This window comes from Ramlibacter sp. G4-7 (assembly GCF_057784995.1).
Genome location: NZ_JBYNTT010000006.1, coordinates 164,879 through 222,549, shown reverse-complemented (window position 1 = coordinate 222,549; position 57,671 = coordinate 164,879). Strand labels below are relative to the sequence as shown.

The window sequence follows — 57,671 nt, the reverse complement described above, 5'->3', positions numbered from 1 at the left end:
GTTGACGCAGCCGGGCGACCCCAGCGACGGGCGAGAGCGCATCAGCCCCGGAAGGGGGCGTGGACCGCGCGCGGCCCGTACGGAGCGGGTCAAGCTCGCATGGCCTGACCACGCCGAGAGCCTCGCGCGACACGGTCACGCAAGGCTTCTCTCCGCATCGGCCGAAGGTCGGTGATTCAAGCGGACCGCGGTGGCGGCTTGCGGTCCAGGTGTTCGACCATCGAGACGATCTGCCGCGGGTCCGCGAGCGCCGGCGCCATGCCCCAGCGCCGGTACGGATCGTTGCCGATGCGCACCATGCCCACATGCCTGCCATCCTGCTTGTCGACCTTCGGGTCCGGGTCATAGAAGCCCAGGGCGTAGCGCAGTCGCTCAACATCAGCGGGCGCCCCCGTCAGGAACAGCCACCCCGGACCCACGTGGTGCACCTTTGCGTAGTGCGCCAGGTCCTCGGGAGAGTCCTGTTCTGGCCGCAAGGTGAGCGAGTACATGAAGATGTCCTTGCCCACCCGGTCGCCAAGCATCTGCTGGACCTGCACCAGGTTGAAGGTGCTCGGCGGGCATGTGTTGCTGCAGGCCGCGTACATCATGGTCACGAGGACCAGCTTGTCGTGCACGAGGTCGTCGTAGAAGCGGACCGATTTGCCCGTGTGGGTCTTCAGCGGCACGTTCGGGATGCCGCTGTCCGGAAGCCGCCGCGGCAGCGCGGCCGCTTTGACGGGCTCGTCGGGGCCGTACAGCAGGGCGCTCGTGAGGCCAGTGAGGGCAAATGCGCCCATCGTGGCGATTTCCAGTCTGCGCGTGATCATGGTGGATCTCCTTGCGTGCGCATGGCCTACACGATGTCCCAGCGGATCATCATCGCGTGGTCCTCGTGGGTGAGGTTGTGACAATGCATCATGTACTTGCCCAGGAAGTCCCGGAAGCGCAGCAGCACCCGTACGGTCATCCTCTGACCGAGGACGTAGACGTCCTTGCGGCCCCGCTCGTGCGGCGGGATCGGCACAGCCACCTCGTTGACTGACTTGCTCAGGATGATGCCTTCCTCGAAGTGGATGTGGATCGGGTGCTGCCAGCCATCGTCCGGATTGGTCAACTCCCAGATCTCTGCGCTGCCGCGTGAAGGGTTGGCGCGCGTCTCGAAGACGTTGAAGAAGGCGTCGTTCACGGACCACATGCCGCCAGACCGCGAGAACGCGAAGCGGCGCACGGGCAGCGCAGCGAGTTCCGCCGCACTGGGCAACGGGCGCAGCGGGCGCAGCACGGCAGGCACGGTACTGGTGTCCGGTTCCGGTGGATTGCGATCGACGACCAGCTTGAGCACGCGCGTGCCGGGGGCCTGGGACTTGTCCGGCTGGCGGGTCGAAGTCTGCTGCAGGAGGTTCACCAGGTACAACTCGGTGCCAAGCGGGAACCGTGCGAAGTCCATGATGATGTCTGCCCGCTCCGCCGGCGCGAAGCGGACGCTGGTCATGGCCGAAATCGGGTTGGGCAGCAGGTTGCCGTCGTTGGCGATGTAGATGAACGTGTAGAGCGCGTTGGCCGACTTGTTTTGCAGCGCGATTTCGTAGAAGCGCGTGGGGCCGCCATTGAGCAGGCGGAAGCGGTACTTCCGGCGCGCCACCTTCAGCACCGGTTCGAGCTTGCCGTTGCAGATGATCTTGTCGCCCAGCACCCCTTCGGGATTGAGCTGGTCGAAGGTGATCTGCCCATTCACGTCGAAGCGCCGGTCGGCGAAGGTGAGCGGATAGTCGTAGGGGCCGCTGGGCAGCCTCAGGCCGGTTTGCTCGCTGCCGGAGTCGAGATCGTCGTAGATGTTGTAGCGGCCGGTCAACCCTTTCAGCACGTTGGGCGCTGTGACCCCTTCCGTGTGGTCGTGGTACCAGAGCGAGCCCAGCGCTTCGCGAAAGTCGCCGATCCCGCCCATCTCGTCGAATCCTGCATACAGGTTCGGGTAGAAGTGGTCGTGGAAGGAGCCGGCACCGGTGAGCGTTGGGCCCTTCTTGTACGCGCTGTAGTAGTCACCGGTGAAGCCGTCGCTTTCAGACGGCGTGTGCAGGTTGTGCAGGTGCGTGGTGATCTCGGGTGAGCCGAAACCCGCATGGAACTGCGGCAGCTGGTTGTAGATGCGGCACAGGATCGGCTGGCCGTAGCGCGCGTGGATGGTCGGACCCGGGGTGGTGGCGTACGGCGTGTTGGTGCCCTGGTAACCCCAGATCGGTTGCGGAGGGTAGTAAGGGTTGTCGGCATTGAACCGCCAGGAAGGGTTCTCCTTGACGATCAGCTGGTGGAACACGGCGTTCTTCGTGGTCAGGCTCGTGGGCCCGCAGATTTCGTTATAGCGCTGGTGGTTCGCGCGGCCCATCTCGCCGCCGATGATGTTCGCCGCCAGCGTGGGGCCGGGATCAAGCGTGGCCAGCGGCGTCGCGGGCAAGTCCTGCTCCGGCAGGTACTCCACCCAGGGCGTGGTCGGCGGACTGGGAGGCAGCACCGGCGGGAGCTGCGCCTGCGTCTTTCGCGCCGTCAGCACGAAGGGTGCTGCCGCTGCTGCGACCGATGCCTTCAGGAGGGTGCGTCGCCCGACCCGGGACGACTCGGGTTCACTCGGTGTGAGATCGTGCTGCTTCATGGGGTACCCCTCTCTGCTGGAAGATGCCGCAATGCCGTCACATCTGCCGTCCTGCCCTGCGCAGGGTGGTCGTGACGGGCTCGACCAGGTACTGCAGCGCCGTCTGCTTCGATCCTTCGATGTAGACCTCTGCGGACATGCCTGCCTGGAGCTTGAAATCCTCGATGGACGCGAGCGAGTTCGCATCCGCGAGGATCAGCGCGCTGTAGTAGGGTTCGCCGTTCTGGCGGTCGACGAGGCGGTCGCCCGAGACATAGGTGACCTTGCCGTCGATCATCAGCGTGTTGCGGTACTTGAAGGCGGTGAACTTCACCCGTGCCGCCTGCCCCAGATGGACGTTGGCGATGTCTTCGGGACGGATGCGCGCTTCGAGCATGAGCGCGCTCTCGCTCGGGACGATGTCCGCGATGGTGTCCCCTGGCTTGACCACCGCGCCCGGCGCAGTGACCTTGAGGTCGATGATTTCGCCCGTCGCGGGCGCGAGCACGACCTGGCGCGTTGCGGCATCCGAAGACTTGCGCTGCTCCTGTTCGACTTCAGAGAGGCGCTGCACCGTCGCCTTGAGCTGGTCGCTGGCCCCTTTGATGTACTCGTTGCGGATGGATTGGATCTTCAGGTCGATGTCCAACAGGCGCTGTTGCGCGCGCGCGAGCTCGGTGCGGCGTTCCTCCAGCTTGGCGCCGTAGTCCATCACGACGGCTTCGAGCTGCGCGACCCGGCTGGAGGAGATGAACCCCTGGTCGATGAGCCGCCGGTTGGCCTCGAGGTCGCTTCGCTGCAACTCCAGGGACTTCTCCGCCTGCACGATCTGCGCGCGCACCGCGGAAATTTCGCTCTCGACCCGCTCCCGCTGGGCACGCAGGAGTGCCGTGCCGCTGTCCAGGGCGTGGCGTTGCGCGCGAAAGAGCGCAGTCTCCTTGGACAACGACTGTTCGATGCGTCTGTCATCCTTCGCTGCCTGCAGGAGGTCGGCGGGGAACTGCGGCGCGGCCGCCAAGGCCTGTTCGGCTTCGAGGCGGACGACGGTCGCGCGTTCGATCTGGACGCGGTAGTCGAGGCGATTGCGGTCGGCGTCGACGCGCACGTCCCCGAGCACCAGCACGGGATCGCCGGCCTTCACCTTCTGCCCGTCGCGCACCAGCACCTCACGCACCGTACCCCCTTCCAGATGCTGGACGGGCCGGCGATTGAGGTCCACCTTCACGACGGCGGGCGCCATGACTGCCATGGCGAGCGGTGCGAACGTCATCCACAACGTGATCGGCACGACGGCCCCCAGGATGATCCAGCTGCCCGCGCGCACCAGCCGTCGGGCATGGTCCTCGCTGGTGCGAGCCAAGGTTCGCAAGTGAAGTGCATCGGTGGTCATTTCGTTCGTCCTCGCGTTCGACCGTCAGGCCGCCTTGCGGTCCATGAGGGCCTGGGCCTGGCGCTGCATCTCCTTCATCACTTCGGCGGGCGGCCCGAACTGCTGGATACGCCCGCTTGCGAGCGTCATGATCTTGTCCACGTGGGCGATGAGTGACGGACGATGGGTGACGACGACGGTCGTCACGCCGGCGCTGCGCAGGGCGCTCATCGCCTGGGCGAGTGCGACTTCGCCGGCGCCGTCGAGATTGGAGTTGGGTTCGTCGAGAACCACCAACTGCGGATCGCCATAGAGCGCGCGTGCCAGGGCAACCCGCTGGCGCTGGCCGGGTGACAGCCGGGAGCCGTGCTCCCCGATGGGAGTGTCGTAACCCCGGGGCAGGGTGAGGATCATCTCGTGTGCGTTTGCGCGTGTTGCCGCAGCCACGACTGCTTCGGAGTCGACCTTGTCCAGGCGCGCGATGTTGTCGGCGACGGTGCCGTCGAAAAGCTCCACGTCCTGCGGCACGTAACCGATGTGGGGGCCGAGGTCCTGGCGCGGCCAGGTGGACATTTCGGCGCCGTCCAGGCGCACTCGCCCGGAGCTGGGCGCCCACACTCCGGTCAGCAGCCGCGCGAGCGTGGACTTGCCCGCGGCGCTCGGGCCGACGATCGCGAGCGCTTCACCGGGCGTGAGGACGAAGCTGATGTTCGCAAGAACCTGCGTCTCGCTGCCAGGCAGGCGATACGACACGCCTTCCGCGCTCAGGCGTCCCTCGGGACGGGGCAGGGTGAGGCGCGGCTCGTTGCCTTCGAAGTCGTTGGCGAGTTCCTGCAGTCGTCCGAAAGCGGCCCGTGCCTCGATCAGAACGCGCCAGGTGCCCACGAGCTGTTCCACCGGTTGGACGGCTCGCCCGAGGAGGATGCTGGTCGCGATCATGATGCCGCCGGAGGCTTGATGTCCCAGCACCAGGTACGCACCCAAGGCCAGCATCAGGATCTGGATGGCTTGGCGCACCACCTTCGTCGCGACGGAGAAGGCGATGGTGCTGCGGCTCGCGCTGGTCTGCCTGCCGGCGATATGGTTCTGCAGCGCGCGCCAGCGGGTGAGGAGGCGCTGGGTCATGCCCAGGGCCTGCAGCACTTCTGCGTTGCGCAAGGAGCTCTCCACGTACTGCGAGGATCGGCGTCCCTGCTTTTGCAGGTCTTCCAGCGTGCGACGACTGATGCGGTCGTTGAGCCAGGCAAGAGCAAGCATCAGGAGCGCGGCCCCCGCGGCGCCGAGGCCAAGCAAGGGATGGAACATCCAGATCACCGCCACATACACCACGACCCAGGGCGCATCGAACAGCGCGATGAGCCCTTGCGACGAGAACAGGGCCCGCAGCGCGGCCACGTCCTTGATCCCCTCGGTCCTTGCGCTCGAGCCCTGCCGGGCAGCCCTCGACACGATGGCGTTCACGACGGGGGGTGACAGCCGTTCGTCCAGCATGTTGCCCAGCACGTTCTGCAGCCGGGTGCGAACGTAGTCCAGCATCATGAGGATCAGCAGGACGATCCCCGTGCCCGCCAGCAGCACGATCAGGGTCTCGCGGCTGTTCGCCGAGATCACCCGGTCGTACACCTGCAGCGTGAAGAACGCCGGAACGAGGTACAGCAGGTTGATGACGAAGGAAAACGCCGCGATGGCGCCCATCAACGGTCGGAGGTTCGACAAGAGGTTGTTCATGGTCTTCGCTCGTTGTGTCGATGGGCTGTTCGTCTCGCCGCTTACTGCACTGTGGAAGGCGCCTCGGACGCAGCGGACGCGGCGGCAGCTTCCAGCGCCTTGACGCGTCTGCGCAGTTGCTCGATGGCGAGCAACTGCTCCGCGTAGGTGCGCGTGAGCTGCTGCGTGATGTCCACCAGCCCGTGGATCGCCACGGCCAGTTCGTCCTTCTTCGCGTTGACCAGGTTCATGCGCGCCATGACGATGCTGGCGACTTCGCGAGGGTCCGAGACGGCGCGGTGGGTGGGCTTCTGGTCCGCCGGCTTCGGCTCCGGCCCCTTGCCGGCTTCCATTGCCGTCGGTTCGGGTTGGGTTGCTTGCATGTTCATTTCAGTTCTCCGTCGGGTTGGGATGGGGCCGGCGACCTCCACGGGGCTGCGCAGTGCAGTCCCATGGAGTCGCCTGGTTGCGTCAGGCCAGGAGGAAGTCGGCCTGGGTAACGGCGTTGGCGCCGATGCCATTCACGCCGAGCAGCGTGATGTGGTCGGTCCCGTCGATGGTCACCACGGTGTCGAGCAGACCGATGCCGTCCACATCGCTCACGGCGATCGCCACGCGCGTGGCGAAGTCGGAGGTCGTGATGCCGACCCCGATGACGTTCATGAGGTCCTGACCGCCCGCGACGTCGCCGTCGAAGTCCGTGATCGTGTCCTGGCCGAAGTTCGGCGCGAACATGAACACGTCGTTGCCCGAGCCGCCGAGGAGCGTGTCGTTGCCGCCGCCGCCCAGCAGGGTGTCGTTGCCACCGAGGCCGGACAGCACGTCGGCACCACTGCCGCCGGTGATGACGTTGTTCGAGGCGTTGCCCGTGCCGCTGAAGCTCACGGGGCCGGTGCCGATGAACGTCAGGTTCTCGATGTTGACGTTGGTGATGGTGAAGGACGCTGCGAACGAACGCACTTCGTCGGTACCGCCGGCGGCCGCTTCGACCACGGTGTCGGTGCTTTCATGCACGAAGTAGGTGTCGTTGCCGGCCCCGCCGGTGAGGGTGTTCACCACGCCGAGCGCACTGGTCAGCGTGTCGTTGCCGCTGCCGGCCACCACGTTCTCGATGCCGGCGATGGAGGTGAAGCCCGTTGCCGTTCCGGCGTCCAGGTTCACCGTGACGTTTTCCGTCGCCCCGGCATACGTCAGGGTGTCGGTGCCCCCCAGCAGGTTCGCCGTTACCGATTCGACGCTGGTCAGGGCGTTGCCCTGCACGGTAGTCAGCACGCCGCCGGAGATGACCGCCGTCAGCACGTCCCCGGCGGCCGTTCCGGTGATGTTCATCGTGTCGGTCCCGACGCCGCCGTTGACCGTGTCGGCGCCGTCGCCGATCGTGTAGTTGATGGTGTCGTTGCCGCCGCCGGCATTGACCGTGTCGTTGCCGCCCAGGCCGGCCAGCACGTCATTTCCGCCGCCGCCGGTGATCACGTCGGCTGCGACGCTGCCGGTGCCGGTGAAGTCGCCCGCGCCGATGAAGGTCAGGCGCTCCGCACCGGTGTTCAGTAGCGAATAGCTGTTGCCGATCGAGCGCACCTCGTCGTTCCCGCCGGCCGCCAATTCCACCACGCGGTCGGTTGCCTCATGCACGGTGTAGGTGTCGTCACCCAAGCCGCCGACAAAGGTGTTGACCACGCCCAGCGCGCTGGTGAAGGTGTCGTTCCCGCTGCCGCCGGTGACGTTCTCGACGCCGGTGATGGAGGTGAAGCCCGAGGCGGTGCCCGCCGCCAGGTTCACCGTGACCGCCTCGGTCGCCCCCGCGTAGGTGAGGGTGTCGACGCCGTCGCCCAGGTCGGCGCGGATGATCTCTACGCCGGTCAAGGTCCCGCCCGCGATCCCGGTAAGCACGCCGGCGGCGATGGCCACCGCCAGCGTGTTGGCCGCAGCCGTCGCACTGATGTTCAGCGTGTCGCTGTCGGCACCGCCGACGATGGTGTCCGCACCGTCGCCGATCCGATAGACGATGGTGTCGTTGCCGGCGCCGGCGTCGACCTGGTCGTTGCCGAGGCCACCGACCATGGTGTCGTTGCCACCGAGTCCGGACAGCACGTCGGCGCCGGTGCCCCCGGTTATGACGTTGGCAGCCGCATTGCCGGTTCCCGTGAAGGCGGCCGTGCCGATGTACGTCAGGTTCTCGATATTGATGCTGGTGATGGTGTAGGCCGCGGCGAGCGAACGCACTTCGTCGAGACCGCCACCGGCCAATTCCACGACCGTGTCCGTCGATTCATGCACGACGTAGGTATCGTTGCCAGCCCCGCCGGTGAGGTTGTTCACCACGCCGAGCGCGCTGGTGAGTGTGTCGTTGCCGCTGCCGGTCGCCACGTTTTCAATGCCGAGGACGGAGGTGAAGCCCGAAGCGGTGGCGGTGCCCAGATTCACCGACAGGTTCTCCGTCGCCCCGGCGTAGGTCAGCGTGTCGGTTCCGCCCAGCAGGTTGGCCGTCACGTTCTCGACGCTGTTCAGGGTGCTGCCCTGCACGGTCGTGAGTACGCCACCGGAGATCACGACCGTCAGCACGTCCCCAGCCGTCGTCCCGACGATGTTCATCGTGTCGGTGCCCGCACCGGCGTTCACGATGTCCGCACCATCGCCTATCGTGTAGTTCATCGTGTCGTTGCCCGCACCGGCGTTGATCGTGTCGTTGCCGCCCAGGCCCGCCAGCACGTCGTTGCCGATGCCGCCGGTGATCACGTCCGCGACGACGCTGCCTGTCCCGGTGAAGTTGCCCGTCCCAACGAAGGTCAGAATCTCTGCGCCGCTGTTCAGGATCGAGTAGGTGTTGGCCACGGAGCGCACCTCGTCCGTCCCGCCACCCGCCAGTTCCACCACCCGGTCGGTGCTTTCATGGACGGTGTAAGTGTCGTTGCCCGCCCCCCCGGTGAAACTGTTGACGACGCCGACGGCGCTGATGAAGGTATCGTTGCCGCTGGTGCCCGTCACGTTCTCGATGCCCGAGATTGACGTGAACCCGGAGGCGGTGCCCGCGCCCAGGTCCACCGTGATGGGCGCGGTGGAGCCGGCATAGGTCAGGATGTCCACGCCGCCACCCAGGTTCGCCGTATAGGCTTCGACGTTTGCGGGGGTCATGCCGGCAACGCTCGTGAGCGACGTTCCGTTCCAGAACGCGGTCAGCGTGTTGGCGCCTGCCGTCCCCAGCGCATTGAACACGTCCACACCCGTACCGCCATCGATCGTGTCGGCGCCCTGGCCAACGGTGTAGTTGATGACGTCGTCACCGCCGCGTGCGTCGATGATGTCGTTGCCGAGGCCGCCCTCCAGGGTGTCACTGCCTGCGCTGCCGCGGAGCGTGTCGGCAGCAGCTCCGCCAATGACGCCGCCAATCCCGCTGATGGAGACGCCGGGAACGCCGGTGAACCCCTGGATGGTGCCTGCGGCCAGGTCCGCCGTCACGGATTCGGCCGTCGTGGAGTACGACAGCATGCCGCCACCGAGGTCGACCTTGATCGTCTCGACGTTGGTCAGGACCGTGTTGTCCACGCGGGTGAGAACGCCTCCGACCAGGACGACCGGCAGGGTGGTGATCGTCGGCCCCTGGCTGACATGCAGGACATCCACGCCGGCGCCGCCGTCGACCGTGCCGCCGCCCTCGCCTACGATCTGGTTGATCGTGTCGTTGCCGGCGCCGGCGTTGATCGTGTCGGCGCCCGCGCCGCCGTCGATGATGTCGTTCTCGCCCAGCGCGCTGATGATGTCCGCTCCGCCGCCACCGAAGATGTTGTCCTGGCCTTCGGTGCCGGTCAGGGTCTGGGCCGCGGCATTCGGCGGAATCAGGTCGCCGGTGACGATCGTCGGCCCGGAGGTCAGCGTCTCCGTCGTCCCGTGGTCATCGGTGAACGTGGTGACTACCCGCAGTTGCCGATTGACCTGGTCCTGCGTGGGAATGAAGGTCTCGCCGACGCCTCCCACGATGTCGGTGAAGGTGCCGCCGCCCAGGGCACTCTGCTGCCACTGGAAGGTGAACACCGCGGTCGTGAGGCCGTCAGGATCCGCAATGCCGATGGTCGACGCCGTCAATGGAGCACCCTCGGTCGGTGTGATGTCGCTGATCGACGGTGCGCCCGTGGCCGGATTATTGACGTTCGCGACCGGCGCCGTCGCGTCCGAGAACACCTGCTCGAGCACGCCATGGCCGTCCTGGTACACGGCGCGCACGCGCAGTTCGAGCCCCACGAGGCTCGCCACAGGCACCCCTCCAACATAAGGTTCCGACGGCGTGAAGGTAACGCCTTCCTGCCGCGACACCTGGCCGGCGGCGAAGCGCGTCAGGTCGATGAAGATCCCCGAGCCCGCCCGCTGCTCCACCTGCCAGAAGTAGGACACCGGGCCCGTGATCGCACCGGTCGGATTGGTGGCCGTTACGTTGTCGGTGTCCCTGACGCCCGCCATCGACACCCGCAGCAACTCGCCTTCCGTCGGCGTGAGGTCAGAGATCACGAGAGACCCCGTCGGCGCGTTGTTCCCGCCGTCCAGCACAATGGACTGGTCGGCGAACATCAGCCGCTCGATGTGCCGCAGGGTGTCCGTGCCGTCGCCCTTAACCCCGGCGACGACGTTGTCCGTCACCGTGATGATGGCGTTGGCGTTGGCCGCGATCACGTCGGCGACCGTCGCTGCGACGCCGTTGACCGTGAAGCTGTAGTTCGCCAGCGGGCCCTGGAACATCGCCGTGTCGAAGTCGTGCTGCGGGGAGTACAGGATTTCGCGCACGATCTGCAGCTGCCCGGGGTTGTAGGTCCCGTTGAGCATGAGCGGGATCAGCGGCACCATGCTGTCGTAGCTGGCGATCTCCGGTCCGCTCGGACCACTAGCGTCGAAGAACTTGTGAACGCTGATGCGCACGTTCAGCCACGCGTCGCCGTCGATCAGGTCGTCGCCGCCGCGGCCGAAGATGATGTCGCTACCCTCGCCGCCGAAGATGATGTTGCCGTCGCCGAAGCGCGTCACCACCGGCACCGCAGCCGTTCCCTTGAAATCGTTGAGGAAGCTCTGCAGCCCGTTGATCAGCCCGGGATTGAGCAGGATGCTCCCGTTCGCGTCGGCGCCCGCGCCCGCGATGAGCGTCGCGTCGGCGTTGTCACCGAGCAGGAAGTCGTCGTGCGACGAGCCCGAGAGGCCTTCCACGAGGTCCAGGCGGGTCAGGATCGACGAAGGCGAGCCCGGCACGATGGGCTGGTCGAAGAAGCGCTCGTTGGAGTCCAGGCTGACCGTGACACCCACCGGGTCGTTCTTGTAGGTGGCCCAGTCGAAGCCGCCGAAGCCGATGAACCGGTCCGCCTCGCTGGGCGTGGCGATGTAGACGTCGTCGCCGCCTTCACCGTCGACGTTGTCGGGGCCGCCGTCGCCGAGGAACACGTCGTTGCCCTTGACCGGCTCGTTGCCGAACGGATCGAAGTTGTCGCCTGCCGCGCCATCGGTGGTGCCGCGCTCGATCCAGTCGTCGCCTTCGTTGCCGAACGAAAACTCGTTCGCCTTGCTGCCGAAGATGAAGTCGCTGCCGGGGCCGCCGATCGCTTCCGAGGCATCTTCGCCCGTGACGATGAAGTCCTGGCCGTAGCCGCCGAGGATCAGGTTGAGTCCGTTGCCGGCCTGGATCACGTCGTGCCCGTCCTCGCCGTGGATCACGTCGTCGCCGCCGGCATCGGTGATGATGTCGTCGCCGCTGCCGCCGTCGATCTGGTCGTTGCCGAAGCCGCCCTCGAGCCGGTCATTGCCGGCGTCGCCCCACAGCGTGTCGTCGCCGTTGCCCGCGATGATCGTGTCGCTGTCCGGCGTGCCGCCGTAGACGATGGACGACGGCGCCGTGTCGACGCTGCCGTTCCCGATGAACTTCAGGTAATGCTGCTCGACCACCGCGGTGTTGGGGTCGTCGCGCAGAACGAGCGGCAGGATCTCGGCGAAGGGGCCGGTCGTGACGGGATCGGCCCTGGGCGCGGACACGTCGTCCGCCGTTCCCAGGATCCCGTCCAGGCCGGGCAGCATGACGTCGGCATTGAACTGCTTCGTCAGGTCGACTTCGAGCGTGAACTCCGGGGTGCGGAAGATCAGCGCGCTCAGGTGCGTGGCGTCGGTGTTCGCCATCACCAGCTTGGAGAACGTGTTGTTCTCCAGTTCGGTGTTGAAGTTCATCCCCGCCGTGCGCTCGAGATAATAGAAGCGGTCGGCGTCCTGCAGCTTCTCCATCTGGTTCTCGAACACGAAGTTGAACGTCGATCCCAGCTTGCCGCCGAAGGGCGTGACCTCCTCCGCCAGGCCGCCGATCCAGAAGTCGATGTTGCCCAGGCCGGTGGTGGTGACGCCGTCGACGTCCTTGGGATGCAGTCCGCTGTTGTTCGCCCACGCGCCGGTGCCGTTGAGGAAATCGAAGCGGTCGGCCGGGGCACCGGTGCCGCCCAGGACGATCGCAGCCGCGGCCGCACGTTTGCCGTCGATCGTGGTGGCGCTGGTGATGGTGGAGTGCGTCCCGTAGGCCGCGATGAAATTGACGAGCGACTCCGGATGCTTGATGTGCTGCACGAAGTCGGCCCAGCTCGTGTACGGCTTGAGCTCGCTGTCGCTCGTGTCCGTGTAGAACTCCCGGCGTGCCTCGTTGAAGCTGGGGATGCCCGTGTCGCGGCCGCGCGCGAGGTTGAGCACGGCGAGGTCGAGCGGCGTGCCGAGCAGGTTGTTGCGCAGTGCGTCCGTGACGAACTCGTCGATGTCGTTGCCCACCGTGCGGGTGACGCCGCGCACGATGGCGCCCGTCGCCTGGGTCGGCGTCGCGCCGCTGCCGACGAAGGCCAGCGGGTTCAGGAACGCGGCGATGAGACCAAGCTGGTGGTCCGGGGTGGTCGAATTCGGGTCGCCGACGATGTTGAAGTTCGCGTCGTAGCGGTCCACCGTCTCGGTCAGCATCGAGTGCCCGAACCGGTACACCGTGTGCGCGAACTCCGCGACGATGGCGGGATTGATGTTGGTGTCGTAGACCTGGGTGGGCGCGAAGAACGGGTCCACCAGCGGCTGCACGGTGCGGGCGAACTCCTCGAACACGAGGTGCTGGTACTGCATCTCGGTGCCGAACTTCGCCACCTGGAACAGGCGCTCGCCGTTCCAGTCGATCTGGTCCACCGTCATCCCGGGCGTGTAGTGGAAGCCGGGCATCACCCAGTCGTTGATGTATCCCGGCGTGTCGCCCTCGGCCACGAGGATGGTGTTCTTCACCTGGTCCACGAGGCGGTTGTGCTCGCTGTGGAAGATCGAGTGCACCGCGGTGAGGCCGATGTTCTCGTTCACGCGGCCGTCGCCGGCAATGTAGTGCGCGTTGAGCAGTTCGTCGTCGTACGTGAGGTTGTTGCCCCGGGCATCGACGGGCTGCGCATTGCCCGTGTCGGTGTCGGCATCGGGATGGAGAATGCCGGCCGCATCGATCACCGGAACGGCGTTGTGCGCGACGTCGATCAGGAACTGGTGTGCGGTGCGCACTGCATGCGTGAGATCGATGGGCGCGGCGCGGTTGCCTTCGACCAGGATCGTGCCGTCGTCGGTGTTTCCGAAGATCCCGTCCGCGCCCGCCGTCTGCATCACGACCTGCGGCATCCCGTGCGATCCGCGGATGAAATTGCCGTACGGGTCCGTGGCCAGCAGCGGGACGTTGTCGAAGTCCTTGTCGGTGAGGTTGATGCCGAGGAGGTCGTGCGCCTGGGCCTTCACCACCGCCCACGTGGCCATGCCGCCGATGGGATGGTCGTCGGCGGTACCGAAGCTGTGGTCGGCACCGAGGTCGCGGTTCTCGATCAGCTTGCCGGTGGCATGCGGCTGGCCGTCCGCGCCGATCGCATAGGCCCGCAGGAACACCTGGTGCGACGGAGTCGAGGTGTAGGTCTGGTTCTGGTCGACGAAGGGCGTCGTGGTGTTCTCGTTCTGGTGGACGTCGTCCGCGGTGCCGAGGACGCCATCGGGCCCGGGCTGCATGGTGGCGCGGGTCTCCACCATGAAGCGGAGCTGCGCCGGCAGGTCGTCAGCCGTGCCGAACACGCCGTCGGCTCCGGCAACGAGCGGATCGTCGTCCTTCAGGGGGACGAAGACGATGCCGTTGCCCCCCTTGGTGACGAGATCGAGGCCGTGGTCGAAGAACTGCCCGAAGAAGGTGAACCAGGCGTCGAACGGGTCGTCCATCCCGGCGTTGGACGTCACGTTGTCGAACTGGAACACCTGCCTGTCGTCGGTGGTCCCGAACTGGCCGTCCAGGCCGGGACTGGCGACGATGTGGACGCCGTCCTTCAGGACATCGTCATTGCCTGGCGCACCGTAGTTCAGGATGCCGTCCAGGCCCGGGTCGTAGGCGGTAGCGTAGGCGGCCGGGTTGTCGGCCGTCTGGTCGACAACCAGGTTGGAGATGGTGCGCAGTTGCGAGTCGATCACCGTGCCACTGGTCTGCTGGTACGACGTGCCCGCGTCGGCCGGGCGGAACATCGGGTTGGTGAGGCGCGGGAAGCTCTGGTCGGCGGAGCCGAACGCGGTCTGGTCGCTCGCCCCGAAGTTGATCAGGTTGTTCTCCGACCCGTCGACCGTGCGCAGCCCGAACGGCACTCGCACGTTGGGCAGCATGCTGACCAGGTCCTCGCCGGCGGCATGGCGCTCCGCGATGTGGATCTGGTCGAGGATGAAGTTGAGGTCGCTGCGGATGAAATGCACCCCCACGCCACCGGACGCGACCTGGGTGTGGTCGGTGAAGGCAGCGGGAGCCACGGGTGCGACCGGCGCCGCGATGATCGGCCCGGTCGGGGCCGAGAAGACCTGCTCCGTCACGCCGTGCTCGTCCTCGTAGACGGCGCGGACGCGCAGTGCCTGTCCCGCGACACCGAGGGCTGGATCGACCGTGAAGGTCCCGCCGTCGGCATTCGGGAAGCCGACGCCGATGCGGCCCGGCTTCAGGACGATGTCCTGGAACACGCCGGGTTGCACCTCGTTCTGCCAGATGAAGGTGGCGTTGTGGATGGTGCCGCCTGCGTTGTCCGCGTCGGTCACGCCGGCGATGGAAACCCTGAGCGTCTGGCCTTCGGTGGGCGTCGTATCCGGCAGTCCCGAGGTGGCATCGAGGACCTGCAGCAAGCCCTCCGGGTCGGCGTTGAGCGAAGGATCGAGGACGAGCGAGGTGTCCGCGAACTGGATGCGCTCGATGTGCGTGAGGCGGTCCGTGCCGTCGACCGGGTTGGCCCGGATGTCCCGGACGGTGACCACGTCGTCGCTGATGTCGGTCGGCGTCCCGTTGTCGTTGATCGTGATTACGTAGTCAGCGAAGTTGCCGCGGTAGTTCGCCGTATCGAAGGCGTTGTCGCTGTCCAGGATCTCCCGGACGGCCACGAGCTGGCCGGGGTTGTAGGTGCCATTGAGCATCAGCGGCACCAGCGGCCGCAGGCTGTCGAAGCTGGCGATCTCCGCCCCCGTGCCGTCGACGTTCGCGCGCACGCTGACGCGCACATTGAGCCACTTGTCCCCGTCGATGAGGTCGTCGCCGCCATTGCCCCAGATGAGGTCGCTGCCGCCGCCACCGAGGATGATGTTGCCGGCGCCGAACGACGTGACACCGGCACCGAGGAAGTCCTGCAGGCCGTTGATCAGCGAGATGTTGGTGAGGATGCTGCCCTGGGCCGTGATGTTCGCGATGACGGCCGCGGTCTGGTCGTCGCCGTACAGGATGTCGGCGTACTTCGAGCCCGACAGGCCTTCCACTTCGGCAAAGCGGTCGAGGATCGAATCGGGGGACTGTCCCACGGGCTGGACCGCGCCCACCGCGAGATCGACCGCCGTGGCAGCGTGCGCCGGAGCGAAGATCGGCAGCCGCATGTCGACGGTGACGCCGAACTTGTCGTTCTTGTAGGTGGTCCAGTCGAAGCCGGACATGCCGTCCATCTTGTCCTGGCCGTCGCTGCCGACGAAGATGTCGTCCCCGCCTTCGCCGATCATCTCGTCGAAGCCGCCGCCGCCGACGAAGATGTCGTTGCCGGCGACGTCGTCGAGCAGGAAGGGATTCATGTTGTCGCCGGGCGCGCCGTCCTGGGTGCCTTCCTCGATCCAGTCGTCGCCCTCGTTGCCGGTCTCGGGCAGGTTGTTGCGCGCGCCCTGTCCGAACCTCGGCGACATCCCGGCCAGGATGAAGTCGTCGCCCGTGCCGCCGAACACCACGCTGATGTCGTCGGTCATGGCAAAGAAGTCCTTGCCGGCGCCGCCCAGCAGGATGTTGGGGACGTCCACCGGCAGGTTCGAATGGCCGTCCGTGATGACGTCGTTGCCGTCGCCTCCGTCGATGATGTCGGTGCCGCCGCCACTGGTGATGATGTCGTCGCCCGCGCCGCCGAACAGGTGGTCGTCGCCGGCGCCGCCGTCGATGCGGTCATTGCCGGCGTCGCCGTACACCGTGTCCTGGTCGGACGCGCCGGCGATCAGGATGTCGTCGCCGGCGGTGCCGCCCAGCACCACCGGGCTGTTGCCGGTGTAGTGCAGGTAGTTGGTATCCGGGCCGGCGGTGTCCGGGTTGTCGCGGATGACCAGTGGCACGACTTCGACGCCATCAATGATCGCCGGCTTGTTGAGGCTGGCGAGCACCGCAGACTGCCCCCCAGCCGGCGGGTCATCGGCGTACGTCGGGTCCGCGCGGCCATCCGCGCCGAGGCCGGTGAACTGCTTGCTTGCGTCCGTCTCGAGGATCCACCCGGGGGTCGAGAAGATCTCCGCCGGCAGGTGGGTGACGTCCGTGTTCGCCATCACGAGCTTCGCGAACGAGTTGTTCTCGAGCTCGGTGCCGAAGTTCATGCCCGCGGTGCGCGCGAGGTAGTAGAAGCGGTCGCCGTTCTGCAGGTTCTCGAGCTGGGTTTCGAACACGAACTGGAAGGTCGAGCCCAGCATGCTGCCGAACGGCTGTATCTCTTCCGCGAGTCCGCCCACCCAGAGATCGACGCTGCCCAAGCCGGTGGTCGTGACGCCGTCCGCGTCCTTGACAGTGTGGATCAGGGAGTTGTTCGCCCAATCACCGGTGCTGTGCAGGAAATCAAGCCGGTCGCCCGGCGCCCCGGCGCCACCGAGGACGATCAGGGCAGCTGCCGCGCGCTTGTCATCTACCGTCGTGGCCGCCGTGACCAGCGGGTGCGTGCCGTAAGCTGCAATGAAATTGATCAACGACTCGGGATGCTGCATGTGCTCCGCATAGTCAGCCCAGCTGACGTACGGTGTCAGCGCGGTGTCGCCACCCGCGGTGTCCGGCGAGGTGTAGTTGTGGACCTGCGCACGCAGCGCGTTGAGCGAGGGCAGGCCGGTATCGCGACCCCGGGCGATGTTGAGCGCAGCGAGGTCCAGCGGCGTGCCGAGGAGGTTGTTGCGCAACGCCTCCGTCACGAACTCATCGATCTCGTTGCTGACCTCGCGCGTGAGGCCGCGCACGATGGCGCCGGTGGCCTCAGCCGGCGTCGGACCGCTTGCGGCGAACTCGAGCGGATTGAGGAAGGCCTTGATCAGGCCGAGCTGCTGGTCGAAGGGATTCGCCGGGTCCGAATTCACGACGTTGAAGTTCGGGTCGAAGCGGTCGACCGTTTCCGTCAGCATGGAGTGGCCGAGGCGATACACCGCGTTGGCAAACTCGGAGAAGATAGCCGGGTCTACCGTGGTGTCGTAGCCGTTGGGCGCCAGGAACTCGTCGATGGAGGGCACCAGCGTGCGTGCGAACTCCTCGAACACGAGGTGCTGGTACTGCATTTCGGTGCCGAACTTCGCTGTCTGGAAGAGCCGCTCGCCGTTCCATTGCAGGGCATCAATCTGCGCCTGCGTCGTTGGCAGCGCGGTGACTGGCGCGCGCAGCCACTCGTTGAGGAAGGCGATGTCATGGGACGCCAGGACCACGCTCTTCGTGTGGTCTACCAGCCGGTTGTGCTCCGAATGGAAGATTGAGTGCACGGCGGTCAGGCCGATGTTCTCGTTGACCCGGCCGTCGCCCGCGATGTAGTGGGCGTTGAGCAACTCGTCGTCGTAGGTGAGGTTGTTGCCCAGTCCATCGGAGGGCTGCGGATTGCCTGCGATTTGGTCCGCGTCGGGCAGAAGGTTGCCCGCCGCATCCATTACCGGCACCGCGTTATGTGCGACGTCGATCAGGAATTGGTGTCCGGTGCGCACGGCGTGCGTGAGGTCTATCGGCGCGGACCGGTTCCCTTCGACCAGAATCGATCCGTCGTCGGCCGTTCCGAACACGCCATCGAGTCCCGCGGTGATCATCACGACTTGCGGCAGGCCGTGCGCTCCCTTGCTGAAGTTGCCGTAGGCGTCGGTCGCGAGCAGCGGGACGTTGTCGAAATCCTTGTCAGTGAGGTTGATGCCGAGGAGGTCGTGCGCCTGCGCCTTGACCGTCGCCCAGGTGGCCATGCCGCCGATGTGGACGTCGTCGGCCGTTCCGAAGCGGCCGTCCGCCCCCAGGCCGGTGTTCTCGATCAGCTTGCCCGTGGCGTGCGGCTGGCCGTCCGTGCCGAGCGCATATGCGCGCAGGAAGACCTGGTGCGAGGGATGCGAGGTGTAGGTCTGGTTCTGGTCGACGAAGGGCGAGGTGGTGTTCTGGTTCTCGCGGGTGTCGTCCGCCGTGCCCAGGACGCCGTCCGCGCCAGGCCCGACGACGATGGTCGCCCGGGTCTCCAGCATGAAGTTCGGGCCGTCGTCGGCCGTGTTGGCAATGCCGTCGGCGCCGGCGTTGAACAGCGGATCGTCCGGCTTCAGCGGGATGAACACCGTGCCGAAGCCACCCTTGGTGACGAGGTCCAGGCCGTGGTCGAAGAACTGCCCGAAGAAGGTGAACCACTCGTTCGTCGGCGCGGATAGGCCCACGTCGGGCGACAGGTTGGGCATAAAGAACACCTGGGTGTCGTCCGCGGTGCCGAACACGCCGTCCAGGCCGGGGCTGGTCACCAGCCCTCCGCCGGACTCTGCCGCCGCGGCAGCGGCGGCCGGATTGTTTGCCGTCGCGTCGACGATCAGATTGGAGATCACCCGCGGCTGCGAGTCGATGACCAGGCCGGCCGTCTGTGCGTACGACGTACCGAACTCCGCCGCAGAAAAGGTCTGCGTCCCCAGACGCGGGAAAGTGTTGTCGGCCGCACCGAATTCCGACTGGCCCGTGACGAGGTTGTTCAGGGAGCCGTCGACCGTGCGCAGCCCCCAGGGCACGTCCACATTCGGCAGGATGTCCAGCAGCGATTCACCGTTGGCTTGCCGCTCCGAGATCAGGATCTGCTGGAGGATGAATTCCAGGTCGCTGCGGATGAAGGTGACCATGTCGTTTCTCCTAGGGGAGGCCGAACGGCGGACGTTCGGCGGATGCACGTTTCGAAGGCAAAAGCGAGTCCCTGCCTCCCGGATGGGCAGGCACTCAGCAGGCCAGCAGTCAGCTGGGCAGCGTCAGATCACAAGGGAGCGCGGAAGGGTCATCGCAGTCGCCGCTCGGTGACTGCGGTCGGCCAGGCGCCGGCGCGGATGCGCGGGGAGCACTGGGTTGTGCAGGCGGTGAAATGTGCAAGTCGACCGCGGGAGTGCGGACGGGAGCATCGGGTGCCCTGATGGGCAACGCCGTCCAGGCGATCTTGCGCCGCAAGGGTGTAGGATCCGTGAATGCAGGGGCTGACGCGGAACGCACGGCTCACGCCGTCGCGCCGGCTGTCACGCCGGGGTGGCGCAATCACCTCGCCGAGGGAGCGGGTTCGCATAACCTCCTCCATGGGTCAAGCCGAGGCTCGCCCTGGTTGTAATTCAGGTTACTGGTTCGAACCTCCCGTCGGCTTTCTCAAGGTAGCCGAACTGTTCGAGCGATACCGACCCCCATCGGTTCGGCCGTTATAAATTTGTACGTGGCGCTATTCCACCTTGGAATCGAAAGTTTACCGAAGCAGCTGCGTTCGCATGCTTTGTATCCTTTGGTGCTCATTTCAAAACGTAATCACAACTACTATTACACATAGTAACTAGTACCAAAGGCCCAATTTGTGCGTGCAGGATGTGAAGGAATGCCCAGAGAGGCTTCTGGTTGTAATCGAAACGCGGAAAACGTTGCTGCGGCCTCATGCGAATGGCGCAGCAGTGCTCACCGGGGAAAGCCAATGGCGTAATGCAAACACTGGTTGCAACTCCTACGGCCACGTGAACGAATGCATATTCACGCTCGTCCGGGGCGGCATTCGGCGGGCGGGCGTGTGAGGGGGCGTCCTATGGAGCGGGCAAAGAAAATAGACCGGGCGCCTTCTTGAAACCCCTAGAATGAGCGGCAAGTGGCCCAAGCAAGGGCCATCCTGTCCCCGGAGACTCAGTTTGAACAATCAGTGGTTTTCGAAGATCGCCGTCTGGCTGGTGATCGCACTGGTGCTATTCACCGTTTTCAAGCAGTTCGACACGCGCGGTGCCGCCGGCGCCTCCGTCGTCGGCTACTCGGACTTCCTCGAGCAGGTCCGCAACAAGCAGATCAAGAACGCGGTCATCCAGGAGGGGCAGGGCGGAACAGAGATCGTCGCCATCACCACGGATGACCGCAAGGTGCGCACCACCGCCACCTACCTCGATCGTGGCTTGGTCGGTGACCTGATCAACAACAACGTCAAGTTCGACGTCAAGCCGCGCGAGGAGGGTTCGCTCCTCATGACGCTGCTGGTGAGCTGGGGCCCGATGCTTCTGCTCATCGGCGTCTGGATCTACTTTATGCGCCAGATGCAGGGCGGCGGCAAGGGCGGCGCGTTCAGCTTCGGCAAGTCCAAGGCGCGCATGCTGGACGAGAGCAGCAACCAGATCACTTTCGCCGACGTCGCGGGCTGCGACGAGGCCAAGGAAGAGGTCAAGGAGGTCGTCGACTTCCTGAAGGACCCGCAGAAATTCCAGAAGCTGGGCGGTCGCATCCCGCGTGGCCTGCTGCTCGTCGGCCCTCCGGGCACCGGCAAGACGCTGCTGGCCAAGGGCATCGCCGGCGAGGCGAAGGTGCCGTTCTTCTCGATCTCGGGTTCCGACTTCGTGGAGATGTTCGTCGGCGTGGGCGCGGCCCGCGTGCGCGACATGTTCGAGAACGCCAAGAAGAACGCTCCCTGCATCATCTTCATCGATGAGATCGACGCGGTCGGACGCCAGCGCGGCGCCGGTCTCGGCGGCGGCAACGACGAACGCGAGCAGACCCTCAACCAGATGCTGGTGGAGATGGACGGGTTCGAGACCAACCTGGGCGTGATCGTGGTCGCCGCGACCAACCGCCCGGACATCCTGGACGCTGCCTTGCTGCGCCCCGGCCGTTTCGACCGCCAGGTCTACGTCACGCTGCCGGACATCCGCGGCCGCGAGCAGATCCTGAACGTGCACATGCGCAAGATCCCGATCGGCCAGGATGTGAAGGCCGAGATCATCGCGCGAGGCACCCCCGGCATGTCCGGCGCCGACCTGGCCAACCTGTGCAACGAGGCCGCCCTGATGGCCGCCCGCCGCAATGCGCGCGTGGTGGAGATGCAGGACTTCGAGAAGGCCAAGGACAAGATCATCATGGGCCCGGAGCGCAAGTCCATGGTCATGCCGGAGGAGGAGCGCCGCAATACCGCGTACCACGAGTCCGGCCACGCCATCATCGGCAAGCTGCTGCCCAAGTGCGACCCGGTGCACAAGGTCACCATCATCCCGCGCGGCCGCGCCCTGGGCGTGACCATGAGCCTGCCGGAGAAGGATCGCTACAGTTACGATCGCGAGTACATGCTCAACCAGATCAGCATGCTGTTCGGCGGCCGGATCGCGGAAGAGGTGTTCATGAACCAGATGACCACCGGCGCGAGCAACGACTTCGAGCGAGCGACCCACCTTGCACGCGACATGGTGATGCGCTACGGCATGTCCGACGCCCTGGGCCCGATGGTCTACGCCGAGAACGAGGGTGAGGTCTTCCTGGGCCGTTCGGTGACCAAGACGACCAACATCTCCGAGCAGACCATGCAGAAGGTCGACCTGGAAGTGCGCCGCATCATCGACGAGCAGTACTCGCTCGCGCGCAAGCTCATCGAGGACAACAGCGACAAGATGCACAGGATGGCCAAGGCGCTCCTCGAGTGGGAAACCATCGACGCCGAGCAGATCGACGACATCATGGCCGGCAAGGAGCCGCGTCCGCCCAAGGACTTCACGCCGCGCACGCCCACCTCGGGTGGCACGGGCGGCCCCACGGTGGGCGCGGACCCGGCGCCGAACGCGGCGTAATCCCGCGTAAACAAGAAGAAGGGGCCTGCGCGGCCCCTTTTTCGTGGGTCCGCTGAGGGACAATCCAGCCCATGCACATGCAGTGGCAGACCTCCCGTTTCGCAATCGCGCTCGACCGGCCGCGCGTGATGGGGATCGTCAACGTCACGCCCGACTCCTTCTCGGACGGCGGGCGCTTCGTCAGCACGCGCACGGCCCTGGAGCACTGCGAGCAACTGGTGCGCGAGGGTGCCGACATCCTGGACATCGGCGGCGAATCCACCCGCCCCGGCGTCGCGCCGGTGCCTCTCGACGAGGAGCGCGCGCGCGTCATGCCGGTGGTGCGCGAGGCGGTGCGCTTCGGCGTGCCCATCTCCGTCGACACCTACAAGCCGGAAATCATGCGCGAGGCCCTGGACCTGGGCGTCGACATCGTCAACGACATCTGGGCACTGCGCCAGCCGGGCGCCGAGGATGTGGTGGCGGCTCACGCATCGTGCGGGGTCTGCCTGATGCACATGCACGGCGAGCCGCGGACCATGCAGCGCACGCCCATGCAGGGCGACGCCGTGCCGCAGGTGCTGGCCTTCCTGCGCGAACGCAGCGATGCGCTGCGCGCGCGCGGCGTGTCTGTCAGCCGCATCAGCTGGGACCCGGGCATCGGCTTCGGCAAGACGGTGGAGCAGAACTTCGCACTTCTGGCCCGCCAACGCGAACTGCTGCACGAGGGCTACCCGCTGCTGGCGGGGTGGTCGCGCAAGTCATCGCTGGGCAGCGTCACTGGTGCCCAGGTGCAGGATCGTCTGGTGCCCAGCGTCGCCGCGGCGCTGCTGGCGGTGGACAGGGGAGCGGCGATCGTGCGCGTGCACGACGTCCAGGAAACTGTGGCGGCGCTGAAGATCTGGGGCGCCGCCCAATCGGCCCTCGGTGGCCAGGCAGGAAGCAAGACATGAGCAGGACCTATTTCGGCACGGACGGCATCCGCGGCACCGTCGGCGAGCCGCCCATCACCCCCGACTTCGTGCTGCGCCTCGCGCACGCGGTGGGCCGTGTCCTCAAGCACAAGGAGGAACGCCCGACGGTGCTGATCGGCAAGGACACGCGCATCTCCGGCTACATGCTGGAAAGCGCGCTGGAGTCCGGCTTCAACTCCGCGGGAGTGGACGTGGTCCTGCTGGGCCCCTTGCCGACACCGGGCGTGGCCTACCTCACGAAGGCCCAGCGCGCCAGCCTCGGCGTGGTGATCAGCGCGAGCCACAATCCGTATCCGGACAACGGCATCAAGTTCTTCAGCGCGCAAGGCACCAAGCTGCCGGACGAGTGGGAGTCCGCGGTCGAAGCAGCCCTGCTGGAGCCGCCGCAATGGGCCGACTCGGCGAGCCTGGGCAAGACGCGCCGGCTCGAGGACGCCGCCGGGCGCTACATCGAGTTCGCCAAGAGCACCTTCGCGCACGACCTCACCCTCAAGGGCATGAAGATCGCCGTGGACGCGGCGCACGGTGCGGCGTACCACATCGCGCCCAAGGTGTTCCATGAGCTCGGGGCCGAGGTGTTCTGCATGGGCTGCTCGCCCGACGGCCTGAACATCAACGACAAGGTGGGCGCCACGCATCCCGAGGCGCTGGTGAATTCCGTCCGCGCGAACCAGGCCGACTTCGGTGTCGCCCTCGACGGCGATGCCGACCGGCTGCAGATGGTGGATGCGGACGGCCGCCTGTTCAACGGTGACGAGCTGCTGTACCTGATGGTCCTCGACCGCATCGCGGAGGGGCAGCGCGTGCCCGGTGCCGTCGGCACCCTCATGACGAACATGGCCGTCGAGCTCGCGCTGAAAGCCAGGGACGTGGAGTTCGTGCGGGCCAAGGTCGGTGACCGCTACGTGCTGGAGGAACTGGAGAAGCGCGGCTGGCTTCTGGGCGGCGAAGGCTCGGGCCACCTGCTGGCGCTGGACAAGCACACCACCGGCGACGGCCTGATCAGCGCGCTGCAGGTGCTCAAGGCCTGCGCGCGCAGCGGCAAGTCGATCGCACAGCTGCTCGAAGGCGTGACGCTCTTTCCGCAAACGCTCATCAACGTGCGCCTGCAGCCCGGGCAGGACTGGAAGAAGAACGAGAAGCTCTCGTCGGAGTGCGACCGCTTGCAGAAGGAGCTGAACGGCTCCGGCCGCGTCCTCATTCGCGCCAGCGGCACCGAGCCCGTGCTGCGCGTGATGGTGGAGGCAAGCGACGAACAGGTCGCCCGTCGCAGCGCCGAGCGCCTCGCCGACGCCGTGCGCGCCGGATGAGCGCGCAGGTCCTCGCCGTCCATCGCAGCAGCAGCCACAGCTTCAGCAAGTTCGCCGAAGACTGCATCACGCTGGTCGAGGGCCTCGGCGTGCAAGGCGACGCCCACGCCGGCAGCACGGTGAAGCACCGCTCGCGCGTGAGGCGCGACCCCGCGGCGGCGAACCTGCGGCAGGTGCACCTGCTGCAGTCCGAGCTGTTCGACACGCTGCTGGACGAAGGGCACGCCGTGTTCGCCGGCGACCTGGGCGAAAACGTGACGACCCGCGGCGTCGACCTGCTCGCGCTGCCTGCCGGTACCGTGCTTCGTCTTGGTGCACAGGCGGAGGTCGAGATCACGGGCCTGCGCAATCCATGCAGCCAGATCGACCGGTTCCAGCCGGGATTGACCGCCAAGGTGCTCGATCGTGACGCCAACGGCCAGCTTGTGCGCAAGGCGGGCGTGATGGCCATCGTTCGCCGCGGCGGCGAGGTGCGCGCGGGCGACGCGATCGTTGTGCAGCTCCCACAGCTTCCGCACCACGCGCTGCAGCCCGTGTAGCGCCGTTCGGCGGCCGCTCGTCGCGCGAGCACCACATAGGAAATCTGTCACTGTGCACGTGCCGCGGCGGAGGTCTACATTGTTTCCATGCGCCGCACCTTGCGCCCCATCGCCACCGTCTTCCGTGCCTTCGCGGGAGGCGTGGTGCTGGGTGCGCTGGCCGCGCCCGTCGCCGCGCAGCTGGTGGCCCCGGACTACGCGCTGACCGCCCCCAGCTGGCTCCTGCCTGCCCCTACGCTCAGCGATTCCGAGCTCTCGCCGCGTTTCCCCGTGGCGTCCTTCGGGTCCGTGCGCGTCGCGTCCTCGGGTTCGTCGGTGGGCAGCGGCCTGTCGCTGGAAGCGGGCGAGAAGTGGTTTGCGCGGGCCGGCATCGGCCGCAGCCTGGACAACGGCACCTTGAGCCTCGGCGGCGGCTACCGTTTCGCTTCGGGCGACGCGCTGTCGATGCAGGTGATGCGCCAGCTCGGTCAGGAGCGGCTCGGCCTGGCCGTGCGCTACGACTGGCAGCGTTCCTACCTGCGCCTCGCGTACGAGCCGCCGCTGCGCGCGCCGGGCGCCGCCGACCTGCGCTTCCAGGCTGGCGTGCGCTTCTAGCCTTCCGCGGTTCGGTCGGCCTTCAGACGTCCGGTTCGATCCGTGCCGCGTCCCCGCGAAACGGATACGCGAGCATCGGCGGGGCGTGGGATTGCCCGTGCCGCAGGAACACCCAGTTCAAGGCGTTGAAGCGCTCCAGGTCCGCAGCGGCTGCTGCCGCCACGTCCGTGGGCGAGAGCTTCAGTTCGCGACCGACCTCCGTCCAGACCTGCGCAAGGGTTCGCACGCCATCGATCAACCGCAGGCACGCCATCGCGGGCGCGCCCGGAACCAGCTGAATCGTGTGGCGAGAGGACAGAGCCAGTCTGGCGCTGCCGCGGTTGCCAAGCTGCTGTGCGTATTCGGCTGCGGGCAGGGTGAGGAAGAAGGGCACCATCTCCGGGTCCAGGAAACTCGCCGCCGAACGGCCCGGGCGGGCGGCATAGAAGCCGTGCACATACATGTGCCCGTGCAGCAGCTCACCGACCGCGTGGCGCTCGCGCGGTGCGCGGGCAAGCAGCTTTCCCTTGAAGTCCCCGTTGCCGCAGTAGATGTCCGGTTCGTACTCCAGGCGCAGCGTGTCGTGGAAGTTCGTGAAGTTCACCAGGGACAGGCGCGCGCCCTGCACGAATTCGTACAACTCGGGCACCGTGTACGCACGATCCTGCGCATGGAGAAACGTGTCGACCAGGTTCGCCTCGTCGGCCATCCTGGCCTCGAGCTGCTGGCGAGTGCGGCCACGCAGCATCAGGTGTGACGGGGACAGTGCGCGCACTGCTTCCCTGAAGTTGTCGACCTGCCTGCGCAGGTCGGGCTCGTCGCGGTTCAGGAGGCGCATGAGGTCCTGCATCGCATAGACGTCGGCACGTCCATAGCGGCCGTAAACCATCAGGCCCATGCCGCCGTCGTCCTTCAGCACCTGCGCGAGCGCCTGCAGGCCGGCATCGGGCTGTGGAAGGTGGTGCAGCACGCCCAGGCAGCTGACGTAGTCGAAGAGCCCCAGGCCCAGTCGCGGGGCGTCCAGCAAGGAGCCGTGCACCCATCGAATCCCGGATTCCAGCCCACGAGCCCGGGCGCGTTGGCGGGCGATCTCCATGCTCGCCTCGCTGATGTCCAGATAGACGACCTCCGCGCCGCAGCCTTGCAGTTGCGCGGCCAGGAAGATGGCCGCGTCCCCCGTGCCGCCGCCGGCAACGAGCGCTCGAAACCCCTTGCTGAAATCCCGCCGGCCGCCGAACGCGTGATGACAGACCTTGCCCAGGATGTCGGTGCGCGTCAGCGGCAGGCTGCCGGGTCTTTCCGCTGCGGCATTGCGCGCCGGGAATGGGAAGGCTTCGTACAGATCGCGAACCTTGGAGTTCTCCGCCATGGGTCCAGTCTAGCGAACGCGTTCCGGCCGTCCATGGTGATTGGCCGGGGGTGGCGTCATGAACCTGTCACGAAAGCTTTCTAGAGTGCAGTCAATCCCTTCCCAAAACCCGAAAAGGCACCCGCATGAATTTCCGCCTCCCCGTGGCTTCCGTTGCCCTGGCCGCCGTGGCCTTCGCCGGCGTCGCTGCCGCGCAGGACGTGACCGGCGCAGGCGCGAGCTTCCCGGCTCCCCTGTACGCCCGTTGGGCCGCCGACTACAACAAGGCGACCGGCGTCAGGATCAACTACCAGTCCGTCGGCTCCGGTGCCGGCATCAAGCAGATCGACGCCAAGACGGTTGCCTTCGGCGCGTCGGACATGCCGCTGAAGGACGAGGAACTGGCCAGGAAGGGACAGATCCAGTTTCCGACCGTGATCGGCGGCGTCGTGCCGGTGGTGAACATCCAGGGGATCGCCCCCGGCCAGTTGCGCCTGAACGGCCAGGTGTTGGGCGACATCTACCTGGGCAAGATCACGAAGTGGAACGACACCGCGATCAAGGCGCTGAACCCCAGCCTCGCGCTGCCCGATGCCGCCATCGCCCCGGTTCGCCGTGCCGACGGTTCCGGCACCACCTTCATCTTCACCAACTACCTGTCCAAGGCCAACGCCGACTGGAAGGCTAAGGTCGGTGAAGGCACCGCCGTCAACTGGCCCACCGGCGCGGGCGGCAAGGGCAACGAGGGCGTCGCCGCCTTCGTGGGCCGCCTGCGCAACTCCATCGGCTACGTCGAGTACGCGTACGTGAAGCAGAACAAGATGACCTACGCATCGCTGCAGAACGCTGCCGGCCAGTTCGTGAACCCCGACGACAGCGCCTTCAAGGCCGCGGCCGTCGGCGCAGACTGGTCCAGGAGCTTCTACCAGATCCTCACGAACCAGCCCGGCGCGCAGTCCTGGCCGATCACCGGCGCCACCTTCATCCTGCTGCACAAGGTGCAGGACAAGCCGGCGGAGGCTGCCGCGACGCTCAAGTTCTTCGACTGGGCCTACAAGAACGGCGACAAGACCGCCGAGGACCTGGACTACGTGCCGATGCCCGCCGGCGTGAAGGCCCAGGTCCAGAAGCTGTGGGCCGCCGAACTCAAGGATGGCTCGGGCAAGCAACTCGCGACCCAGTGACGACCGCGATCGACTACGGGGCGCTGGAGAGCCGGCGGCCGGCGAATGCGTCGTCGCCTGTTTCCCGCATTCGGACCGGCGCCATCCTGGACCGGCTATTCGGCTGGACCGCGCGTGGCGCCGCGCTGCTGACGCTCGCCTTGCTGCTCGGCATCCTCGCGTCGCTCTTCATCGGCGCCTGGCCCGCAATCGAGAAGTACGGGCTGGGCTTCTTCGCATCGACGACCTGGGACCCGGTGAGCGAAGAGTTCGGTGGCCTGGTGATGATCTACGGCACGCTGGCGACCTCGCTGATCGCGCTCGTCATCGCCGTGCCCGTGAGCTTCGGCATCGCCGTCTTCCTCACCGAGCTTTCGCCCGCTTGGCTCAAGCGGCCGCTGGGCACGGCCATCGAACTGCTCGCGGCGGTCCCCTCCATCGTGTACGGCATGTGGGGCCTGCTGGTGTTCGGTCCCTTGCTGGCCACCTTCGTGCAGCAGCCGCTGCAGTCCGTGTTCGCCAACGTGCCCGGGCTGGGCACGCTCTTCTCCGGTCCCGCCGTGGGCATCGGCATCCTGTCCGCGGGAATCATCCTCGCGATCATGATCATTCCCTTCATCGCCGCCGTCATGCGCGACGTGTTCGAGGTCACCCCGCCCATGCTCAAGGAGTCCGCCTACGCGCTGGGCTCGACGACCTGGGAGGTGGTGTTCAAGGTGGTGCTGCCCTACACCAAGGGCGGCGTCATCGGCGGCATCATGCTGGGCCTGGGCCGTGCGCTCGGCGAGACGATGGCGGTCACGTTCGTGATCGGCAACTTCAACCAGCTCGATTCGCTCAGCCTCTTCGCGCCCGCCAACAGCATCACTTCCGCACTCGCGAACGAGTTCGCCGAGGCCGCCAGCGGCATGCACCAAGCGGCGCTGATCTACCTGGGCCTGGTGCTGTTCTTCATCACGTTCGTGGTGCTCACCCTGTCCAAGCTGCTGCTCGCGCGCCTGCGCCGCGCGGAAGGAGCGCGGTCATGAGCACGGGCGACTCGCTGATGCTGGCGGCAGCCCTGGCCGAACAGCGCGAGCGCCAGTACGGCAAGCGCAAGCGCGTCAACAAGGTCGCGCTGGCGCTGTCGCTCGCGGCCATGGCCTTCGGCGTGTTCTGGCTGGTGTGGATCCTCTGGTCCACCGTGCAGCTGGGCATCGGCGGCCTGAACTGGGCAGCCGTGAGCCAGATGACGCCGCCGCCCAACGATCCAGGCGGCCTGCTCAATGCCCTGTGGGGTTCCTTCCTGATGGTGGTGCTCGCCACCTTCGTGGGCACGCCCATCGGCATCATGGCCGGCATCTACCTGGCCGAATACGACGTGAAGGGCTGGCTGGGCACGACGACGCGCTTCGTCAACGACATCCTGCTGTCGGCGCCGTCGATCGTGATCGGCCTGTTCGTCTATGCGGTCGTCGTCGCGCGCTTCAAGCATTTCTCCGGCTGGGCCGGTGCGATCGCGCTGGCGCTGATCGTGATCCCGGTCGTCATCCGCACGACCGAGAACATGTTGCTGCTGGTGCCATCGGCACTGCGCGAAGCAGCCTATGCCCTGGGCGCACCGAAGTGGAAGGTCATCACGCGCATCACGCTGCGCGCCGCCCGTGCCGGTGTGGTCACGGGCATCCTGCTGGCCGTGGCGCGCATCTCCGGCGAGACGGCGCCCCTGCTCTTCACCGCGCTGAACAACCAGTTCTTCACCTCCGACCTGGCCCAGCCCATGGCCAGCCTGCCGGTCACCATCTTCAAGTTCGCCATGAGCCCCTACGAGAACTGGGAGCAGCTCGCCTGGGCCGGCGTCTTCCTCATCACCATGGCCGTTCTGGGCCTGAACATTCTCGCGCGCGTGCTCACGCGCAACAAGCTCTGACCATGGACGCCTCCATCGCACCCGAACGCGTGCGCGCCAAACTGGCCGTGCGCAACCTGAACTTCTACTACGGGCGCTTCCACGCGCTGAAGAACATCAACCTGGAGATCCCCGAGCGAAAGGTCACGGCCTTCATCGGCCCTTCGGGCTGCGGCAAGTCGACGCTGCTGCGCACCTTCAACCGCATGTACGAGCTCTACCCGGACCAGCGCGCGCAGGGCGAGATCGTCCTGGACGGGGAGAACCTGCTCACCTCGAAGAAGGACGTGGCGCTGCTGCGCGCCAAGGTCGGGATGGTGTTCCAGAAGCCCACGCCTTTCCCCATGTCCATCTACGACAACATCGCCTTCGGCGTGCGCCTGTTCGAGTCGCTGTCGGATGCGGACATGGACGAGCGCGTGGAGTGGGCGTTGCGCAAGGCGGCGCTGTGGGACGAGGTCAACGGCAAGCTGAGCCAGAGCGGTGCCGGCCTCTCCGGCGGGCAGCAGCAGCGCCTGTGCATCGCGCGCGGCATCGCCATCAAGCCCGAGGTGCTGCTGCTGGACGAACCCTGTTCCGCGCTGGACCCGATCTCCACCGGCAAGATCGAGGAGCTGATCGTGGAGCTGAAGAAGGACTACACCGTGGTGATCGTCACGCACAACATGCAGCAGGCGGCGCGCGTGTCGGACTACACGGCGTACATGTACCTGGGCGACCTGGTGGAAGTGGGCGAGACCGAGCAGATCTTCTTCAAGCCCAAGCGGCAGGAAACCGAGGACTACATCACCGGCCGCTTCGGCTGAAGAGAGGACGGAACATGGCTGACAAACATCTTTCGACCCAGTTCGACAGCGAGCTCAATGCGCTGTCCCAGCGCGTCATGGAACTCGGCGGCCTGGCCGAAGCCCAGATCCGGCAGGCGATCTACGCGCTGGCCCATTTCAGCGAGGAAGCGGCGCGCCAGGTCATGGAGACCGAAGCGCGGGTGAACCAGATGGAGATCGAGATCGACCGGGACCTGTCCTCGGTCATCGCGCGGCGCCAGCCGACGGCGCGGGACCTGCGCCTGCTCATGGCGATGTCCAAGACCACGGCCAACCTGGAGCGCGTGGGCGACGAAGCCGAGCGCATCGCGCGCATGGTGCAGTCCATGATCGCCAAGAGCGGGTCGGTGCGCACGCTTCCGGCGAGCGAGCTGAATGTCGCCGCGGACCTCGCGTCCGGCCAGCTGCGGCGCGCCCTGGACGCCTTCGCGCGCCTGGACACGGCCGCGGCAGTGTCCATCATGAAGCAGGACGACCTGCTCGACGAGGAGTTCGACGGCTTCGTGCGCAAGCTGATCACGTACATGATGGAGGATCCGCGTACCATCTCCAGCAGCCTGGACCTGCTGTTCGTGGCCAAGGCGATCGAGCGCATCGGCGACCACGCCAAGAACATCGCGGAGTTCATCATCTACGTGGTCAAGGGCGCGGACGTGCGCCACAGTTCCATCGAGCACATCGAGTCGGCGGTCAAGTAGGGAAGCGATGAAGAACCAGCCACGCATCCTGATCGTGGAGGACGAGCCGGCGATCGCCGAGCTGATCGCGGTGAACCTGCGGCACAACGGCATGTCGCCGGTGTGGACCGAGGACGGCGACGCCGCCCAGCGCGAGATCGATGCGGTGCTGCCCGACGCCATCCTCCTGGACTGGATGCTTCCCGGTTCCAGCGGCCTGCAGCTGGCCAGGCGCTGGCGCGCGGACGGCCGCACCAAGGCGATCCCGATCCTGATGCTCACTGCGCGTGGCGACGAGCCGGACAAGGTCGCGGGGCTGGACGCCGGCGCCGACGACTACATCACCAAGCCGTTCTCGACCCAGGAGCTGCTCGCCCGCATCCGCGCCGTGCTGCGCCGGCGCACGCCGGAGAAGTCCGAGGAGACGGTGACCCTGGGCGGCATCAGCCTGGACGCAGCGGCGCACCGGGTGCTCTGGAACGGCCGGCCGGTCAAGATCGGGCCCACCGAATTCAAGCTGCTGCACTACCTCATGCGCCATCCCGAGCGCGTGCACAGCCGCCAGCAGTTGCTGGACCGCGTGTGGGGCGACCACGTCTTCATCGAGGAGCGCACGGTGGACGTGCACGTCAAGCGCCTGCGCGAGGCGCTGGGGCCGGGCGGCGTGCTGGTCGAGACGGTGCGCGGGGCCGGCTACCGCATCACGGCCCACCCGGCATGACCTTGCGGCTACTCGGCTTTCTTGTGTGCCTGGCTGCCGGCGCGATCGGGGGCTGGCTGCTCGGCGAGGCCGGCGGCGCCGCCATCGGTGTCGCGGCCGGCGCGCTGGCCTGGTTCGTGATCGAGAGCTGGCGCGCGCGGCGCGTCCTGCGCTGGCTGCGCGAAGGGCAGTTGCGCGGCGCGCCCACCCTCGGTGGCACCTGGGGCGAGGCGGCCGAGCGTGCCCGGCGGGCCCTCCTCGCCCGCGAGCAGCGCGCGGAAGACGCCGAGCGCCGCCTGGAGGCCTTCCTCGAGGCGATCCGTGGGTCGCCCAACGGCGTCGTGCTGCTGGACCCGCAGGGCCGCATCGAATGGTGCAACCAGACGGCCAGCGCCCATTTCGGGCTGGACCCCGCGCGCGACCTGCTGCAGCACATCCTGAACCTCGTGCGCGACCCGGGCTTCGCCAGCTTCTATCACGCGGGGCACTACACGCGCGAGGTGGTTGTCGAAGCACCGGCGAGTTCGGCGGCGCGGCCGCGCCGGCTGGCGCTGTACGTCCACCCCTACGGCGAAGGGCGGCGCCTGCTGCTCTCGCGCGACGTGACCGAGCTGGAGCAGGCGGAGGCCATGCGGCGCGACTTCGTCGCCAACGTGTCGCACGAGATCCGCACGCCGCTGACGGTGCTTTCCGGTTTCGTCGAGACGCTGCAGACGCTGGAACTGCCCAAGGAGGAGCGCCAGCGCTACCTGCAGATGATGGGCCAGCAGGCGCAACGCATGCAGACGCTGGTGCAGGACCTGCTGTCGCTCTCGCGCCTGGAAGGCAGCCCCTTGCCGGGCAAGTCTGAGTGGACCTCGGTGGCCGGCCTGCTCGCGCAGGCGGAGCAGGAGGCGCGCTCGCTCGCGGCCAGCCAGCGCAAGAGCCTGGACCTGCGCTTTGCCGACGCGTCCGGCTGGGAGGTGGCCGGCGCCGCCGGCGAACTGCAAAGTGCCGTGTCCAACCTGGTGAGCAACGGCGTGCGCTACACGCCCACGGGCGGCACGGTGGAAGTCCAGGTGCGCCGCGGCGAGAACGACGGGCTGGAACTCGCCGTGCGCGACACCGGTCCCGGCATCGGCCAGGAACACCTGCCGCGGCTGACGGAGCGCTTCTACCGCGTGGACCGCAGCCGCTCGCGCGAAAGCGGCGGCACCGGCCTGGGCCTGGCCATCGTCAAGCACGTGGTGCAGCGGCACGGCGGCGAGCTGCGCATCGAAAGCACGCCCGGCGCCGGCTCCACCTTCACCATCGTGTTGCCCGCGGGCCGCGTGCGCGCGCCCGAACTCAGGCCGGCCGGAAGCGGCGCACGGCCCGCCACAGAATCAGCGGCAGGATGAGGGCGAGCAGGGCGAGCGCGCTGCTGCTCGCCACCCAGAAGGCCGTTGGGCTCTGCTGCGCCGGCACCGTCCCCAGTCCCCGGTAAGCGAGCAGGTAGCCGCCGACCACGCCCACGCCCCAGAGCACGACGCAGTAGGCCACCAGCGGGGCGACCGTGACCCGGTAGCAGCGCAGCATGAAGACGCACAGGGCCTGCATGGTGTCGCCGAAATGGTAGACGGCGACCCAGGCGAGGAGGCCAGCGGCGACGGCGGCCACCTGCGCGTCGCCCGAGTACAGCGAGGCAATGCCGGAGCGCGCCAGCAGCACCGTGCAAGCCAGGGTTACGCACATGCCCAGGCCCATGCGAAAGCCGCTGCGCATGCTGGCGCGGGCCTGCCGCGGGTCGCCCGCGCCCAGCCAGTAACTGACCCGCGCGCTGGTGGCGATCGCGATGGACAGCGGCACCATGTACAGCACCGCCGCCATGTTCGCCGCGATCTGGTGCGCCGCCGCCGGCAGCGTGCCCTGGCGGGCGATCAGCAGGGCCATCAGCGTGAACGAGGTGACTTCCACCATGATCGACAGGCCGGCCGGGATGCCCAGGCGCGCGAACTCGCCGATGGTGGGCCAGTGCGGCGGCTCGATCGCGTGCCAGATCGCATAAGGCCGGTACAGCGGGTCGTGGCGCACCAGCCAGAAGGCGACCAGCAGCATCGCCCAGGTCACGACCACCGTGGCCCAGGCACAGCCCACCGCGCCTCCCGCCGGCAGGCCCAGGCCGCCGAAGGCGAACCAGATGGTCAGCGGCACCTTGGCCGCGAGCGAGCCGAGCTGCAGCCAGGTCACCAGCTGCGGCTTGCCCAGGCTCTGGTTCAAGGTGCTGTACATGCGGAACAGGAGCGCGGGCGGCAGGGCCAGGGCGAGCACGCCGAGGTACTGGCGCACGCTGCCTTGCAGGGCCGCCGGCACCTGCGCGCCGTGCAGCAGCGCGTTGGGATAGAGCAGGCCGATCACGCCCACCAGCGAGGCCAGCGCGGCGAGGTACAGCGCCTGCCGCACCGAGCGCCCGACGTCGGCGTGGCGGGCCGCGCCGTGCAGCTCGGCCCAGGTGGGCAGCAGGGCCTGGAAGATGCCCATCATGGCCACGAACACCGAGATGTAGACGGCCGATCCCACGGACAGCGCGGCCAGCGCCTGCTGCGAGAAGCGGCCGGCGACGATGGTGTCGGTGATGCCGAAGGCCATGGTGGCCAGCTGGCCCGCCAGCACCGTGCCGGCGTGGCGCGCGATGATCCCGCGTTCGTTCACTTCTTCTTGTACAGCAGCAGGTTCTCGCGGGCGTCGGTCGGGCGCGGAATGCGCGCGACCAGCACCCAGTGCTTCTTGTCGAAGGCCGTGGGCACCGAGAGTTCCAGGTCCTCGGTGGCGACCAGCCAGGTGCACGGACTGGTGGTGGAGGCCGTGCGCAGGTCCATCCGGCCGTGGTACCTGAGGGCCGCGAGCTGCGGGCGATTGAGCCCGAAGGCCTGCACGCAGCCGGGGGCGTCGATGCGCGCCACCAGCCGCTGCACGGGCGCCGCATAGCTGCGGGCGTAGTCCAGCACTGGCAGCCACAAGGTCATGACCAGCAGCCAGGCGAGCGCCGCGCCGCCGGCCGGCAGCACGAGGCTCTTCCAGATCGCCTGGCGATTGCGCTTGGTGCGCCAGCGCACCAGCGCCAGCCAGGCAACGGAGGCGATCAGCGCCATCGCGAAGGCCACCCAGCCGAAGCTGGGCTGGAAGCCGGGCGCCAGCCGGGCGACGTTGGCCGCCGGCTTGGCGGGCACGCCGGTCTGCAGCGAGATCCAGATCACCCAGATCACCAGCGCACAGGAGCTGAAGAACAGCAGGGTGAACCAGTCGATCAGCGCGGAGACGTTGCGCTGCAGGGTGGGCAGCGCGAACGCCGCGAGCGCGGCGAGCGCCGGCAGTGCCAGGAGCAGGTTGCGGTCGGGGGTGTGCGAGAAGGCCGCCGCGACGATGCCGACCAGGGCGAACCACAAGGGCAAGGCGACGTGCCGGCGCCCGAGTTGCCGGCGCCAGCGCCACACCGTCCAGAGGGCCAGGGGCCAGGCCGGCCAGGTGAACCACGCGAACAGGCGCAGCAAGGAGCCCCCTTGGTGCACGGTGAGCTCGGAGGTGGGCTGCAGCCGCCACTCCCACATCCCCAGGGCCGCGCCGGCCGCGGCCGCCACGAGCGCCGCGGCGAGCACCACGGCCACGCTCTGGGTGCGGGTCACCTGACGGTCGTCCGCGTCCTCGGCATCGCTGGCGTGCAGCACGGCGCCCCCCGCGGCGAACAGGGCCGCCATGGCAGGCGCTCCGCTGAGCCCCAGTCCCACCAGTCCGACGAGGACGGCGACGGCGGGCACCACCAGCCGGTAAGGCAGGGCCGCCAGGCCGTAGAAGGTGAGCGCCGTGAACGAGAGCTGCGCCAGCGCCGGCGTCGTCTCGTGCGAGAGTTGCATCAGCCCGAGCGAGGCGATGAGGGCAAGCAGGGCGCCGTCGGCGATCGCCCGGGCGTAGTCCGTGGGGCGGGCCTCGCCGCCGAAAGCGAAGGGCACGGGCTGGGCGGCGGGCGTGCGGGCGAGGTAGTACACGCCGTACCAGGCCGCCACCAGGCTCAGGACCAGCAGGCCGATGAACGGGATGCGCGCGGCAAAATCCGGCTGCACCCAGGACGGCGCCACCTGCATCGCCCACGCGCCCAGCCAGTACGGCAGGAGGGCCGTGAATTCCGGGGCTTGCCCGAGCAGCTGGGGGTGCAGCCAGCTCGCGTTGCCGTGGGCCAGCTCGAACATGTAGCCGAACGCCATGATGTCGGCGTTCTTCCAGGGCTCGCGGCCGACGAACCCGGTCAGCACGTACGCCGCGCAGAACAGCAGCAGCGCCAGCCGGGGCAGGCGCCGCACGGCGCTCTGGGCGACGATGGCGGGGGTGGGGCGGTTCACGCGCGGGAGTGTGTCACAGGCCGGCGGCCGGCCCCGGCAACAAAAAAGGCAGCCCGAAGCTGCCTTTCCTGGGTGCCACGCGGCTTACTTGCCCGTGGGCTTGCCGAACTTCTTGAAGAACTTGTCGACGCGGCCGCCCATGTCGTTCACCGACTTCTGGGTGCCCGTGTAGAACGGATGCGATTCGCTGGAGGTGTCCAGCTTGAACAGCGGCAGCTCGCGGCCGTCTTCCATCGTGATCTTGTCGCGAGCCGGCACGCAGGAACGCGTGACGAACTTGAAACCGTTCGACAGGTCCTGGAAGCACACGTCGCGGTAATTGGGGTGAATGCCGTCTTTCATGGGGTCCTCGTCAGGTGTCAGTAGCCGCGCCAGCCTATTCCGGCGTACTTTCCGCAGTCAGCCTGCGATTATAGCCCGGCAGGCAAGGCAGAGCCAGGATGCGGGCCATTCACCGCAGAGGCGCGCAGGGTAGGTGCGGCCTGTGCGGTAAAGCTATCCGGCCGTTCAGCCGCCGCGCCGCATCATGTCGAAGAACTCCACGTTGGTCTTGGTGGCCTTCATCGACTTGAGCACCATTTCCATCGCCTCGATCTCGTCCATGTTGTACATGAACTGGCGCAGGATGCGGGTCTTCTGCAGGATCTCGGGGGCCAGCAGCAGTTCCTCGCGGCGGGTGCCGGAGCGATTGAGCTGGATGGAGGGGAAGACGCGCTTCTCGTAGAGGCGGCGGTCCAGGTGCAGTTCGCAGTTGCCGGTGCCCTTGAACTCTTCGAAGATGACTTCGTCCATGCGCGAGCCGGTGTCGATCAGCGCGGTGGCGATGATGGTCAGCGAGCCGCCTTCTTCCACGTTGCGCGCCGCGCCCAGGAAGCGCTTGGGGCGCTGCAGCGCGTTGGAGTCGACACCGCCGGTCAGCACCTTGCCGGAGGAGGGCACGACGTTGTTGTAGGCGCGCGCCAGCCGGGTGATCGAGTCCAGCAGGATCACCACGTCCTTCTTCAGTTCCACCAGGCGCTTGGCGCGCTCGATCACCATCTCCGCGACGTGCACGTGGCGGGCGGCCGGCTCGTCGAAGGTGGACGCGATCACCTCGGCCTTCACCGAGCGCTGCATGTCGGTCACTTCTTCCGGGCGCTCGTCCACGAGCAGCACCATCATGTAGCTGTCGGGGAAATTGGCGGCGATCGCGTGCGCGATGTGCTGCATCATCACCGTCTTGCCGCTCTTGGGCGGCGCCACGATCAGCGCGCGCTGGCCCTTGCCGATGGGGGCGATGATGTCGATGATCCGCCCCGTGATGTTCTCTTCGCCCTTGAGGTTGTCGCGTTCCAGGCGCATCTGTTCCCGGGGGAACAGCGGCGTCAGGTTCTCGAACATGATCTTGTGCTTGTTGTCCTCCGGCACGCCGCCGTTGACCTTGTCGAGCTTGGTCAGCGCAAAGTAGCGCTCGCCGTCCTTGGGCGTGCGGACTTCGCCCTCGATCATGTCGCCGGTGTGCAGGTTGAAGCGGCGCACCTGCGAAGGCGAGATGTAGATGTCGTCGGTGCTCGCGGTGTAGCTCGTGTCCGGGCTGCGCAGGAAGCCGAAGCCGTCCGGCAGGATCTCGAGGACGCCATCGGCGAACACCTGTTCACCAGCGCGGGCGCGCTTCTTGATGATGGCGAACATCAGCTCCTGCTTGCGCATGCGGCCGACGTTTTCGATTTCGAGCTCTTCGGCCTGCTTGAGGACTTCCGAGACGTGCAGCGCCTTGAGTTCGTTCAGGTGCATGGAGGGACCCCTTGGGGGATTTTCTGAAGGTCTGGGGGGAAGGTTCTGTGCCGGGCGAGAGATGCCCTGCGAACCGGTTCGGACTGCCCGCCTGCCTGTGGCGGATCAGCGATGGGGCGGATTATGCAGCAAAAAAAGAGAAACGGGGCCGTCGGGGCCCCGTTCGGGTCTGGCGTGGCGTTACGCCAACTGCTGGTCGAGGAAGGCGGTCAGTTGCGCCTTGCTCATCGCGCCCACCTTGGTGGCGGCGAGCTGGCCGTCCTTGAACAGCATCAGGGTGGGGATGCCGCGGATGCCGAACTTCGCGGGCACGTCGCGGTTCTCGTCCACGTTCATCTTGGCGACCTGGAGCTTGTCCTTGTAGGTTTCGGACACTTCGTCGAGGATGGGCGCGATCATCTTGCACGGACCGCACCACTCCGCCCAATAGTCCACCAGCACGGGCTTCTGGGCTTTCAGGACGTCGGATTCGAACGACGCGTCGGAGATGTGCTTGATCAGGTCGCTGGCCATGGATTCCTCTCGGGAGGCGGGGACCACCCCCGCTACAGCTACAGTCAGGGCATTGTGACAGAAACCAAGACCCCTCGCCGGGGCGGGGCCGGCGGGTGTTTGCTATGGATGGGATAGCAATTCACCATCCATCCACGCGGCATTGGCGGGAGCTCATGGAAAAGCTGCAGGCCGAAATGGCGGCCCGCGGCGCCCATGCCGCGCGCACCGTCGTGCTCCTGCCCTACGCACAGCTCATGCCCGTGGCGCGGCGGTTCTGGGCCGCGCTCGCCCCCGACGGCTTCGCCCCGCGCTTCGAGACCACGATGAACTGGGCGCGCCAGCGCCCCTGGCTTCCGGGCGACCTGGACCTGTCGTTCGACATCGGCCGCGACCTGCTGACGGCGCGCGGCTGGCTGGAGCAGGGCGGGCTGCGCGCGCAGGCCGATGCACTCGCCGGACAACTCGTGGATGCGGCGTGGCAAGCGGCCGAAGCGGCACGCGCCGTCCCGCCCGCGCAGCGCGCCGACTGGGCCGCCGGCCTGCGCCCGCAGCTGCTGCAAGGCATGGAAGCGCCTGCCGTGGCCATCGAAGCCGCGATCGCGCGCATCGCCTTCGAATGGGTTGCCGCTTCGGCCTATGCCACCGACGCCTTGCTCGATGGCAGCCTGGCGGCGGACCTGGACCTGCTGGTGATCCTGCAAGGCTTCCAGGCCGAGGCCGTGCCGCAGGCGCTGGCACGCCAGTTGGTCGAGCGCGCGCTGACCTGGCCCTTGCCGGCCGAGGCGCCGCAAGGTGCGATCGCCCTGCACGCGGCCGCGGACGCGACCGAGGAAGCGGAACGTGCCGCGGCCTGCGTGCTGCGCCGCCTCGACGCCGGCCAGGTGCCCGTCGCCCTCGGCGCCACCGACCGCGTGCTGACGCGGCGCATCGGCGCCTTGCTGTTCACGCGCGGCGTGCCGGTGCGCGACGAGACCGGCTGGAAGCTGTCCACCACGCGCGCCGCCGCCAACCTCATGACGGCCTTGCGCGGTTGCGCCTGGGATGCGCCGGCGGACGCGGTGCTGGACTGGCTGAAGAACGTGCCGGCGATGGGCTCCGGCACCGTGCAGGGGCTGGAGCGCAAGGTGCGTCGCGCCGGGCAGCGCGAATGGCGCATGCTGCGCGCTTCGGACTGGGGCGAATCGGAAGGCCTGCAGGCGGCGGCGCAACGCGTGGCGGCCTGGCGCGAGAGCCTGCAGGCGCCCCGCACGCTGCTGGATTGGCTGGCGGCCACGCGCCAGGTGCTGCGCGATTGCGGCCAGTGGGACGTGCTGCGTTCGGACGCGGCCGGCCAGAAGGCGCTGGAGGCGCTGCGGCTGGACGAGTCCGCCGCTGGCGACTGGGCGGCCTGGCCGCGGGCCCAGCGGCGGCTGAACGCGCGCGAGTTCAACGCCTGGGCCAACGAGGTGCTGGAGAGCGCCAGCTTCGTGCCGCCGCATCGCGGCGACGAGCAGGTCGTGGTGCTGCCCATGAGCCAGCTGCTGGGCCATCCGTTCGCGTCCCTGGTCCTGCCCGGTTGCGACGAGCGCAGCCTGCCCGCCTCGCCGGAGCCGCCGGCCGGCTGGTCGCAGGCGCAGCGCGCGCTGCTCGGGCTGCCGCTGCGCGCCGACCTGGAAGCGGCGCAGCGCGCCGCCTGGGCCCACGCCATGCAGACGCCCGAGGCCGACGTGCTCTGGCGCGCGAGCGACGATACCGGCGAGCGCAGCCTGGCCAGCCCGATGGTGCAGGCCTTGCGCCTCGCAGGCGGCGGCACGGCCGCGAGCGATCCGCGCCGCCTGCGCGAGGAGGCCGCACAGCCCGTGGCGCGGCCCTCGGTCCAGGCGCCGCAGCTGGTGCCCGCGCAGCTGTCCGCCAGCAGCTACGAGGACCTGCGCCGCTGTCCCTATCGCTTCTTCGCCATGCGCATGCTGGGCCTGAAGGAAGCCGACGAGATCGAATCCGAGGTCGACAAGCGCGACTTCGGCACCTGGCTGCACGGCGTGCTCAAGGTCTTCCACGAGGCGCTGCGCGATCGTGGCGACGTCCCGCCCGGGGAGCGCGCCACGTTGCTGGAGGCGATCGCGCGCGAATCCATGGAGCGGCTGCGTCTCGGCGAGGGCGAGTTCCTGCCGTTCGCCGCGGCGTGGCCCGCCGTGCGCGAGGGCTACCTCGCCTGGCTGCAGGAGCACGAAGGCCTGTTCGAAGAGGCCGAGGGCGAGCACACGGTGCCGCTCGGAACGCTCACGCTGGGAGGCTGGATAGACCGCATCGACCGGCTGCCGGGCGGCGGCACGCTGGTGATGGACTACAAGACCGAAGGGCTGCAGGTCACCAAGGACCGCATGAAGACGCCGCTGGAGGACACGCAGCTGGCCTTCTATGCGCTGTTGCTGCCCGGGCGCGAGGTGCGGGCGGCGTACCTGAACGTCGGCGAGCGCGGCAAGGTCGAGGCCGTCGTGCACGAGTCCCTGCAGGAGGCGAGCCAGTTGTTGCAGGAGGCGATCGCCACCGAGATGCGCCGCATCGCCGAGGGCGCGCCCATGCCCGCCCTGGGCGAAGGTCGCGCGTGCGAGTTCTGCGCCGCGCGCGGCCTGTGCCGGAGGGATTCCTGGAGTGAGTGAAGCGATGGCGCTGCCAGTGGAGCCGGCCTACGAGCACAACGGGCGCACCGTCACGCGCGAGCAGTTCTACGCCGTCGCCTGCGATCCCCGCCGCCACGTGGCGGTGGAGGCCTGCGCGGGCGCCGGCAAGACCTGGATGCTGGTCTCGCGCATCCTGCGGGCGCTGCTCGCCGGCGCGCAGCCGCAGGACATCCTGGCCATCACCTTCACGCGCAAGGCAGCGGGCGAGATGCGCCAGCGCCTGGACGAATGGCTGGCGCGTTGGAGCACGGCGCCCGACGACGAACTCGCCGAAGCGCTGCGTGCGCGCGGCCTGCCGCAGGCCGATGCGGCCCAGCGCACGGCGCTGCGCGGGCTCTACGCCGAGCTGCTGCAGGCTGGACGGCCCGTGCAGATCCGAACCTTCCACAGCTGGTTCGCCGCGCTGCTGCGGGGCGCGCCCTTGTCGGTGCTGCAGTCGCTGGGGTTGCCCACGCGCTTCGAGCTGCTGGAAGACGACAAGGAGGCGGTGGCACGCGTGTGGCGGCGCTTCCATGCCGCCGTGGAGCGCGAACCGGCCGCCCGCGCCGACTACGAGGCCTGCGTGGCCGCGCACGGCCGTTTCAACACCGCCAAGGCGCTGGAGTCGGCGCTTTCCAAGCGGGTGGAGTTCGCCATGGCCGACGCCGTCGGCGTCGTGGCCGATTCCGTGCGGCCGTTCGGCGAAATCTTCCCGCGGCTGGCGGGGCTCGCGCGTCCCGAGCAGGCGCTGGCGGGCGAGCCCGCGCGCCGGCGCTGGCTGGACCGCGCCCGCGCCCTCGGGGCCGAGAAGAACAAGACGCCCCAGGTGGCCGGCAATGCGATCGTCATCGCCTTCGAATGCGAGCCGCTGGAGCAAAGGCAGAAGCTGCTGCGCGAGGCGCTGTTCGTGGCCAGGGAAGACCGCCTGAAGACGCACCTGGCCAAGTACCCCGCGGCCATCGAGGCCGAGGTGGAGCTGCAGGAGCTGTGCGGCGCCGTCCACCAGCACGAGGCCTGGCTGCACCACCAGCGCATCGCCCGCCTGGCGCGCCTGCTGCTGGAAAGCTATGCCGCCCTCAAGCGCGAGCAGGGCTGGGTGGACATGAGCGATGTCGAGCGCACCGCGCACGTGCTGCTGTCCGACCCCGTACTGGCCGGCTGGGTGCAGGAGCGCCTGGACCAGCGCGTGCGGCACCTGCTGATCGACGAGTTCCAGGACACCAACGCCTTGCAGTGGCAGGCGCTGCATGCCTGGCTGGCCAGTTATGCAGGCGCGGGCGGGGACGGGCCCAGCGTGTTCATCGTCGGCGATCCCAAGCAGAGCATCTACCGCTTCCGGCGCGCGGAGCCGCAGGTGTTCCGCGCGGCCCAGGAGTTCATCGGCCGCGACCTGGGCGGCGACCGCCTGAGTTGCGACCACACGCACCGCAACGCGCCTGCCGTGCTCGCCGCCGTGAACACGGTGATGGAGCAGGCGCAGCGCGAAGGCCAGTACCAGGACTTCCGCGCCCACACGACGCAGTCCGTCGATGCGGGCGCCGTGCTCGCGCTGCCGCCGGTGCCGCGGCCCGAGCGCGCCGCGCAGGAGGAAGAAGAGGGGCTCGCCTGGCGCGACAGCCTCACCGTGCCGCGCGAACTGCCCGAGGAACGCCTCGTCGCGCTGGAATGCCGGCAGGCGGCCGCCTGGATCGCGCAGCAGCTGCGCACGGGCCTCGAGCCCGGCGAGGTGATGGTGCTGGCGCGCCGCCGCGAGCGCCTGTCCGCCATGGAAAACGAGCTGCGCACCCTGCACATCACCGCGCAGCAGCCGGAGAAGACCGACCTGTGCGAGGCGCCCGAGGTGCAGGACCTCGCCGCGCTGCTCGACGTGCTGGTCTCGCCCGGCCACGACCTGTCGCTCGCGCGCGTGCTCAAGTCGCCGCTCTTCGGCTGCGGCGACGAGGTGCTGGTCGCGCTGGCCCAGTGCGCCCGCGCGGCAGCGCAAGCCGGTCCGCCGCGGTCCTGGTTCGAGTTGCTGCAACAAGGCGAGGGCCTGCCGCCAGGCTGTGCCGCGATCGCAGCGCGCCTGAAGCAGTGGCAGCGCTGGGTGCAGGCGCTGCCGCCGCACGACGCGCTGCAGGCGGTCTACGACGACGGCGACGTGCTCGCACGTTTCGCCCGCAGCATGCCGGCCCCCTTGCGCGGCACGGTGCAGGCCAACCTGCAGGCGCTGCTCGGCGCGGCGCTGCAGGTGGGCGGCGGCCGCTACCTCACCCCCTATGCCTTCGTGCGCGCGCTCAAGGCCGGCGGCATCCGCGGTCCGGCCGTCGCCGCCAGCGGCGTGGTGCGGCTGCTGACGGTGCACGGCGCCAAGGGCCTGGAAGCGCAGGTGGTCGTGCTGCTCGACACCGACAGCGCGCCCTCGCGTCCGGAATCCATGGGCGCCTTGTGCGAGTGGCCGGGCGAGGCGCCCGCCCCCTGGCGCTTTGCCTTCCTCACCAGCGAGACGCGCCCGCCGGCTTGCAGCGTCGACGCGCTGGCGGTGGAGCAGGTGGCCCGTGCCCGGGAGGAACTCAACGCCTTGTATGTCGCGATGACGCGCGCCGAGCGCCAACTGGTGATCTCGTCGGTCGTGCCCTCGCAGGCGCCGGCGAACGCCACCTGGTGGCAGCGCCTGCTGCCATGCGCGACGCTCTTGCCCGCTCCCGGCACGGCGATGGCGATCGAGCCGGCGCGCGAAGGCGCCGACACCGTCGTCCTGCACGTGGTGCCCGGCGCGAGTGCCGCAGTCACCATGGAATGGCTGCGGCCGCAGCCGCCCGAGGGCAACCGCGCCTCGCGCCTGGGCGAGGCGATGCACCGCCTGCTGGAAACCTGGCAGCCGCGCGCCGGCATCGGTCCCGCGCAGCTGCGCGAAGTGGAGCGCCTGTTCGCGCTGGAGCCGGGCGCAGCGGACCAGGCCGCGGCGATGGCGCTGCGCATCCTGCAGGGCGAGGGCGCATGGGCCTGGGACCCGGCCGTGGTCGACTTCCAGGGCAACGAGGTCGAGCTGCACGCGGCCGGCGAATCGCTGCGGCTGGACCGCCTGGTGCGCCGCCGCGACACCGGCGAGTGGTGGGTGCTGGACTACAAGTCGGCGTCGCAGCCCGAGCGCCAGCCGCAGCTGCGCGCGCAGATGCAGCGCTACCGCGAGGTGGTGGCGGCCGCCCAGGGGGGCGCGCCGGTGCGCTGCGCCTTCCTCACGGCGCAGGGCAGGGTGGTGCCGGCATGACCTGGCGGGGCGGGGGGCGCACCCTGGGCGCATGGCTCGCCGCCGCGTTCTCGGCCCTGACGGTGCTGCTCACCATCGTCATGGCGCTGGTGATCGAGCGCAACGCCAGCCGCGATGTCGCCACCGGCATCGGCAGCAACCTGGCGGTGCTGGCGCACCAGATGGCCAACCGCCTGGACCGGGGCATGTTCGAGCGCCACCGCGAGTTGCAGCTGATGTCCGCCCGGCTCGCGCGGCTGCCCGACGACGCGCTCGTGCAGGTGGAGCTGGACGAAGCCAAGAGCAGCTACCGCTACTACCTGTGGATGGGGGTGGCGCGCGCGGATGGCGTGGTGCTGGCCGCCAGCGACGACGCCCGCGTGGGCGAGAACGTCGCCTCGCATGCCTGGTTCCGGCAGGCGCTGGCGGGCGTCAACCTAGGCCCGGTGCACGAGGAGGTGCTGCTGCCCCGCCAGCTCTCGCCGGAGGGTCGCGCCCGGCGCTTCTACGACGTCGCCTTCCCCTTCCAGGACGGCGACGGCCTGCGCGTGCTCGGCGCGCACGTGTCCTGGGACTGGGCGCGTGACGTGCGGCAGGCGGTGTTCGGCACCGGGCCGGCCACGACCGAGCCCCTGATCCTGTCGCGCGACGGCGTGGTGCTGATGGGCCCGGCCGACCTGGAAGGCAGGACGCTCGCCACGGCGAGCCTGCGCGCCGCGCAGGCCGGCGGCCAGGGCCACACGACCGAACGCTGGCCCGACGGGAAGACCTACGTGGTCGGCTACGACTCGGCCCGGGGCTTCATGTCCTCGCCTGGACTGGGCTGGCACATCCTCGTGCGGCAGGACACGGACGTGGCCTACCAGCCGGTGCGCGAGCTGCAGCGTCGCGTCGCGCTCGGCGGCGGCTTGCTCGCCCTGGTGTTCTCCCTGCTCGGATGGCTGGCGGCACGCCAGATCGCGCGTCCCTTGCTGGACCTGGCCGCTTCCGCGCGCCGGCTGGAGCAGGGCGAGGACACGCGGGTGAAGGCCTCCGATGCCTACCGCGAGGTGGAGGTCCTGGGCACGGCGCTCAACTCGCTGCTGGCAACGGTGCAGCAAAAGAGCGACGAGCTGCACGCGCTGAACGCCCAGCTCGAGCAGCGGGTCGAGCAGCGCACGACCGAGCTGCGGGAGGCATTCGCCAAGGTGCGCGCCAACGAGCAGCGCATCCAGACCATCATCGAGTCGGCACAGGACCCGTTCATTGCCTTCGACTTGCGCGGGCGCATCACCGACTGGAGCACGCAGGCCGAGATCGTCTTCGGCTGGGCACGCGAGGAGGTGCTGGGCCGCCTGGCCGGCGAGCTGCTGCTGCCCAAGGGCGTCGCGGGCGACCTGGACCTGGCGCTGGCGAGCTATGCGCGCACCGGCAAGGCCGCCTTCCTCAACCGCCCGATCGAGCGCAGGCTGGTGGACCGCCAGGGACGCGAGATCCCCGTGGAGCTCAGGATCGGCCTCGTGTCCACCGGCGGCGAACGTTTCTTCAGCGCTTTCCTCCACGACATCTCGCAGCGCAAGGAAGTGGAGCGGATGAAGGACGAATTCATCTCCACGGTCTCGCACGAGCTGCGCACGCCGCTCACGGCAATCTACGGATCGCTGAACCTGCTGGCTTCCGGCATGGCCGGCGAGCTCCCGCCCGACGCGCGCCAGCTGCTCGCGGTGTCGCACGAGAGCTCCGAGCGGCTGATCCGGCTGATCAACGACCTGCTCGACCTGGAGAAGATCGCATCCGGCAAGATCGTCTACCGCATGCAGCAGCAGCCGCTCGCGCCTCTGGTGGAGCAGGCCGTGCGCGACACGCAGGCCTATGCCGACGGCCTGCGGGTGCGCATCGTGCAGGAGCTGCGCGCGCAGCCGGTGGTGACGGCGGATGCGGACCGCATCGTGCAGGTCTGCGTCAACCTGCTGTCCAACGCGGCCAAGTTCTCGCCCGTGGGTGGCCAGGTGGACGTGATCCTGGAGGAGCGTGACGGCTGGGCGCGCCTGGCGGTCGTGGACCGCGGGCCCGGCGTGCCGCCGGAGTTCCAGGACCGCGTGTTCGAGCGCTTTGCGCAGGCCGACGCTTCGGACCGGCGCGCCAAGGGCGGCACGGGCCTGGGGCTGGCGATCTGCCGCAGCATCGTCGAGGCGCACGGGGGCCGCCTGGGCTTCAGCAGCGAGCCCGGCGTGCGCACGGAGTTCTTCTTCGAACTGCCGCCCGCGCCCTGAGCCGCGGGCTCAGAAGCTCGTGCGGTAGTACACCATCGGGCGGCCGTCCTTGCGCTTGACCGTGATGCGCGCGCCGCCTTCCAGCTGCATGCCGATGAAGCCGCGGTCCAGGGCGAAGCCGCTCTTCGAAGCCGGCGCCAGGTTCATCTCCACGCGGGCGCCGTAGACCGGCTGCCGCATCTGGATCAAGCTGTAGGCGTCGTCGGGGCCGGTCAGGCGGCGCCAGGCCGTGACGTCGATCTGGCGCTGGCTCTGCAGGCGCTGCGTCCAGCGCACGCCCAGGTCCACGGCCGCGCGCGCCTGCAGGCCGAGCGGCTGCGGCGCGGCGGAGTGGCTGGCCAGTCCCAGCACCGCCCCCAGGCCGCTGCCGTTCGCATTCAGGGGAGTCACCGAGAGGTCGACACGGGCGGCCTGGAAGCCGCCATCCTGCGCGTCGAAGCGAGGCAGCGCGCTGGTCTGCAGCTGCACGCGCAAGGGCGGCTCCACCCGGGCCTGTGCGACCCGCACTTCGGGGCCGTCCTGCGCGGCGTCATGCGCATGTGCGGCGGGGCAGAGAACGCCCCCTGCCAGGGCGGCAAGACAGCCCAGTGCGGCTTCCCAACGTACGCCGGCCTGCTTGCCGGCTCCAGCGGCCTTCTCCATGGCTCACCTCCCAGTGATGCGAGGCAGTCTAGGCTCCGCAGCTGATGGAAGTTTGTGGGAGCTTGAGCGGCAATCCTGTAAGAAAAGGAACCCGCGTCGGCAAGGGTGTGGCGGACAAGGGGGTAGGGAACGGGCGCGGGGCGCGCGCTGCTTACGCTATTCCCCTATGTGGTGCCACTTGCCCTCGGGCAGCTTGCGCAGCGCTTCGTAGACCTGACGCAACACGCCTTGGGTATTCGCCCATTCGACGTGCTCCCGCAGGCGCGCCCTCTTCTGGAGCGCGGGCACCTGGGCCCACTCGGCGTGCGTCGCCGGCACGGGAGGCAGGTGCGCTCCCGTGTTCGGCAGGTAGGCGTACAGGCGTTGCCAGATCGCCGGCAGGGGGCACACCCGGTTGTTGCGGCGGATCTCCACCAGCACGTCGTCGATGGTGACCTGCTCGCTGGCCGCGGGCTGCCCCGGGGCGCCGGCGAGGCCTGCGGGGCGCGTCTTGTCGAAGCCACGCTGCTGCTGGCCCTGCAAGGCCTGGAACATGGCCCAGGAAGTTTCGCTGCTCTTCTCGACGACTTCGACTTCCTCGCGCCCGGCCGGCAGCTGGCCAGGGGCGCGGACTTGTTTCGCGTTGCTCACGAATGCCCCCAACCCTCGTTGTCACAAATGTAAGCGCCACTGTTGGCCGTGTACATCGTCCGGGTGGGGAACAAGTGCCAACTCCCGCACACTCGCGCGACTTGGCGGATGCAGGAGGGCAAGGAAGGGGAGAAGAAGGTGACGAGCCTTACCCCCGGCACTGGCTCCACAGTTAGGGCTGCTTGGTTCCCCACCTGACCCGGTTGGCCGCTTCACCATGCGGGGAGGCCCGTCATCCGTGATTGTAGGCGAGTCGCACGGCCGGGGTGCGCAGGAGGCCACCTTTAGAATCGACGGGATGTCCTACCTCGTGCTCGCCCGGAAGTACCGGCCCAAGACCTTCTCGCAGATGGTCGGCCAGGAGCACGTGGTGCAGGCTCTCACCAACGCGCTGGAGCAGCAGCGGCTGCACCACGCCTACCTGTTCACCGGCACGCGCGGCGTCGGCAAGACGACGGTGTCGCGCATCCTGGCCAAGTCGCTGAACTGCCAGGGGCCGGACGGGCAGGGCGGCATCACCTCCAGCCCCTGCGGCGTGTGCCAGGCCTGCACGGACATCGACAGCGGCCGCTTCGTTGACTACACGGAGCTGGACGCCGCCTCCAACCGGGGCGTGGACGAGGTCCAGTCGCTGCTGGAACAGGCGGTCTACAAGCCGGTGCAGGGGCGCTTCAAGGTCTTCATGATCGACGAGGTGCACATGCTCACGGGGCACGCGTTCAACGCGATGCTCAAGACGCTGGAGGAGCCGCCCGAATACCTCAAGTTCGTGCTGGCGACGACCGATCCGCAGAAGGTGCCGGTGACCGTGCTGTCACGCTGCCTGCAGTTCAACCTGCGGCCCATGGCGCCGGAGACGGTGCAGGAGCATCTCGCGCGCGTGCTGCAGGAAGAGGCCGTGCCCGCCGATGCGCAGGCGCTGAAGCTGCTCGCGCGGGCGGCGCGCGGCTCGATGCGCGATGCGCTGTCGCTCACCGACCAGGCCATTGCCTTCGGCGGCGGCCAGCTGCAGGAAGGCCCCGTGCGCCAGATGCTCGGGAGCGTCGACCGCAGCCACGTCTTCCGCCTCATCGAGGCGCTGGCGCAGGGCGATGGCCAGTCCTTGGTGGAAACCTCCGAGGCGCTGCGCGTGCACGGCCTGTCCGCCGGCGCCGCGCTGGAGGAGATGAGCATGGTGCTGCAGCGCATGGCGGTGCTGCAAGCCGTGCCGCAGGCGGCGGACACGAGCGACGAGGAAGCGGCGACCATCGCGCGGCTCGCGCAGCTGCTGCCCGCGGACGAGACGCAGCTGCTTTACAGCATCTGCCTGCACGGTCGGCAGGAGCTGGGCCTGGCGCCGGACGAATACGCGGCTTTGACCATGGTCTTGCTGCGGCTGCTGGCCTTCAAGCCGGGCGCGCAGGAAAAAAAAACTCTGAATGAGCCGCGCAAGGCGGTGAATCCACCGGCCGCGGCCGGTGGCGGTGGGGTTCCGGCGTCACCGCAGCCCGCGAGCAGCTCGCCTCCCATGCCCGAGCGGAGGGTGGCGGTGAGCGAAGCGAACCCCGCCGCCGCCCCGCAACCCCAACCCCGGCCCGCCGCTCCCCCCGGGCACGTCCTGCCCGTCGTCGAACCCCGCCAGGCGCCTCCGCGCGCGGCGCAGCCGCCGCGCGCCGGCAACGACGTCATGGGCGTGCCCGTGCGCGTGCAGCCCGAACCCCTGCGCGAAGCGCCCTCCGGCGTGCCCACCGTGGTGCCCACCCCCGAGGGCGATTTCTGGCAGGCCACCGTGCAGCAGCTCGTGGAACGCGAAGCCGTCACGGCGCTGGTACGCGAACTCGCCCTGCAGGCGCAACTCGTCGCGCGCGACGAGGGGCACTGGATGCTGCGCGTGGAACGGGAATCGCTGAACCAGCCGCAGAGCCGCGAGCGCCTGCGCAACGCACTGCAGGCCGCCGGCCACGCGGTCGACCTCTCGGTCGAGGTGGGGCCTGTCACCGACAGCCCAGCGCGCCGCAACGCCGTGGCCGCCGCCGAGCGCCAGCTCGCCGCCGAACAGATCATCCTCAACGATCCCTTCGTGCAGCGGATGCAGCGTGACTTTGGGGCGAAAATCGTCCCCGGCAGCATCAAACCGATCGCGAAACACTAGAGAGACCACCATGTTCAACAAGGGACAGCTCGCCGGCCTGATGAAACAGGCCCAGCAGATGCAGGACAACCTGAAGAAGGCGCAGGAAGAGCTCGCCACCATCGAGGTGAGCGGCGAATCCGGCGCCGGCCTCGTGAAGGTCGTCATGACCTGCAAGCACGACGTCAAGCGCGTGACCATCGATCCCAGCCTGCTGGGCGACGACAAGGACATGCTGGAAGACCTCGTGGCCGCCGCCTTCAATGCCGCCGTGCGCAAGGCCGAAGAGACCTCGCAGGAAAAGATGGGCAAGCTCACCGCGGGCCTGCCGCCCGGCATGAAGCTGCCGTTCTGACGGATGTGGACCCCCGCGCTTCGCACGGCGTGTAGTCGCTGCGCCCCGAGCGGGCGCAAGCCGCGTCGCGCCGGCTCGCCGGCGGCTTGATGGCCGAAGCTTCCCTCCAGGCACTGGTCGAGGCGCTGCGGCGCCTTCCCGGGGTGGGCGTCAAGTCCGCCTCGCGCATGGCCTTCCACCTGCTGCAGCACGACCGCGAAGGCGCCCAGGTGCTCTCGCGGGCGCTGGAGCAGGCCGCGCGCAAGGTGCGCCACTGCAGCGAGTGCCACACCTTCACCGAGGACGAGGTCTGCGCCACCTGCCGCAGTCCGCAGCGGGACCGCAGCAAGCTGTGCGTGGTCGAGACGCCCGCGGACCAGGCGGCGCTGGAGCGCACGCAGGCCTACGACGGGCTGTACTTCGTGCTGATGGGAAAGCTCAGCCCGCTGGACGGCATCGGCCCGCGCGACATCGGGCTGGGCAAGCTGTTCACGCGCGCCACCAACGGCGAGGTGCAGGAGGTGATCCTCGCCACCAACTTCACCGCGGAGGGTGAAGCCACGGCGCACGTCATCGCCGAAGCGCTGAAGCAGAAGGGCCTGAAGGTCACGCGGCTGGCGCGCGGCGTGCCGGCGGGCAGCGAACTCGAATACGTCGATTTGGGGACCATCGCGCATGCGCTGGTGGACCGGAGGAGCAGGTAGAAGATGAACTACGCCCGCATGACGGTGGCGTACTGGTGCGTGCTGCTGGCGGTGCTGCTGCCCTATGCCTGCGCGTACCTGGCGAAGTCCAAGGGGTTCGGCAAGCCGCGCAGCAAGGGCGGCTACGACAACAACGACCCGCGCGGCTGGCTCGCGCGCCAGCAGGGCTGGCAGGCCCGCGCCGACGCGGCGCAGGCCAACAGCTTCGAGGCATTGCCTTTCTTCATCGGCGCGGTGATCATCGCCCACCTGCTGGGGGCGGCGCAGACGCGCCTGGACATCCTGGCGGTGCTCTTCGTGCTGCTGCGGATCATGTACGTAGCGATGTACGTGGGCGGGCTGGGCACGGCGCGCTCGGCGATCTGGGCGCTCGCGTTCCTGATCAACATCGCGATCTTCCTCAGCGCCTGGCACTGAGGCCTCTGGGTATTCTCGTTACGTGAAAACCCGCACGGGATCGTCCCGATGCGGCGTTGCAGCATGGCGCCTAACCTGCGCGCATTCCCAGAAGAATCCAGAGGTGAGGCCTGCCATGACGACAACCCTGAACCGCCGGCGCTTCGCGCTGCTCGCCGCCGCGGCCGTGGCCGCTCCTTCGGTGCGCGCGCAGGGCAAGCTGGAGAAGACCAAGGTCTCGATCGCGGTGGGTGGCAAGGCGGCCTTCTATTACCTTCCCCTGACCATCTCGGAGCAACTGGGCTACTTCAAGGCCGAGGGCCTCGATGTGGAGATCTCGGACTTCGCCGGCGGCGCCAAGGCGCTGCAGGCCCTCATGGGCAATTCGGCGGACGTGGTGAGCGGTGCCTACGAGCACACGATCAACATGCAGTCCAAGAACCAGTTCATCCAGTCGATCGTGCTCATGGGGCGGGCGCCGCAGATCGCGATGGGCGTGTCGGTCAAGGGGATGCCCAACTACAAGGGCCTGCCCGACCTGCGCGGCAAGAAGATCGGCGTGTCCGCGCCGGGCTCCTCCACCAACATGGTGGCCAACCTCGTGCTCTCCCGCGCCGGCGTCAAGGCCAGCGAGGTGAGCTACGTGGGCGTGGGCACGGGCGCGGGCGCACTGGCGGCACTGCGCTCCGGCCAGATCGACGCGATGACCAACACCGACCCGGTGATGACCATGCTGGAGCAGAAGGGCGACGTGCGCATCATCAGCGACACGCGCACGCTCAAGGGCACGCAGGACGTCTTCGGCGGCCCCATGCCGGCCGCCTGCTTCTACACCCACTCGGATTTCGTGCGGCAGAACCCCAACACCTGCCAGGCGCTGGCCAACGCCATCGTGCACGGCCTCAAGTGGCTGCAGACGGCGGGCCCGAGCGACATCATCAAGACGGTGCCCGAGAGCTACCTGCTCGGGGACCGCGCGCTCTACCTGGCTTCCTTCAACAAGGTGCGCGAGGCGATTGCCGTCGACGGCGTGCTGCCGGACGATGGCGCGAAGACGGCGCTCAAGGCGCTGGCCAGCTTCGAGCCCTCGGTCAAGTCCGAGAAGATCGACCTGGCGAAGACCTACACCAACGACTTCGCCCGGCGCGCCAAGGAAAAGTACAAGGCGTGAGCGCGGCGTTGCACGCGCTCGAACTCCGCGACATCGGCGTCACCTTCGTCTCCAGCGAGGAGCGCGATGCGCGCTACACCGCCGTCGCGGCGACCACGCTGCACGTCGCGGCCGGCGAGTTCGTCTCGGTGGTCGGGCCCACGGGCTGCGGCAAGTCCACGTTGCTCAACATCGCTGCCGGCCTGCTCGAGCCTTCCTCCGGCGAGGTGCGTGTCTTCGGCGAGCCGCTGGCGGGCATCAACCCGCGCGCCGGCTACATGTTCCAGTCCGAGGCGCTCATGCCCTGGCGCAGCGCGCTCGACAACGTGATGGTCGGCCTGCAGTACCGCGGCGTGTCCGATGCGGAGGCCCGTGCGCAGGCCGAAGCCTGGCTCGCACGCGTGGGCCTCGCGGGATTCGGCGACCGCTATCCGCACCAGCTCTCCGGCGGCATGCGCAAGCGCACGGCCCTGGCGCAGGTGCTGGCGCTGGACCCGGACATCATCCTCATGGACGAACCCTTCAGCGCGCTGGACATCCAGACCCGGCAGCTGATGGAGAACGAAGTGCTGGAGCTGTGGGCGGCCAAGCGCAAGGCCGTCCTCTTCATCACGCACGACCTGGACGAGGCGATCGCCATGAGCGACCGCGTGGTCGTGCTCTCCGCGGGACCGGCCACGCGCCCCATGGGCGAGTTCGCGATCGACCTGCCGAGGCCGCGCGACGTGGCCGAGGTCCGCATGCACCCGCGCTTCGTGGAGCTGCATGCGAGCATCTGGGCGGTGCTGCGCGACGAGGTGCTCAAGGGCTATGCGCAGCAGCTGAAGGTGGCGGCGTGACGCGCACGCCGCCGAGCCGGCAGCGCCTTCGCGCCTGGCAGGCCAGCGTGCTGGTGGTGACGCTGGTGCTCTGGCACCTTCTGTCGCGCAACGAGCAGATGGCCTTCTTCTTCGGCGAGCCGGTCGCGGTGGCGGGACGCATCTGGAGCTGGTTCCTGCCGTTCACGATCCCCGCGAACGCGGCCTTCCCCGACGGGCTTGCGGGCCGCGCGGACATCTACCAGCACCTGGGCGTGACGCTGCTGGAGACGGTGCTGGCCTTCGGGATCGGCACGGCCCTGGGGCTGGCCATGGGCCTGTGGCTCGCGCTCGCGCCGGTGGCGGGCGCCATTCTGGATCCCTACATCAAGGCCGCCAACTCCATGCCCCGCGTGATCCTGGCGCCGATCTTCGCGCTGTGGTTCGGGCTGGGCATCTGGAGCAAGGTGGCCCTGGCGGTCACGCTGGTGTTCTTCATCGTGTTCTTCAACGTGTACCAGGGCGTGCGCGAGGTGAGCCCCGTGGTGCTGGCCAATGCACGCATGCTGGGCGCCAGCCGCAAGCAGCTGCTGCGGACGGTGTACCTCCCCAGCGCCACGAGCTGGGTGTTCTCCAGCCTGCACACCTCGGTGGGGCTCGCCTTCGTCGGCGCGGTGGTGGGCGAGTACCTGGGCTCCGCCCGCGGCGTCGGCTACCTGATCCTGCAGGCGGAAGGCACCTTCGACGTGAACACCGTGTTCGCGGGGATCGTGGTGCTGACGGCGTTCGCCCTGGCGCTGGATGCGCTGGTGGGCAGGATGGAGCGCAGCCTGATGAAGTGGCAGCCGCGGCAGGGGGAGACGGAGAAGCTCTGACCGTCGTTCGCGCGCCGGCGGGAAGCCAGAAGAAAGCGGCCCGGGGGCCGCTTTTGCTTTCAGGATGCCGTGGGTCCCCGCCCACGCGGGGATGACGGGCACGCGCCGCGCTTACGTGCGCCGCGGATCGTTCGGGAAGCGGTCGCGCCCGTTGGCCACGCGGTCGCCGTCGCGATCGCGATCGGAGCGGTCGGCGATGCCGTCGCCGTCCATGTCGTGACCGCGCACGATGCGCGTGCGGTTGAACACGTTTGGATTCGGGTCGCTCTTGTTGGCGAAGCCGTCGCCGTCGCGGTCGCCGTCGCGGCGGTTCGGGATCCCGTCGCGGTCGATGTCGCCGTAGGGGCCGAAGCGGTCGACCCGCGCCACTCGCGTGCCGTTGCGCACGTTCGGCTTCGGGTCGCGCCCGTTGCGCACGCCGTCGCCGTCGCGGTCGCGGTCATAGCGGTTCTGGATGCCGTCGCGGTCCATGTCATGGCGCGGGCCCGTCTGCGCGTGGGCGGCCGTGCCGAGCGCCATCATGGAGGCCACGAGGGCGGCGCCGAATGCAATCCTGTTTTTCATGTCTGCACCTCTGCAAATTGGAATGCATCCATGATGGGCCGGGCCGGCCGCCCGCGCCATCGGACCAGCCCTGTCAAGAAGGTGGGAGGAGGCCTTACTCGAAAGCATGACAAGCAAAAAGGGGCCCGCAGGCCCCTTGGTGCATCGGTGCGCAGGTCAGCTGCGACGGGCGTTGTACGGGGAACGGTCGCGCCCGTTGCGCACGCCGTCGCCGTCGATGTCACGGTCGTACTGGTTGGCGATGCCGTCGCGGTCGAAGTCGCCGTTGGGCGCCATGCGCTCTTCGCGGCGCTCTTCCCGGCGCGCTTCACGCTTGGCCATGCGCTGTTCCCAGTTGTTGCCCACCAGCACCCAGCTGCCGTCGCCGCGCTGTACCCAGCGCGCCTCGCGGTACTCGTAGCCGGCGCGCTCACGCATCCAGTGGCCTTCCACCCAGCTGTACTCGTTGCCGCGGTACTCGTAGTGGCCGGGCGCCCACACCCAGCCCGCGCGGGGGCCCGGGACGGTTTCATGGCGCGGCGGGGGCGGCGCGGACGACACGACGGCGTTGTACTGCGCTTGCGCGGCGGCGCCGAAGCCCATGAGGGCGGCTGCGAGGGCGGCGCCTAGGAGAGTCTTGTTACGCATCTCATAACTCCTGTGGATTCAATACCCAGACTGTCGGGCCTGGGGCGCGCCACGGGCATCAGCCCTTGGCGGCAACCACCGTCGGAGTCGTCCTGCACGTGGACGCGAACATTCCAAGCTTTACGGGCGCTTCACAGCAGCGCCCGTGTTTGCACTCACCGGTGCCTGGCCACCGGCTTCTTCGCCGCCGCTTTGCCCGTGCCCTTGGCGGCGGGCCGCGTGGCGACCTGCTTCACGTTGCGGGAGTTCACCTGCACCGGCGCGCGCGCGAGGCTGCGCGCGGGCAGGTGCAGCACCACCTGCTGGCCCGGCTTGAAGCCGGCCGAGGTACCCACGTCGTTCCACTCCGCCACCTGCGCGGCGCTGAGCTTGTAGCGATGCGCGATGCTGGTGACGGTGTCGCGCTTGCCCGCGCGGACCACCGTGCGGCGCGTGGTGATCTCGGGTGCGAGACTCAGCTGGCCGTTGTCGGCGACATGGCTGGCCACGTCGTTCTTCGTGCTGCCCCCGCGGGGCACGATCAGCACCGAGCCTGCCTTGATCAACATGCGCGGGGGGATGCTGTTGACAGTGCGCAGTTCGTTCTCGCTCCAGCCCACCCGGCGCGCGGCTTCGCCCACGCTCATGGTGGACGGTGCGCTCCAGGCCGTCCAGCTCGCGAAGCGGCCCTGGTCGTAGCCCTCGAAGTTGCGCTTGAAGACCGTGGCGTTGTCCCAGGGCAGCAGGATCTGCCCCGTGCCCGCCGCCAGGATCACCGGCCGGTTCAATTGCGGGTTGAGCGCCTTGAAGTCGTCGATCGGCACGTCGGCCAGACGCGCCGCAAGTTCCACGTCCAGGTCGCGGCTGAGCGTGACCGACTGGAAGTACGGATGGTTGTCGACCGTCGGCAGGTCGGCACGGAACTGCGCGGGGTTGGTGATGATGTTCTTCATCGCCTGCAGCTTCGGCACGTAATTGCGCGTCTCGTTGGGCATGCTCAGGTCGGTGTAGCCGGCGCCCTGGCCCATGCGCTGGTTGCGCGCGACCGCGCGCGCAACGTTGCCTTCGCCCCAGTTGTACGCGGCGAGCGCCAGGTGCCAGTCGCCGAACATGCCGTACAGGCGCTGCAGGTAGTCGAGCGCCGCGCGGGTGGAGGCGAGCACGTCGCGCCGGTCGTCGCGGAACACGTTCTGCTTCAGGTCGTAGTCCTTGCCCGTGGCGGGCATGAACTGCCACATGCCTGCGGCGCGTGCGCTGGAGACGGCCTGCGGGTTGAAGGCGCTCTCGATGAAGGGCAGCAGCGCCAGCTCGGTGGGCATGTTGCGCCGCTCGAGTTCCTCGACGATGTGGAACAGGTACTTGCGGGAGCGGTCCGTCATGCGCTGCATGTAGTCGGGCCGCGTGGCGTACCACTGCTCCTGCTGCCGCACCAGGTCGTTCTCGAGGTTCGGCATGGCGAAGCCCCGGCGGATGCGCGCCCACAGGTCGGGCGGCGGCTCCAGCGAGGTCACCGACTGCGAGCTCAGGTCGGAGGACTGGATCGCGGACAAGGGACCTTCGGGAATCACCGACGGCTGGGCGGGCCTGGCCTGCGCCGTGGTGGCCTCGCGGCTCTCCAGCGGCGCAGTGCCGTCCGGACCCGTGGTCGTGGCACAACCGGCCAGCGCGACGGCGGCGGTGAGGGCGAGCAGCTTGTACTTCTTCATCTGAACTCGTTCTTCCATTGGCGCAGGGCCGCGAACACCGCGACCGGATCTGCCGGGTCCGCCGCCGGGTCGTGCCCCCGGGCGGCCTGCGCCACCGCCGGCTCGCGGGTACGCAGGAAAGGGTTGATGCCGTTCTCCACGGCGATCGTGGAGGGCAGCGTGGGCTCGCCGTGCGAGCGCATTTGCTCGCATTGTTGCCGGTAATGGTTCAGCTGGGAATTGCCAGGTTCGACGGCTGTGGCAAATTTCAGGTTTGACAGGGTGTATTCGTGCGTGCAGCAGACCCGGGTCGCCCCGGGCAGGGCGGCCAGCTTGGCCAGGGAGTCGAACATCTGGGCCGCCGTGCCCTCGAAGAGGCGCCCGCAGCCCCCGGAGAACAGGGTATCCCCGCAGAAGAGGAGGGGAGCGCCGTCCATCTCCGGCGTGTAATACGCGATGTGGCCGGCGGTATGCCCGGGCACGTCCAGCACG

General features: G+C 68.3%; 40 protein-coding genes and 1 other RNA gene (1 of these 41 cut by a window edge). 22 read left to right on the top strand and 19 right to left on the bottom strand.

Annotated elements, in window-relative coordinates:
- Positions 1 to 176: 176 nt before the first annotated feature.
- The 6 genes from AC3EGR_RS10710 to AC3EGR_RS10685 form a co-directional block, all read right to left on the bottom strand.
- Positions 177 to 809 (bottom strand): SCO family protein, encoded by a 633-nt coding sequence (locus AC3EGR_RS10710; RefSeq protein ID WP_488546458.1) that lies wholly within the window; start codon positions 807 to 809, stop codon positions 177 to 179.
- 26 nt (positions 810 to 835) lie between these two features.
- Positions 836 to 2,629, bottom strand: a complete 1,794-nt coding sequence (locus AC3EGR_RS10705; protein ID WP_488546457.1) for a multicopper oxidase family protein — start codon at positions 2,627 to 2,629, stop codon at positions 836 to 838.
- 37 nt (positions 2,630 to 2,666) lie between these two features.
- A complete protein-coding gene (locus tag AC3EGR_RS10700; RefSeq protein ID WP_488546456.1) occupies positions 2,667 to 3,998 on the bottom strand; it encodes an HlyD family type I secretion periplasmic adaptor subunit in 1,332 nt (443 codons plus the stop codon).
- A gap of 24 nt (positions 3,999 to 4,022) precedes the next feature.
- Entirely contained in the window at positions 4,023 to 5,705 is a 1,683-nt protein-coding gene (locus tag AC3EGR_RS10695) for a type I secretion system permease/ATPase (protein ID WP_488546455.1), read from the bottom strand.
- Between the two features lie 41 nt (positions 5,706 to 5,746).
- Positions 5,747 to 6,073 (bottom strand): hypothetical protein, encoded by a 327-nt coding sequence (locus AC3EGR_RS10690; protein WP_488546454.1) that lies wholly within the window; start codon positions 6,071 to 6,073, stop codon positions 5,747 to 5,749.
- An 82-nt stretch (positions 6,074 to 6,155) separates the two neighbouring features.
- Complete coding sequence (locus tag AC3EGR_RS10685; RefSeq protein ID WP_488546453.1) at positions 6,156 to 19,034, bottom strand: peroxidase family protein; 12,879 nt, start codon at positions 19,032 to 19,034, stop codon at positions 6,156 to 6,158.
- A gap of 1,026 nt (positions 19,035 to 20,060) precedes the next feature.
- Between AC3EGR_RS10685 and ftsH the strand changes: the two genes are divergently transcribed.
- The 5 genes from ftsH (at position 20,061) to AC3EGR_RS10660 (ending at position 25,364) form a co-directional block, all read left to right on the top strand.
- On the top strand, positions 20,061 to 21,968 hold the full coding sequence (gene ftsH / locus AC3EGR_RS10680; protein ID WP_488546452.1) for an ATP-dependent zinc metalloprotease FtsH: 1,908 nt from the start codon (positions 20,061 to 20,063) through the stop codon (positions 21,966 to 21,968).
- A 77-nt stretch (positions 21,969 to 22,045) separates the two neighbouring features.
- Positions 22,046 to 22,900, top strand: coding sequence for a dihydropteroate synthase (gene folP / locus AC3EGR_RS10675; protein WP_488546509.1), 855 nt, complete (start codon positions 22,046 to 22,048; stop codon positions 22,898 to 22,900).
- On the top strand, positions 22,897 to 24,231 hold the full coding sequence (gene glmM, locus AC3EGR_RS10670) for a phosphoglucosamine mutase (protein ID WP_488546451.1): 1,335 nt from the start codon (positions 22,897 to 22,899) through the stop codon (positions 24,229 to 24,231). Before folP ends, glmM begins: the two co-directional genes overlap by 4 nt.
- Positions 24,228 to 24,770: an MOSC domain-containing protein gene (locus tag AC3EGR_RS10665; protein ID WP_488546450.1), complete on the top strand. Its 543-nt coding sequence runs from the start codon at positions 24,228 to 24,230 to the stop codon at positions 24,768 to 24,770. Before glmM ends, AC3EGR_RS10665 begins: the two co-directional genes overlap by 4 nt.
- Before the next feature lie 87 nt (positions 24,771 to 24,857).
- Entirely contained in the window at positions 24,858 to 25,364 is a 507-nt protein-coding gene (locus AC3EGR_RS10660; RefSeq protein WP_488546449.1) for a hypothetical protein, read from the top strand.
- A gap of 22 nt (positions 25,365 to 25,386) precedes the next feature.
- Here AC3EGR_RS10660 and AC3EGR_RS10655 read toward each other — a convergent pair whose 3' ends face one another.
- The gene (locus AC3EGR_RS10655; protein ID WP_488546448.1) at positions 25,387 to 26,712 is read right to left on the bottom strand and encodes a class I SAM-dependent methyltransferase; all 1,326 of its coding nucleotides are present in this window, start codon (positions 26,710 to 26,712) and stop codon (positions 25,387 to 25,389) included.
- A gap of 125 nt (positions 26,713 to 26,837) precedes the next feature.
- Between AC3EGR_RS10655 and pstS the strand changes: the two genes are divergently transcribed.
- The 7 genes from pstS to phoR are packed head-to-tail and all read left to right on the top strand — an operon-like array spanning position 26,838 to position 33,325.
- Positions 26,838 to 27,875, top strand: a complete 1,038-nt coding sequence (gene pstS, locus AC3EGR_RS10650; protein ID WP_488546447.1) for a phosphate ABC transporter substrate-binding protein PstS — start codon at positions 26,838 to 26,840, stop codon at positions 27,873 to 27,875.
- A gap of 23 nt (positions 27,876 to 27,898) precedes the next feature.
- A complete protein-coding gene (gene pstC / locus AC3EGR_RS10645) occupies positions 27,899 to 28,882 on the top strand; it encodes a phosphate ABC transporter permease subunit PstC (protein WP_488546508.1) in 984 nt (327 codons plus the stop codon).
- The gene (gene pstA / locus AC3EGR_RS10640) at positions 28,879 to 29,763 is read left to right on the top strand and encodes a phosphate ABC transporter permease PstA (RefSeq protein WP_488546446.1); all 885 of its coding nucleotides are present in this window, start codon (positions 28,879 to 28,881) and stop codon (positions 29,761 to 29,763) included. The genes pstC and pstA overlap by 4 nt, the downstream gene beginning before the upstream one ends.
- A 2-nt stretch (positions 29,764 to 29,765) precedes the next feature.
- Positions 29,766 to 30,548 (top strand): phosphate ABC transporter ATP-binding protein PstB, encoded by a 783-nt coding sequence (gene pstB / locus AC3EGR_RS10635; protein ID WP_488546445.1) that lies wholly within the window; start codon positions 29,766 to 29,768, stop codon positions 30,546 to 30,548.
- A gap of 14 nt (positions 30,549 to 30,562) precedes the next feature.
- Positions 30,563 to 31,267 (top strand): phosphate signaling complex protein PhoU, encoded by a 705-nt coding sequence (gene phoU / locus AC3EGR_RS10630; protein WP_488546444.1) that lies wholly within the window; start codon positions 30,563 to 30,565, stop codon positions 31,265 to 31,267.
- 7 nt (positions 31,268 to 31,274) lie between these two features.
- Entirely contained in the window at positions 31,275 to 31,967 is a 693-nt protein-coding gene (gene phoB / locus AC3EGR_RS10625; RefSeq protein WP_488546443.1) for a phosphate regulon transcriptional regulator PhoB, read from the top strand.
- Positions 31,964 to 33,325 (top strand): phosphate regulon sensor histidine kinase PhoR, encoded by a 1,362-nt coding sequence (phoR, locus tag AC3EGR_RS10620; RefSeq protein ID WP_488546442.1) that lies wholly within the window; start codon positions 31,964 to 31,966, stop codon positions 33,323 to 33,325. The genes phoB and phoR overlap by 4 nt, the downstream gene beginning before the upstream one ends.
- Here the strand turns inward: phoR and AC3EGR_RS10615 are convergent.
- From AC3EGR_RS10615 to trxA, 5 genes are all read right to left on the bottom strand, one after another.
- A complete protein-coding gene (locus AC3EGR_RS10615) occupies positions 33,273 to 34,616 on the bottom strand; it encodes an MATE family efflux transporter (protein ID WP_488546441.1) in 1,344 nt (447 codons plus the stop codon). The two genes, phoR and AC3EGR_RS10615, sit on opposite strands and share 53 nt — an antisense overlap.
- Complete coding sequence (locus AC3EGR_RS10610; RefSeq protein WP_488546440.1) at positions 34,613 to 36,298, bottom strand: hypothetical protein; 1,686 nt, start codon at positions 36,296 to 36,298, stop codon at positions 34,613 to 34,615. Before AC3EGR_RS10610 ends, AC3EGR_RS10615 begins: the two co-directional genes overlap by 4 nt.
- An 84-nt stretch (positions 36,299 to 36,382) precedes the next feature.
- Positions 36,383 to 36,640: a type B 50S ribosomal protein L31 gene (locus AC3EGR_RS10605; protein WP_488546439.1), complete on the bottom strand. Its 258-nt coding sequence runs from the start codon at positions 36,638 to 36,640 to the stop codon at positions 36,383 to 36,385.
- A 165-nt stretch (positions 36,641 to 36,805) separates the two neighbouring features.
- A complete protein-coding gene (gene rho / locus AC3EGR_RS10600; protein WP_488546438.1) occupies positions 36,806 to 38,071 on the bottom strand; it encodes a transcription termination factor Rho in 1,266 nt (421 codons plus the stop codon).
- Positions 38,072 to 38,251: 180 nt separating this feature from the next.
- Positions 38,252 to 38,584, bottom strand: coding sequence for a thioredoxin TrxA (gene trxA, locus AC3EGR_RS10595; protein ID WP_488546437.1), 333 nt, complete (start codon positions 38,582 to 38,584; stop codon positions 38,252 to 38,254).
- Positions 38,585 to 38,739: 155 nt separating this feature from the next.
- Between trxA and AC3EGR_RS10590 the strand changes: the two genes are divergently transcribed.
- Genes AC3EGR_RS10590 through AC3EGR_RS10580 form a run of 3 tightly spaced genes read left to right on the top strand, consistent with a single transcriptional unit; the run spans position 38,740 to position 46,686 of the window.
- The gene (locus AC3EGR_RS10590) at positions 38,740 to 41,205 is read left to right on the top strand and encodes a PD-(D/E)XK nuclease family protein (RefSeq protein ID WP_488546436.1); all 2,466 of its coding nucleotides are present in this window, start codon (positions 38,740 to 38,742) and stop codon (positions 41,203 to 41,205) included.
- A 4-nt stretch (positions 41,206 to 41,209) separates the two neighbouring features.
- On the top strand, positions 41,210 to 44,455 hold the full coding sequence (locus AC3EGR_RS10585) for a UvrD-helicase domain-containing protein (RefSeq protein WP_488546435.1): 3,246 nt from the start codon (positions 41,210 to 41,212) through the stop codon (positions 44,453 to 44,455).
- Positions 44,452 to 46,686 carry an ATP-binding protein gene (locus tag AC3EGR_RS10580; RefSeq protein ID WP_488546434.1) on the top strand — a complete coding sequence of 745 codons (2,235 nt, stop codon included), beginning with the start codon at positions 44,452 to 44,454 and terminating at the stop codon, positions 46,684 to 46,686. The genes AC3EGR_RS10585 and AC3EGR_RS10580 overlap by 4 nt, the downstream gene beginning before the upstream one ends.
- A gap of 9 nt (positions 46,687 to 46,695) precedes the next feature.
- Here AC3EGR_RS10580 and AC3EGR_RS10575 read toward each other — a convergent pair whose 3' ends face one another.
- The 3 genes from AC3EGR_RS10575 to ffs all read right to left on the bottom strand — a co-directional run bounded on the left by AC3EGR_RS10575 (position 46,696) and on the right by ffs (position 48,192).
- Positions 46,696 to 47,328, bottom strand: coding sequence for a hypothetical protein (locus tag AC3EGR_RS10575; RefSeq protein WP_488546433.1), 633 nt, complete (start codon positions 47,326 to 47,328; stop codon positions 46,696 to 46,698).
- 156 nt (positions 47,329 to 47,484) lie between these two features.
- A complete protein-coding gene (locus AC3EGR_RS10570) occupies positions 47,485 to 47,958 on the bottom strand; it encodes a hypothetical protein (RefSeq protein ID WP_488546432.1) in 474 nt (157 codons plus the stop codon).
- A 137-nt stretch (positions 47,959 to 48,095) separates the two neighbouring features.
- Positions 48,096 to 48,192, bottom strand: an RNA gene (gene ffs / locus AC3EGR_RS10565) — signal recognition particle sRNA small type.
- A 64-nt stretch (positions 48,193 to 48,256) separates the two neighbouring features.
- On the opposite strand from ffs, the gene dnaX reads away from it, so the two are divergent.
- From dnaX to AC3EGR_RS10530, 7 genes are all read left to right on the top strand, one after another.
- Positions 48,257 to 50,089: a DNA polymerase III subunit gamma/tau gene (gene dnaX, locus AC3EGR_RS10560; RefSeq protein WP_488546431.1), complete on the top strand. Its 1,833-nt coding sequence runs from the start codon at positions 48,257 to 48,259 to the stop codon at positions 50,087 to 50,089.
- Positions 50,090 to 50,099: 10 nt separating this feature from the next.
- Positions 50,100 to 50,423: a YbaB/EbfC family nucleoid-associated protein gene (locus AC3EGR_RS10555; protein ID WP_488546430.1), complete on the top strand. Its 324-nt coding sequence runs from the start codon at positions 50,100 to 50,102 to the stop codon at positions 50,421 to 50,423.
- Between the two features lie 89 nt (positions 50,424 to 50,512).
- Positions 50,513 to 51,106, top strand: coding sequence for a recombination mediator RecR (gene recR / locus AC3EGR_RS10550; protein ID WP_488546429.1), 594 nt, complete (start codon positions 50,513 to 50,515; stop codon positions 51,104 to 51,106).
- Between the two features lie 3 nt (positions 51,107 to 51,109).
- A complete protein-coding gene (locus AC3EGR_RS10545) occupies positions 51,110 to 51,523 on the top strand; it encodes an MAPEG family protein (RefSeq protein WP_488546428.1) in 414 nt (137 codons plus the stop codon).
- 115 nt (positions 51,524 to 51,638) lie between these two features.
- Positions 51,639 to 52,673: an ABC transporter substrate-binding protein gene (locus tag AC3EGR_RS10540; protein WP_488546427.1), complete on the top strand. Its 1,035-nt coding sequence runs from the start codon at positions 51,639 to 51,641 to the stop codon at positions 52,671 to 52,673.
- Positions 52,670 to 53,491, top strand: a complete 822-nt coding sequence (locus AC3EGR_RS10535; protein WP_488546426.1) for an ABC transporter ATP-binding protein — start codon at positions 52,670 to 52,672, stop codon at positions 53,489 to 53,491. The genes AC3EGR_RS10540 and AC3EGR_RS10535 overlap by 4 nt, the downstream gene beginning before the upstream one ends.
- Positions 53,488 to 54,324 carry an ABC transporter permease gene (locus tag AC3EGR_RS10530; RefSeq protein WP_488546425.1) on the top strand — a complete coding sequence of 279 codons (837 nt, stop codon included), beginning with the start codon at positions 53,488 to 53,490 and terminating at the stop codon, positions 54,322 to 54,324. The genes AC3EGR_RS10535 and AC3EGR_RS10530 overlap by 4 nt, the downstream gene beginning before the upstream one ends.
- Positions 54,325 to 54,435: 111 nt before the next feature.
- On the opposite strand, the gene AC3EGR_RS10525 is transcribed toward AC3EGR_RS10530, so the two are convergent.
- From AC3EGR_RS10525 to gloB, 4 genes are all read right to left on the bottom strand, one after another.
- Positions 54,436 to 54,888, bottom strand: coding sequence for a hypothetical protein (locus AC3EGR_RS10525; RefSeq protein ID WP_488546424.1), 453 nt, complete (start codon positions 54,886 to 54,888; stop codon positions 54,436 to 54,438).
- A gap of 156 nt (positions 54,889 to 55,044) precedes the next feature.
- Positions 55,045 to 55,515, bottom strand: coding sequence for a YXWGXW repeat-containing protein (locus tag AC3EGR_RS10520; RefSeq protein ID WP_488546423.1), 471 nt, complete (start codon positions 55,513 to 55,515; stop codon positions 55,045 to 55,047).
- A gap of 155 nt (positions 55,516 to 55,670) precedes the next feature.
- Positions 55,671 to 57,200: a transglycosylase SLT domain-containing protein gene (locus AC3EGR_RS10515; RefSeq protein WP_488546507.1), complete on the bottom strand. Its 1,530-nt coding sequence runs from the start codon at positions 57,198 to 57,200 to the stop codon at positions 55,671 to 55,673.
- Positions 57,197 to 57,671 carry the 3' portion of a hydroxyacylglutathione hydrolase gene (gloB, locus tag AC3EGR_RS10510; RefSeq protein ID WP_488546422.1) on the bottom strand. The gene runs 302 nt beyond the window's last position, so the window shows 475 of its 777 coding nt (coding positions 303-777); its start codon lies beyond the right edge, outside the window; it ends in the stop codon at positions 57,197 to 57,199. The genes AC3EGR_RS10515 and gloB overlap by 4 nt, the downstream gene beginning before the upstream one ends.

What these genes read in the sequence shown, in the direction of transcription:
- AC3EGR_RS10710 (WP_488546458.1), bottom strand. Translation starts at nt 809, where the DNA reads ATGATCACGCGCAGACTGGAAATCGCCACGATGGGCGCATTTGCCCTC.
- AC3EGR_RS10705 (WP_488546457.1), bottom strand. Translation starts at nt 2,629, where the DNA reads ATGAAGCAGCACGATCTCACACCGAGTGAACCCGAGTCGTCCCGGGTC.
- AC3EGR_RS10700 (WP_488546456.1), bottom strand. Translation starts at nt 3,998, where the DNA reads ATGACCACCGATGCACTTCACTTGCGAACCTTGGCTCGCACCAGCGAG.
- AC3EGR_RS10695 (WP_488546455.1), bottom strand. Translation starts at nt 5,705, where the DNA reads ATGAACAACCTCTTGTCGAACCTCCGACCGTTGATGGGCGCCATCGCG.
- AC3EGR_RS10690 (WP_488546454.1), bottom strand. Translation starts at nt 6,073, where the DNA reads ATGAACATGCAAGCAACCCAACCCGAACCGACGGCAATGGAAGCCGGC.
- AC3EGR_RS10685 (WP_488546453.1), bottom strand. Translation starts at nt 19,034, where the DNA reads ATGGTCACCTTCATCCGCAGCGACCTGGAATTCATCCTCCAGCAGATC.
- folP (WP_488546509.1), top strand. Translation starts at nt 22,046, where the DNA reads ATGCAGTGGCAGACCTCCCGTTTCGCAATCGCGCTCGACCGGCCGCGC.
- glmM (WP_488546451.1), top strand. Translation starts at nt 22,897, where the DNA reads ATGAGCAGGACCTATTTCGGCACGGACGGCATCCGCGGCACCGTCGGC.
- AC3EGR_RS10665 (WP_488546450.1), top strand. Translation starts at nt 24,228, where the DNA reads ATGAGCGCGCAGGTCCTCGCCGTCCATCGCAGCAGCAGCCACAGCTTC.
- AC3EGR_RS10660 (WP_488546449.1), top strand. Translation starts at nt 24,858, where the DNA reads ATGCGCCGCACCTTGCGCCCCATCGCCACCGTCTTCCGTGCCTTCGCG.
- AC3EGR_RS10655 (WP_488546448.1), bottom strand. Translation starts at nt 26,712, where the DNA reads ATGGCGGAGAACTCCAAGGTTCGCGATCTGTACGAAGCCTTCCCATTC.
- pstS (WP_488546447.1), top strand. Translation starts at nt 26,838, where the DNA reads ATGAATTTCCGCCTCCCCGTGGCTTCCGTTGCCCTGGCCGCCGTGGCC.
- pstA (WP_488546446.1), top strand. Translation starts at nt 28,879, where the DNA reads ATGAGCACGGGCGACTCGCTGATGCTGGCGGCAGCCCTGGCCGAACAG.
- pstB (WP_488546445.1), top strand. Translation starts at nt 29,766, where the DNA reads ATGGACGCCTCCATCGCACCCGAACGCGTGCGCGCCAAACTGGCCGTG.
- phoU (WP_488546444.1), top strand. Translation starts at nt 30,563, where the DNA reads ATGGCTGACAAACATCTTTCGACCCAGTTCGACAGCGAGCTCAATGCG.
- phoB (WP_488546443.1), top strand. Translation starts at nt 31,275, where the DNA reads ATGAAGAACCAGCCACGCATCCTGATCGTGGAGGACGAGCCGGCGATC.
- phoR (WP_488546442.1), top strand. Translation starts at nt 31,964, where the DNA reads ATGACCTTGCGGCTACTCGGCTTTCTTGTGTGCCTGGCTGCCGGCGCG.
- AC3EGR_RS10605 (WP_488546439.1), bottom strand. Translation starts at nt 36,640, where the DNA reads ATGAAAGACGGCATTCACCCCAATTACCGCGACGTGTGCTTCCAGGAC.
- rho (WP_488546438.1), bottom strand. Translation starts at nt 38,071, where the DNA reads ATGCACCTGAACGAACTCAAGGCGCTGCACGTCTCGGAAGTCCTCAAG.
- trxA (WP_488546437.1), bottom strand. Translation starts at nt 38,584, where the DNA reads ATGGCCAGCGACCTGATCAAGCACATCTCCGACGCGTCGTTCGAATCC.
- AC3EGR_RS10590 (WP_488546436.1), top strand. Translation starts at nt 38,740, where the DNA reads ATGGAAAAGCTGCAGGCCGAAATGGCGGCCCGCGGCGCCCATGCCGCG.
- AC3EGR_RS10585 (WP_488546435.1), top strand. Translation starts at nt 41,210, where the DNA reads ATGGCGCTGCCAGTGGAGCCGGCCTACGAGCACAACGGGCGCACCGTC.
- AC3EGR_RS10580 (WP_488546434.1), top strand. Translation starts at nt 44,452, where the DNA reads ATGACCTGGCGGGGCGGGGGGCGCACCCTGGGCGCATGGCTCGCCGCC.
- AC3EGR_RS10575 (WP_488546433.1), bottom strand. Translation starts at nt 47,328, where the DNA reads ATGGAGAAGGCCGCTGGAGCCGGCAAGCAGGCCGGCGTACGTTGGGAA.
- dnaX (WP_488546431.1), top strand. Translation starts at nt 48,257, where the DNA reads ATGTCCTACCTCGTGCTCGCCCGGAAGTACCGGCCCAAGACCTTCTCG.
- AC3EGR_RS10555 (WP_488546430.1), top strand. Translation starts at nt 50,100, where the DNA reads ATGTTCAACAAGGGACAGCTCGCCGGCCTGATGAAACAGGCCCAGCAG.
- recR (WP_488546429.1), top strand. Translation starts at nt 50,513, where the DNA reads ATGGCCGAAGCTTCCCTCCAGGCACTGGTCGAGGCGCTGCGGCGCCTT.
- AC3EGR_RS10545 (WP_488546428.1), top strand. Translation starts at nt 51,110, where the DNA reads ATGAACTACGCCCGCATGACGGTGGCGTACTGGTGCGTGCTGCTGGCG.
- AC3EGR_RS10540 (WP_488546427.1), top strand. Translation starts at nt 51,639, where the DNA reads ATGACGACAACCCTGAACCGCCGGCGCTTCGCGCTGCTCGCCGCCGCG.
- AC3EGR_RS10525 (WP_488546424.1), bottom strand. Translation starts at nt 54,888, where the DNA reads ATGAAAAACAGGATTGCATTCGGCGCCGCCCTCGTGGCCTCCATGATG.
- AC3EGR_RS10520 (WP_488546423.1), bottom strand. Translation starts at nt 55,515, where the DNA reads ATGCGTAACAAGACTCTCCTAGGCGCCGCCCTCGCAGCCGCCCTCATG.
- AC3EGR_RS10515 (WP_488546507.1), bottom strand. Translation starts at nt 57,200, where the DNA reads ATGAAGAAGTACAAGCTGCTCGCCCTCACCGCCGCCGTCGCGCTGGCC.